The organism is Saccharopolyspora mangrovi, from assembly GCF_035320975.1.
GTDB classification, from domain to species: domain Bacteria; phylum Actinomycetota; class Actinomycetes; order Mycobacteriales; family Pseudonocardiaceae; genus Saccharopolyspora; species Saccharopolyspora mangrovi.
The window spans coordinates 55,884-111,934 of record NZ_JAWLNX010000001.1 but is presented as its reverse complement, the minus strand read 5'-3'; the positions used below and the strand labels follow the sequence as shown (position 1 = coordinate 111,934).

57 protein-coding genes (2 of these 57 cut by a window edge) are annotated in these 56,051 nt (G+C 70.8%); 27 read left to right on the top strand and 30 right to left on the bottom strand.

The features are described from left to right. A protein-coding gene (locus R4I43_RS00580; RefSeq protein ID WP_324263479.1) for an acyl-CoA dehydrogenase family protein crosses the window boundary here: on the bottom strand, positions 1–653 show its 5' portion. It extends 556 nt beyond the left edge of the window; only the first 653 of its 1,209 coding nucleotides appear in the window; the start codon lies at positions 651–653; its stop codon lies beyond the left edge, outside the window. A 30-nt stretch (positions 654–683) separates the two neighbouring features. Continuing rightward, positions 684–1,976 (bottom strand): acyl-CoA dehydrogenase family protein, encoded by a 1,293-nt coding sequence (locus R4I43_RS00575; RefSeq protein ID WP_324263850.1) that lies wholly within the window; start codon positions 1,974–1,976, stop codon positions 684–686. Positions 1,977–2,290: 314 nt separating this feature from the next. Between R4I43_RS00575 and R4I43_RS00570 the strand changes: the two genes are divergently transcribed. After that, on the top strand, positions 2,291–3,781 hold the full coding sequence (locus R4I43_RS00570; RefSeq protein WP_324263849.1) for a potassium/proton antiporter: 1,491 nt from the start codon (positions 2,291–2,293) through the stop codon (positions 3,779–3,781). A gap of 2 nt (positions 3,782–3,783) precedes the next feature. Here R4I43_RS00570 and R4I43_RS00565 read toward each other — a convergent pair whose 3' ends face one another. The 3 genes from R4I43_RS00565 to R4I43_RS00555 form a co-directional block, all read right to left on the bottom strand. Beyond that, positions 3,784–4,131, bottom strand: a complete 348-nt coding sequence (locus tag R4I43_RS00565) for a hypothetical protein (protein ID WP_324263478.1) — start codon at positions 4,129–4,131, stop codon at positions 3,784–3,786. A 101-nt stretch (positions 4,132–4,232) separates the two neighbouring features. Then, on the bottom strand, positions 4,233–5,111 hold the full coding sequence (locus R4I43_RS00560; RefSeq protein ID WP_324263477.1) for a LysR family transcriptional regulator: 879 nt from the start codon (positions 5,109–5,111) through the stop codon (positions 4,233–4,235). Between the two features lie 125 nt (positions 5,112–5,236). Then, positions 5,237–5,992 (bottom strand): SDR family oxidoreductase, encoded by a 756-nt coding sequence (locus tag R4I43_RS00555; protein ID WP_324263476.1) that lies wholly within the window; start codon positions 5,990–5,992, stop codon positions 5,237–5,239. A 227-nt stretch (positions 5,993–6,219) separates the two neighbouring features. On the opposite strand from R4I43_RS00555, the gene R4I43_RS00550 reads away from it, so the two are divergent. Further along, positions 6,220–6,666, top strand: coding sequence for a hypothetical protein (locus R4I43_RS00550; RefSeq protein WP_324263475.1), 447 nt, complete (start codon positions 6,220–6,222; stop codon positions 6,664–6,666). Positions 6,667–6,741: 75 nt separating this feature from the next. Here the strand turns inward: R4I43_RS00550 and R4I43_RS00545 are convergent, their stop codons facing one another. Further along, positions 6,742–7,368 carry a LysE family translocator gene (locus R4I43_RS00545; RefSeq protein WP_324263474.1) on the bottom strand — a complete coding sequence of 209 codons (627 nt, stop codon included), beginning with the start codon at positions 7,366–7,368 and terminating at the stop codon, positions 6,742–6,744. 78 nt (positions 7,369–7,446) lie between these two features. Between R4I43_RS00545 and R4I43_RS00540 the strand changes: the two genes are divergently transcribed. Then, positions 7,447–8,178, top strand: coding sequence for a protein phosphatase 2C domain-containing protein (locus tag R4I43_RS00540; protein WP_324263473.1), 732 nt, complete (start codon positions 7,447–7,449; stop codon positions 8,176–8,178). Between the two features lie 42 nt (positions 8,179–8,220). On the opposite strand, the gene R4I43_RS00535 is transcribed toward R4I43_RS00540, so the two are convergent. The 4 genes from R4I43_RS00535 to R4I43_RS00520 form a co-directional block, all read right to left on the bottom strand. Continuing rightward, the gene (locus R4I43_RS00535) at positions 8,221–9,084 is read right to left on the bottom strand and encodes a DUF72 domain-containing protein (RefSeq protein ID WP_324263472.1); all 864 of its coding nucleotides are present in this window, start codon (positions 9,082–9,084) and stop codon (positions 8,221–8,223) included. Between the two features lie 215 nt (positions 9,085–9,299). Then, the gene (locus tag R4I43_RS00530) at positions 9,300–10,121 is read right to left on the bottom strand and encodes an FAD binding domain-containing protein (protein ID WP_324263471.1); all 822 of its coding nucleotides are present in this window, start codon (positions 10,119–10,121) and stop codon (positions 9,300–9,302) included. Beyond that, complete coding sequence (locus R4I43_RS00525; RefSeq protein WP_324263470.1) at positions 10,118–10,591, bottom strand: (2Fe-2S)-binding protein; 474 nt, start codon at positions 10,589–10,591, stop codon at positions 10,118–10,120. The genes R4I43_RS00530 and R4I43_RS00525 overlap by 4 nt, the downstream gene beginning before the upstream one ends. Before the next feature lie 55 nt (positions 10,592–10,646). Beyond that, entirely contained in the window at positions 10,647–12,905 is a 2,259-nt protein-coding gene (locus R4I43_RS00520; protein WP_324263469.1) for a xanthine dehydrogenase family protein molybdopterin-binding subunit, read from the bottom strand. 228 nt (positions 12,906–13,133) lie between these two features. Between R4I43_RS00520 and R4I43_RS00515 the strand changes: the two genes are divergently transcribed. The 6 genes from R4I43_RS00515 (at position 13,134) to R4I43_RS00490 (ending at position 20,544) form a co-directional block, all read left to right on the top strand. Further along, entirely contained in the window at positions 13,134–14,936 is a 1,803-nt protein-coding gene (locus R4I43_RS00515) for a hypothetical protein (protein WP_324263468.1), read from the top strand. 115 nt (positions 14,937–15,051) lie between these two features. Beyond that, entirely contained in the window at positions 15,052–15,342 is a 291-nt protein-coding gene (locus R4I43_RS00510) for a hypothetical protein (protein ID WP_324263467.1), read from the top strand. A gap of 192 nt (positions 15,343–15,534) precedes the next feature. Next, a complete protein-coding gene (locus tag R4I43_RS00505; protein ID WP_324263466.1) occupies positions 15,535–16,335 on the top strand; it encodes a hypothetical protein in 801 nt (266 codons plus the stop codon). An 11-nt stretch (positions 16,336–16,346) separates the two neighbouring features. Further along, a complete protein-coding gene (locus tag R4I43_RS00500) occupies positions 16,347–18,239 on the top strand; it encodes a fumarate reductase/succinate dehydrogenase flavoprotein subunit (RefSeq protein WP_324263465.1) in 1,893 nt (630 codons plus the stop codon). After that, the gene (locus R4I43_RS00495) at positions 18,239–18,982 is read left to right on the top strand and encodes a succinate dehydrogenase/fumarate reductase iron-sulfur subunit (protein WP_324263464.1); all 744 of its coding nucleotides are present in this window, start codon (positions 18,239–18,241) and stop codon (positions 18,980–18,982) included. The genes R4I43_RS00500 and R4I43_RS00495 overlap by 1 nt, the downstream gene beginning before the upstream one ends. A gap of 800 nt (positions 18,983–19,782) precedes the next feature. Further along, the gene (locus tag R4I43_RS00490; RefSeq protein ID WP_324263463.1) at positions 19,783–20,544 is read left to right on the top strand and encodes a VanZ family protein; all 762 of its coding nucleotides are present in this window, start codon (positions 19,783–19,785) and stop codon (positions 20,542–20,544) included. 180 nt (positions 20,545–20,724) lie between these two features. Here the strand turns inward: R4I43_RS00490 and R4I43_RS00485 are convergent, their stop codons facing one another. Both R4I43_RS00485 and R4I43_RS00480 read right to left on the bottom strand, forming a co-directional pair. Beyond that, positions 20,725–21,597 carry an SDR family oxidoreductase gene (locus tag R4I43_RS00485; protein WP_324263462.1) on the bottom strand — a complete coding sequence of 291 codons (873 nt, stop codon included), beginning with the start codon at positions 21,595–21,597 and terminating at the stop codon, positions 20,725–20,727. Between the two features lie 329 nt (positions 21,598–21,926). Continuing rightward, on the bottom strand, positions 21,927–22,460 hold the full coding sequence (locus tag R4I43_RS00480; RefSeq protein WP_324263461.1) for a DUF305 domain-containing protein: 534 nt from the start codon (positions 22,458–22,460) through the stop codon (positions 21,927–21,929). A gap of 366 nt (positions 22,461–22,826) precedes the next feature. Here R4I43_RS00480 and ctaD point away from each other — a divergent pair, with 366 nt between their 5' ends. From ctaD to R4I43_RS00465, 3 genes are all read left to right on the top strand, one after another. Then, positions 22,827–24,617: an aa3-type cytochrome oxidase subunit I gene (gene ctaD / locus R4I43_RS00475; protein ID WP_324263460.1), complete on the top strand. Its 1,791-nt coding sequence runs from the start codon at positions 22,827–22,829 to the stop codon at positions 24,615–24,617. A gap of 232 nt (positions 24,618–24,849) precedes the next feature. Further along, complete coding sequence (serB, locus tag R4I43_RS00470; RefSeq protein WP_324263459.1) at positions 24,850–26,076, top strand: phosphoserine phosphatase SerB; 1,227 nt, start codon at positions 24,850–24,852, stop codon at positions 26,074–26,076. An 18-nt stretch (positions 26,077–26,094) separates the two neighbouring features. Beyond that, entirely contained in the window at positions 26,095–26,901 is an 807-nt protein-coding gene (locus R4I43_RS00465) for an aminoacyl-tRNA hydrolase (protein WP_324263458.1), read from the top strand. A gap of 253 nt (positions 26,902–27,154) precedes the next feature. Here R4I43_RS00465 and R4I43_RS00460 read toward each other — a convergent pair whose 3' ends face one another. The 8 genes from R4I43_RS00460 to R4I43_RS00425 form a co-directional block, all read right to left on the bottom strand. Beyond that, a complete protein-coding gene (locus tag R4I43_RS00460) occupies positions 27,155–27,760 on the bottom strand; it encodes an energy-coupling factor transporter transmembrane component T family protein (RefSeq protein ID WP_324263457.1) in 606 nt (201 codons plus the stop codon). Beyond that, entirely contained in the window at positions 27,757–28,431 is a 675-nt protein-coding gene (locus tag R4I43_RS00455; RefSeq protein WP_324263456.1) for an energy-coupling factor ABC transporter ATP-binding protein, read from the bottom strand. Before R4I43_RS00455 ends, R4I43_RS00460 begins: the two co-directional genes overlap by 4 nt. Next, positions 28,428–29,528, bottom strand: coding sequence for a thiolase family protein (locus R4I43_RS00450; RefSeq protein WP_324263848.1), 1,101 nt, complete (start codon positions 29,526–29,528; stop codon positions 28,428–28,430). Before R4I43_RS00450 ends, R4I43_RS00455 begins: the two co-directional genes overlap by 4 nt. A gap of 5 nt (positions 29,529–29,533) precedes the next feature. Next, positions 29,534–30,808 carry an AMP-binding protein gene (locus tag R4I43_RS00445; protein WP_324263455.1) on the bottom strand — a complete coding sequence of 425 codons (1,275 nt, stop codon included), beginning with the start codon at positions 30,806–30,808 and terminating at the stop codon, positions 29,534–29,536. Between the two features lies 1 nt (position 30,809). After that, entirely contained in the window at positions 30,810–31,388 is a 579-nt protein-coding gene (locus tag R4I43_RS00440) for a biotin transporter BioY (protein ID WP_324263454.1), read from the bottom strand. A gap of 87 nt (positions 31,389–31,475) precedes the next feature. Further along, the gene (locus R4I43_RS00435; protein WP_407691178.1) at positions 31,476–33,554 is read right to left on the bottom strand and encodes an ATP-dependent DNA helicase; all 2,079 of its coding nucleotides are present in this window, start codon (positions 33,552–33,554) and stop codon (positions 31,476–31,478) included. Between the two features lie 110 nt (positions 33,555–33,664). Next, positions 33,665–34,237, bottom strand: a complete 573-nt coding sequence (locus tag R4I43_RS00430) for an isochorismatase family protein (protein WP_324263453.1) — start codon at positions 34,235–34,237, stop codon at positions 33,665–33,667. Positions 34,238–34,282: 45 nt separating this feature from the next. Next, the gene (locus tag R4I43_RS00425; protein WP_324263452.1) at positions 34,283–35,569 is read right to left on the bottom strand and encodes a nicotinate phosphoribosyltransferase; all 1,287 of its coding nucleotides are present in this window, start codon (positions 35,567–35,569) and stop codon (positions 34,283–34,285) included. A gap of 134 nt (positions 35,570–35,703) precedes the next feature. Between R4I43_RS00425 and clpS the strand changes: the two genes are divergently transcribed. Continuing rightward, on the top strand, positions 35,704–35,997 hold the full coding sequence (gene clpS / locus R4I43_RS00420; RefSeq protein ID WP_324263451.1) for an ATP-dependent Clp protease adapter ClpS: 294 nt from the start codon (positions 35,704–35,706) through the stop codon (positions 35,995–35,997). After that, complete coding sequence (locus R4I43_RS00415; RefSeq protein ID WP_324263450.1) at positions 35,998–36,561, top strand: DUF2017 domain-containing protein; 564 nt, start codon at positions 35,998–36,000, stop codon at positions 36,559–36,561. It abuts the gene before it with no gap. 18 nt (positions 36,562–36,579) lie between these two features. Here R4I43_RS00415 and R4I43_RS00410 read toward each other — a convergent pair whose 3' ends face one another. The 4 genes from R4I43_RS00410 to R4I43_RS00395 are packed head-to-tail and all read right to left on the bottom strand — an operon-like array spanning position 36,580 to position 40,833. After that, a complete protein-coding gene (locus tag R4I43_RS00410; protein WP_324263449.1) occupies positions 36,580–37,473 on the bottom strand; it encodes a TAXI family TRAP transporter solute-binding subunit in 894 nt (297 codons plus the stop codon). Further along, entirely contained in the window at positions 37,473–38,822 is a 1,350-nt protein-coding gene (locus R4I43_RS00405) for a sensor histidine kinase (protein WP_324263448.1), read from the bottom strand. The genes R4I43_RS00410 and R4I43_RS00405 overlap by 1 nt, the downstream gene beginning before the upstream one ends. Continuing rightward, complete coding sequence (locus R4I43_RS00400; protein ID WP_324263447.1) at positions 38,815–39,477, bottom strand: response regulator transcription factor; 663 nt, start codon at positions 39,475–39,477, stop codon at positions 38,815–38,817. Before R4I43_RS00400 ends, R4I43_RS00405 begins: the two co-directional genes overlap by 8 nt. Before the next feature lie 57 nt (positions 39,478–39,534). Beyond that, on the bottom strand, positions 39,535–40,833 hold the full coding sequence (locus tag R4I43_RS00395) for an MFS transporter (protein ID WP_324263446.1): 1,299 nt from the start codon (positions 40,831–40,833) through the stop codon (positions 39,535–39,537). Between the two features lie 114 nt (positions 40,834–40,947). Here R4I43_RS00395 and R4I43_RS00390 point away from each other — a divergent pair, with 114 nt between their 5' ends. The 4 genes from R4I43_RS00390 (at position 40,948) to R4I43_RS00375 (ending at position 43,849) form a co-directional block, all read left to right on the top strand. Next, positions 40,948–41,979, top strand: a complete 1,032-nt coding sequence (locus R4I43_RS00390) for a P1 family peptidase (RefSeq protein WP_324263445.1) — start codon at positions 40,948–40,950, stop codon at positions 41,977–41,979. A gap of 102 nt (positions 41,980–42,081) precedes the next feature. Then, entirely contained in the window at positions 42,082–42,537 is a 456-nt protein-coding gene (locus R4I43_RS00385) for a M67 family metallopeptidase (RefSeq protein WP_324263444.1), read from the top strand. 68 nt (positions 42,538–42,605) lie between these two features. Next, the gene (locus R4I43_RS00380; RefSeq protein WP_324263443.1) at positions 42,606–42,884 is read left to right on the top strand and encodes a MoaD family protein; all 279 of its coding nucleotides are present in this window, start codon (positions 42,606–42,608) and stop codon (positions 42,882–42,884) included. A 14-nt stretch (positions 42,885–42,898) separates the two neighbouring features. Then, entirely contained in the window at positions 42,899–43,849 is a 951-nt protein-coding gene (locus R4I43_RS00375; protein ID WP_324263442.1) for a PLP-dependent cysteine synthase family protein, read from the top strand. 263 nt (positions 43,850–44,112) lie between these two features. Here R4I43_RS00375 and R4I43_RS00370 read toward each other — a convergent pair whose 3' ends face one another. Next, on the bottom strand, positions 44,113–44,955 hold the full coding sequence (locus R4I43_RS00370; protein WP_324263441.1) for an SMP-30/gluconolactonase/LRE family protein: 843 nt from the start codon (positions 44,953–44,955) through the stop codon (positions 44,113–44,115). Between the two features lie 211 nt (positions 44,956–45,166). Here R4I43_RS00370 and R4I43_RS00365 point away from each other — a divergent pair, with 211 nt between their 5' ends. The 6 genes from R4I43_RS00365 (at position 45,167) to R4I43_RS00340 (ending at position 49,710) form a co-directional block, all read left to right on the top strand. After that, positions 45,167–45,775, top strand: a complete 609-nt coding sequence (locus R4I43_RS00365) for a rhomboid family intramembrane serine protease (RefSeq protein ID WP_324263846.1) — start codon at positions 45,167–45,169, stop codon at positions 45,773–45,775. Next, complete coding sequence (gene murI / locus R4I43_RS00360; RefSeq protein WP_324263440.1) at positions 45,772–46,587, top strand: glutamate racemase; 816 nt, start codon at positions 45,772–45,774, stop codon at positions 46,585–46,587. The genes R4I43_RS00365 and murI overlap by 4 nt, the downstream gene beginning before the upstream one ends. Continuing rightward, positions 46,584–47,354, top strand: coding sequence for an MBL fold metallo-hydrolase (locus R4I43_RS00355; protein ID WP_324263439.1), 771 nt, complete (start codon positions 46,584–46,586; stop codon positions 47,352–47,354). The genes murI and R4I43_RS00355 overlap by 4 nt, the downstream gene beginning before the upstream one ends. A gap of 182 nt (positions 47,355–47,536) precedes the next feature. Beyond that, positions 47,537–48,292, top strand: a complete 756-nt coding sequence (gene rph, locus R4I43_RS00350) for a ribonuclease PH (RefSeq protein WP_324263438.1) — start codon at positions 47,537–47,539, stop codon at positions 48,290–48,292. Continuing rightward, positions 48,289–48,894: an RdgB/HAM1 family non-canonical purine NTP pyrophosphatase gene (gene rdgB / locus R4I43_RS00345; RefSeq protein WP_324263437.1), complete on the top strand. Its 606-nt coding sequence runs from the start codon at positions 48,289–48,291 to the stop codon at positions 48,892–48,894. The genes rph and rdgB overlap by 4 nt, the downstream gene beginning before the upstream one ends. A gap of 57 nt (positions 48,895–48,951) precedes the next feature. After that, positions 48,952–49,710 carry a sulfite exporter TauE/SafE family protein gene (locus tag R4I43_RS00340; protein WP_324263436.1) on the top strand — a complete coding sequence of 253 codons (759 nt, stop codon included), beginning with the start codon at positions 48,952–48,954 and terminating at the stop codon, positions 49,708–49,710. A gap of 60 nt (positions 49,711–49,770) precedes the next feature. On the opposite strand, the gene bcp is transcribed toward R4I43_RS00340, so the two are convergent. Together bcp and R4I43_RS00330 are read right to left on the bottom strand one after the other, a co-directional pair. After that, the gene (bcp, locus tag R4I43_RS00335) at positions 49,771–50,244 is read right to left on the bottom strand and encodes a thioredoxin-dependent thiol peroxidase (RefSeq protein ID WP_324263435.1); all 474 of its coding nucleotides are present in this window, start codon (positions 50,242–50,244) and stop codon (positions 49,771–49,773) included. Between the two features lie 31 nt (positions 50,245–50,275). Continuing rightward, on the bottom strand, positions 50,276–50,407 hold the full coding sequence (locus R4I43_RS00330) for a hypothetical protein (RefSeq protein WP_324263434.1): 132 nt from the start codon (positions 50,405–50,407) through the stop codon (positions 50,276–50,278). A gap of 215 nt (positions 50,408–50,622) precedes the next feature. Here R4I43_RS00330 and R4I43_RS00325 point away from each other — a divergent pair, with 215 nt between their 5' ends. The 3 genes from R4I43_RS00325 to R4I43_RS00315 all read left to right on the top strand — a co-directional run bounded on the left by R4I43_RS00325 (position 50,623) and on the right by R4I43_RS00315 (position 53,651). After that, the gene (locus R4I43_RS00325; protein ID WP_324263433.1) at positions 50,623–52,356 is read left to right on the top strand and encodes a pyruvate dehydrogenase; all 1,734 of its coding nucleotides are present in this window, start codon (positions 50,623–50,625) and stop codon (positions 52,354–52,356) included. 251 nt (positions 52,357–52,607) lie between these two features. Beyond that, positions 52,608–53,456, top strand: coding sequence for a helix-turn-helix domain-containing protein (locus tag R4I43_RS00320; RefSeq protein ID WP_324263432.1), 849 nt, complete (start codon positions 52,608–52,610; stop codon positions 53,454–53,456). Next, positions 53,457–53,651, top strand: a complete 195-nt coding sequence (locus R4I43_RS00315) for a DUF397 domain-containing protein (RefSeq protein ID WP_324263431.1) — start codon at positions 53,457–53,459, stop codon at positions 53,649–53,651. Positions 53,652–53,669: 18 nt separating this feature from the next. Here the strand turns inward: R4I43_RS00315 and R4I43_RS00310 are convergent, their stop codons facing one another. The 3 genes from R4I43_RS00310 to R4I43_RS00300 form a co-directional block, all read right to left on the bottom strand. Further along, entirely contained in the window at positions 53,670–55,190 is a 1,521-nt protein-coding gene (locus tag R4I43_RS00310) for a PH domain-containing protein (RefSeq protein WP_324263430.1), read from the bottom strand. Continuing rightward, positions 55,187–55,681, bottom strand: coding sequence for a PH domain-containing protein (locus R4I43_RS00305; protein ID WP_324263429.1), 495 nt, complete (start codon positions 55,679–55,681; stop codon positions 55,187–55,189). The genes R4I43_RS00310 and R4I43_RS00305 overlap by 4 nt, the downstream gene beginning before the upstream one ends. 62 nt (positions 55,682–55,743) lie before the next feature. Next, positions 55,744–56,051 carry the 3' portion of a glycosyltransferase family 39 protein gene (locus R4I43_RS00300; protein WP_324263428.1) on the bottom strand. Its footprint extends 1,198 nt past the window's final position, so 308 of the gene's 1,506 nt are visible here — the last part of the coding sequence; the start codon falls outside the window, past its right edge; it ends in the stop codon at positions 55,744–55,746.

Here is a 56,051-nt window from a genome sequence, read left to right as displayed (position 1 = left end):
GTGTCGGAGGCCTTGATGCCGAGCTTGTGCTCCAGCCGCTCCACGGTGATGCCCGGACGGGTCTTCTCCACCACGAACGACTTGATCGCCGCGCGGCCGAGGGACTTGTCCAGCGTCGCCCACACGACCACGGTGTTGGCGCGCCCACCAGCGGTGACGAAGATCTTCTCGCCGTTGAGGACGTACTCGTCGCCGTCGAGCTCCGCGGTGGTGTTGATGTTGGCCGAGTCCGAGCCGGTGTGCGGCTCGGTGATGGCCATCGCCGCCCACACCTGCGCGAAGCGCTTGGCCTGCTCCTCGTTGGCGACCGAGGCGATCGCCGCGTTGCCCAGGCCCTGGCGCGGCATGGCCAGCAGCATCGCCACGTCGCCCCAGCACATCTCCATCGTGCCCAGCACGAGGTTCAGGTTGGCGCCGTTGCGGTTGCCCTTGTTGCCGTCGTCGTCGCTCTTGCGCACGCCGGCCGCGCCCGCGCCGCCCTCACCGGAGGAGTTGAGCCCGTCCAGCAGCGCGGCGAGGGTGTCGAGCTCCTTGGGGTATTCGTGCTCGGCGCGGTCGTACTTGCGCGAGATCGGGCGGAAGACCTCGGAAGCGGCCTGGTAGGCCTGGTTGACCAGCGCGGTCGCCTTCTTCGGGACCTCAAGATTGATCATGGGTTTAAGTCCTTCGCGTCTCGGAAGCCCTCAGACGAGGACCGCGCCTTCCATCACGCCGATGGCGCGCAGGTCTCGGTACCAGCGCTCGACGGGGTGTTCCTTGGTGTAGCCGTGACCGCCGAGCAGCTGCACGCCGGCGTTGCCGATGAGCATTCCCTTGTCGGTGGCCAGCTTCCGGGCCAGCGCGACCTCGCGGGCGAACGGCTTGCCCTGCTCGGCGCGGGCGGCGGCGCGCAGCGTGGTCAGCCGGATGCTCTCCAGCTCGATGCCGATGTCGGCGACGCTGAAGGCCACGGCCTGCCGGTGGCTGATCGGCTCGCCGAACGCGGTGCGCTCGTTGACGTAGGGGATGACGTAGTCGAGGACGGCCTTGCCGGTGCCGGCGGCGAGCGCGGCCCAGGCCAGCCGGGACAGCCGCACCAGGTCGGTGAACACGTCGAGCTTGCCCTCGCCGAGCAGCGCGGTCACCGGAACGCTGACCTGCTCCAGGTGCAGCTTGCCGGTGGCCGCCGAGCGCAGGCCCATCGCGGGCTCGTTCTCGATGGACAGCCCGGTGCTGGAGGACTCGACCAGGAACAGCGCGGGAGCGCCGTCGAGGTTCGCCGAGACGATGAACAGCTCGGCCTGCGCCGCGCGCGGGACCAGCGACTTCACACCGGTGAGCTGGTAGCCCTGCGGGGTGCGCTTGGCGGTGGTGGTCGGCTTGAGCGGGTCGCCGAGCGCGACGCGCTCCTGCAGGGCGAGCGCCGCGGCCGGCACGTTCTCGCCGGTGAAGGCGGGCAGGTAGGTGGCCTGCTGGTCCTCGTCACCCCACAGGGTCAGCGCTGTCGACACCGCCGAGGGCGCGAGCACGGCCACGGCCAGGCCCATGTCGCCGTGCGCGAGGGCCTCGGTGACCAGCACGTTCGTCACTGCGGAGCGCTCGGTGCCGATGCCGCCGAGAGACTCCGGGATGCCCACGACGCTCAGTCCCAGCTCGGCGGAGCGCTCCAGCAGGCCCTCCGGCGGGGCGAGCCTGGCGTCGGCGTCGGCGGCGGCCGGTCGCAGCTGCTCGGCGGCGAACTCGCGGACCGTCTCGGCGATGAGCGACTGCTCCTCGTCGGGTTCGAGGTCGAAGAGGTCCTTGGCCGGGGCGGGGGTCAGGCGCGCGGGCTTGTTGTGGCCCTGGATCTTCTTGAATGACCTGGTCGCGGCGCCGGCGGCCTTGAAACCGGTTCTGGTGCCGGACTGCACCAGGGTCTCGAACTGCTTGCGCAGGCCGAACTTGTCGATGATCGGCGCGCTGGCGATCTTGGTCAGGGCTGCGAGGCCGAGGCCCATGACGTCGCGCTTCTTCGCGCCGCCAGCCTGTCCGGGTTGGGCGTTTGACACGGTGCGTCTCCAATCGGCCGGCTTCGGCCGGGCATTACCTACTGGCGAGTAAAATAACGTGTCCCGTCCCCACCGCGCCAGAGACCCCGATCACGGCTCGCTTGCTTTTTCACCCCACGAATGCTTGAGGCGGCCCGCCAGGGCCGAGGGGGAACCGCGACATCCGCGCCGCCGAAAACCGTCTCCGGGCACGTCGCGGGGGTGCGTGGGTGAAGCTATTGGCTAGTATCACTGGCCGGTTCTGTAGCGGGGGACACATGTCGTTGGAGCAGCTGTACCTGGCGCTGCTCGCCGGTGGTCTGGTGTTGCTGGCGGGGGTGGTGGGCACCCGCGTCGCGCACGGGGCCGGGCTGCCCAGCCTGCTGCTGTTCCTCGCGCTCGGCGTGGTGCTTGGCGAGGACGGGATCGGCGTCGAGTTCGACGACGCCGAGCTGGCCCGCAACGTCGGCACCGCCGCGCTCGCGATGATCCTGGTCGAAGGCGGTCTGACCACGAAGTGGTCCGACGTGCGGAAATGCGTGGCGCCGGCCGGAATCCTGGCCACGGTCGGCATCGGGGTGAGCCTCGCGGTCACCGCGACCGGGGCGCACTTCCTGCTCGGCTTCGACTGGCAGCTGGCGCTGCTGCTGGGCGCGATCGTGTCGTCGACGGACTCGGCGGCGGTGTTCTCGGTGCTGCGGGTGCTGCCGCTGCCCCGGCGGGTGGCCGGGCTGCTGGAGGCCGAGTCGGGTTTCAACGACGCGCCGACGGTGATCATGGTGCTGCTGTTCAGCGCCACACCGCTGGTGTTCTCGCCCGGGCACCTGGTGGTGAGTCTGGTGTACGAGCTCGGGCTCGGCGCCCTGATCGGGCTCGGCATCGGGTGGCTGGGCGCGCTCGCACTGCCGCGCGTGGCGCTGCCTGCCTCCGGTCTCTACCCGCTGGCCGCGTTCGGGCTCGGCTTCGTCGCCTTCGCCGCCTCCGGTGCCGCGCACGCCAGCGGGTTCCTCGCCGCCTACCTGTCCGGCGTGGTGCTGGCCAACAGCGGACTCCCGCACCGCTCGGCGACCCGGTCGTTCGCCGAGGGGCTCGGTTGGCTCGCCCAGATCGGGCTGTTCGTGCTGCTCGGCCTGCTGGTCACGCCCAGCCGGTTGCCGGAGGAGATCATCCCGGCGCTGGTCATCGGCCTGGTGCTGCTGCTGGTCGCGCGCCCGCTGTCGGTGGTGGTGTCGCTGGTGTGGTTCCGGGTTCCGCTGCGGGAGCAGGGGTTCCTGTCCTGGGCGGGTCTGCGCGGAGCGGTGCCGATCGTGCTCGCCACCTTCCCGGTGGTGCAGGGCGTGCCGGACAGCCAGCGACTGCTGGACGTCGTGTTCGTGCTGGTCATGGTGTTCACGATCGTGCAGGGGCCGAGCCTGCGGCCGCTGGCGAGGTGGCTGGGGCTCATCCCGCGCGAGGCGACCAGGGAGATCCAGGTCGAGGCCGCTCCGCTGGACGTCCTCGACGCGGAGCTGCTGTCGATGGAGGTGCCGTCGGGCTCGGCGATGCACGCCGTGTCGGTCCGCGAGCTCCGGCTGCCCGAACCCGGCGTGGTCACGCTGATCATCCGCGATCGGCACACCTTCGTGCCCAGCCCGGAGACCAGCATCGAGGCCGGAGACGAGCTGTTCATCGTCACCACCCTCGCCCAGCGGCAGGCCACCGAGAACCGGCTGCGCGCCGTCAGCCGCCGGGGCCGCCTCGCCCACTGGTTCGGCGAGCGCGGCGACCCGGCCTGAGCTCAGCTCCGCCGCGCGACCTCCGCGGTGAGCACCTCGGAGGCGTGGCGCGCCCGGATGCGGCCGAAGGACCAGATCGTGATCGCGTGCGCCGTGGCCAGCACCAGCAGCAGCACGCCGATCCGGCCGACCACGGTCTTGGGCTCGCCGCCCAGGTCCATCGGCAGGATCGCGATGAGCGCGACCAGGCCGAGCGTCGCCAGGTGGAACACGACGGTGACCAGCTGGTTCAGCGGTGCGGCGTTGTCCCCGAGCTCGCGCAGGTAGGCGGTTCCGCTGCGCTGCAACAGGTGTCCGTCGACCGCGACCAGGAGGACTCCGGCTAACAGGAACGTCAACAACGATGCCATCGGTCGGCTCCTTCCCTCGCCCGGAGCCGTACCCGGAGATCCACTCGCGCCAAACACGAGATCAACCGAAAGCACCAGTCCAGCTGGTATCCACAGTGGACTCATGATTCGGCGGTGGCGCTCAGGAAGTCGTCGCGGGCTTGGGAATTCGTGTGCTGCGGCCACAACGCGCGCAGCGGTACGAACGTCGGTGGCAGCAGGTCGAGCACCCGGACCGCGCCGCCTGCCGCCGGTCCCGCCGCCGCGGTCACGAACGCGATGTGGTCGCTGCCCTGCACCGCGGTGACCGGCGGGGTGCCCTGGATGGGGTTGCGCCGCACGGCCGGTTCGAAACCGGCCCGGCGGCAGTGCTCGATGAGCAGGTCGGTGTAGCCGGAGCTCCCGGCCTTGCCCCACACCACGATGGTTTCGCCGGCGAGCTCGCCGAGCTCCACCGAATCGCGGGCCGCCCACCGGTGGTCGGCGGTCACCGCCACCCGCAACCGGTGCTGCGCCAGCGTGGTTCGGGTCAACCCGCGCTCGGCGACCATGCCGCGGCACAGGCCGAGGTCGAGCTCACCGGCGATCAGCTGATCGGTCAGCTCGCTCGGGTAGCGCTGGTTGACCTGCGTGGACAGCTCCGGTTGCACCTGGTGCACCCGGTGCAGCAGAGCGGTCACCTCGTCCCCGGCGACGGCCGGGGTGTGCCCGACGCGCAGGAGTTCGCCTTCCCCGCGCCCGATCCGCCGGGCGCGGACCAGCGCCGCTCGGGCGGCGCCGTGCAGCAGCCGCGCGTCGGCGATCAGCGCTTCACCCGCGGGCAGCACCGCCAGCCGCGAGCCCCGGCGGTCCAGCAGGTCGACGCCCACCTCGCGTTCCAGCGCGCGGATCGAGGTCGACAGCGCCTGCTGCGACAGGTGCAGCCGCCGGGCGGCCCGGGTGAAGCTGCTTTCCTCGACGACCGCGATCAGGTGGCCGAGCTTGTGCAGGTCGAGCGTCATCTGATTCCCGAGCCGAACGCGTTGAAACCCATGCGGTGACCGTATCCCCACGTCAGCGGCCTGCGCAGCCGGCGTGGGCGTGCTCCCCTGACGCCCACGCCGGTTCCTCCCGCGCACGTCGCCGATCAGCGGGTGGTGTATCCCCCGTTGGCGAACAACGTCTGGCCGGTGAACCACCAGCCGTCGGTGGCCAGGTGCCGGATGATCGGCACGATGTCCTCGATGTTGGTCAGCTGGCCGTGCATGGCCTGGGACTTGTGGAACTCGACCCGCTCCGGCGTCTCCTGCGGGTAGAAGAACGGCGTGTCCATCGGGCCCGGAGCGACCACGTTCACCGAGATCCCCCGGTCGGCGAACTCCTTGGCGGCGGCCCGGGTGAAGTGCTCCAGCGGGGCCTTGCCGCCGGCGTAGGTGGAGTAGCCGTCGGTGAACGCCGCCAGCAGCGACGTGCCCAAGCTGATGATCTTGCCGCCGTCGTTGAGGCGGCGCCCGGACTCCTGGATGAAGAAGTAACCGGCCTTGGCGTTGATCGCGAACATCCGGTCGAACTCGTCCTCGGAGGTGTCCAGGATCGGCTTGCGCAGCACCATCCCCGTGGTGTTGACCGCGACGTCGACGCCGCCGAAGGTGTCGACCGCCGTGTCGAAGAGCCGTTGCACGTCGGCGACCTTCGTCAGGTCGCCCTGCACCGCGATGGCTTCCGAGCCCGCGTCCCGCACCGCCTGCACGGTCTTCTCCGCGTCCGGTGCGGTGGTCTCCCCGTGGTAGTGCACGACGATCTTCGCCCAGTCCGCGGCGAACGTCCGCGACAGCAGGCCGCCGAGGTTCTTCGCCCCGCCGCCGATGACCACGACCTCGCCCTGCAGTCCGTTCTCGCTCATGGTTCTCCTTCCGCGTTCGCTTCCGGTTCCGACGCTAGGAGCGGGTGATCGGGTGGTGGAAACGCGAACAACTGGTGAGGCCACAAGGGACTCGTGTAGTCGCAGGTCAGGGTGATTCCTTCGGCGAAGGTGAACGCTTTCGGGGACCGCGCGGAAACCTCCCGGAGGCCGGTGCTGATCACCTACACTTCGCCGCGACATGCGCGCGTCGAGGCTGGGAGGGCCACGTGGCGACCTGGGAAGACCTGAGCACGTTCATCCGATCCGAGTACCGGCCGGCGCCGGAGGACGATGACGACGACGAGCTGGAGGAAGAACCGGAATACCGGATCATCGAGTCCAGCGACGAGGAGATCCGGATCCTCGTCGAGTACGAGGACGACCGCAGCCAGATCGTCATCGTGGCCCGCGAGCAGCTCGACGAGAGCGAGGACTGGGTCCAGGTGGTCTCGGTGATCGGCCGCGCCGACCAGGTCGACCTGCACAAGCTCCTCGACGAGCTGGGGCAGACCTCGGTGGTCTGCGGCGCGGTGATCATCGGCCAGCACGTGGTGCTCCGGCACGCCGTCCCGCTGCTGAACCTCGACATCAACGAGTTCGTCGACCCGCTGAACTTCGTCGCCGAAACCGCTGACCACCTCGAAGAGATGTTCTTCCCCGAGGACGACTACTGAGCCACCCCGCCCAGGGGGCGAGGACCGCAGGTTTCGTCAACGCGAACACCGCGGTTTTCGCCCCTGGGAGCGGGTTCAGTCGGGGCGGCCGGTGATGGCGACGGTGACTCCGAGGCCGATCATCGTGGCGCCGCCGGTGCGGGTCAGGTGGGTGATCCGTCGGGGTGAGCGGCCGAACCAGGTGCGGGCACCCGAGGCGGTGAGACCCCAGGTGCCGTCGGAGGCCAGCTGCAGCAGCGCGCCGGCGAGTCCCAGCACCAGCATCTGCGCGATGACGCCGCCGGCTTCGCGGTCGACGAACTGCGGCAGGACCGCCATCAGGAACACGATGCTCTTCGGGTTGCTGACGCCGACCAGCACGCCCTGCCGGATCCGGTGGCGTTCCGGAACCGGCTGCGCGCCAACGACCTCGATTGCGGGTGCGCGCAGCGCCTGAACGCCGAGGTGAACCAGGTAGGCCGCGCCCACCAGCTTGACCGCGGTGAACACCAGCGCGGACTGCGCCACCACGCTGCCCATCCCGAACGCCACCGCGACGACCAGCACGTACCCGCCCAGCGCGTTGCCCAGCGCGGAGGACAACGCGGCGCGCCGACCGTGCGCGAGCGCACGACCGACGACGAACAGCACGCTGGGCCCGGGAATCGCGGACAACAGCAACGACATCGCGCAGAACGCGATCAGTCTCTGCAGGTCAACCACGCACCGAGGATCGCACGCGGATCGGCCGAGCGGGGCCGGAATGAGTATCGTGCCGGACGAGACGGAGGAGGCGTGCGGATGTCCGCGACGGCGGCGACCACCGCGACCCCGGGGCGTCGCAACGAGGACCACTTCGCGATCGGCCCGGACTGGGCGTTCGTGCTCGACGGCGCCACCGCTCCCGCGGGTGTCGACAGCGGGTGCGTGCACGACGTCGTCTGGCTCGTCCGGCGGCTCGGCGGGGCGCTGGCGGAACTGCTCACGACCAGCGAAGACCCGCTCCCCGACGTGCTGGCCGAGGCGATCGACCGGGTTCGGGCGGCCCACGCGGGCACCTGCGACCTGAACAACCCGAACAGCCCGTCCTCGACGGTGACGGTGCTGCGGCTCCGCGAGCGGGCCGAGCACCTGGTCCTGGCCGACAGCCCGCTGGTGCTCGACGTCGACGGTGACGTCCGCCCGATCGTCGACGACCGCATCGACCGCCTCCCCAGCTACACCCGGGAAGCGGTCGCCGAACTCCGCAACTCACCGCACGGGTTCTGGGTCGCCTCAACGGATCCCGAAGCAGCCCACCACGCGGTCACCGGTACCACGGCGCCGTTCCGCCGCGCGGCCCTGCTCACCGACGGAGCGTCCCGCCACGTCGACCACTTCGCCCTCGCCGACTGGCCGGGCCTGCTCGACCTCCTCGACGCGCGAGGCCCTTCGGCCCTGCTTTCCGAGGTGCGCCAAGCCGAAACCACCGGCACGCCACCACGACGCGCCAAACCCCACGACGACGCCACAGTCGTCCACTGGACCCCCTGACCCGCTCCCCGCGGCAACGAGGGGTGTCGGTGCGGGCTGGGGTCACAGGAGGCCAGCGAGGGTGATGGCGTCGTGCGGGGCGTGCGCCTTGATGTCGTTGTCGAAGTAGGCGTAGACGTCGCGGGTTTCGGCAACCGGGGCCGGGATGGCGACGGTGTGGTCGGTGGTGGGGGAGTCGCCTCGGCGCCAGGCGTCGATCAGCCGTGCCCAGCGGGTGAGGTCGTCGTCGCTGTAGCCGCTGGCGTAGAGCTCCTCGGCACCGTGGAAGCGCAGGTAGACGAAGTCGCTGGTGACGTCCTGCAAATGCGGCCAGCTGCCGGCGGCGTCGGCCACGACCAGGGCGATGTCGTGGTCTCGCAGCAGTTCGACGGCTTCGGCGGTGGCGAAGCTGGAGTGCCGGACCTCCAGGGCGTGGCGCATCGGCCGGTCCGCGTCGGTCTCGGTCAGCGCCCGGCCGTCCAACCGTTCGTCGTGCCGCGCGGCGAGTTCGGCCGCCTGCGCGGTGCTGCGCGGCAGCAGCGCGAAGAACTCCGCCAACCGCTCCGGCTCGAACTTCAGCGACGGCGGGAGCTGCCACAGCAGCGGACCGAGCTTGCCGCCCAAAGCCAGCACCCCGGAGGCCAGGAAGTTCGCCAACGCGGTCTCGACGTCGCGCAGCCGCTTCATGTGCGTGATGTACCGGCTGCCCTTCACCGAGAACACGAAGTCGTCGGGCGTCTGCTCGGCCCACCGCCGATAGCTCTCCGGCCGCAGCAGCGAGTAGAACGACCCGTTGAGCTCCACGCTGCTCATCCGCTCGGCCAGGAACCCCAACTCGTCGGCACGCCGCAACCCCTCCGGGTAGAACGGTCCCCGCCAAGGCCCGTACACCCACCCCGAAGTCCCCACGAGCACCCGACCCACCACGCGCCCACGCTAATGCCGTTGCCTCCGGCATGCCTGCGCGATCCTGTGAGCAGGCCCGCGGCCAGGGCTGTGATCAGAGTGCTGGCCGCGCCTTGGTGTGGTGGGTAACCCGCGATGAGAGGTGGGCGGTGCGGTCGAGAACGGTCACGCTCCAGCCGGAACCGCATGAAGGAGGGGCACCTCCGGCGGGTGCCGGGGTGCCCCTTCTCGGCTGGTCAGCTCCTGCGGGTGGCGGAGGCTTCGAGGGCTCTGCGGACGAGGACCTTGGCCAGGTGGCGGCGGTAGTCCGCGCTGGCCGTGGGCTGGTCCGGGGGAGAGGTGTCCTCGGCGGCGCGTTCGGCCGCTTCGGCCGGGTTGGCGCCGCCGGCGAGGGCTTCCTCGACGCCTGCGGCTCGCATCGGAGTGGGACCCATGTTGACCAGGGCTACGCGGTTGCCCGCGACCGCGACGCCGACGACAGCCCAGTCGATGGCGCGCTTGGTGAACTTCTGGAAGTCCCAGCCCTGGTTCGGGTTCTTCTCGACGCGGATCTCCACCAGCAGCTCGTCCTCGCCGAGCGAGGTCTCGAAGAAGTCGGTGAAGAAGTCCGTGATCGCGATCTCCCTGGTGCCCGAAGGGCCCTGGGCGACCAGGACCGCGTCCAGCGCCAGCGCCACGGCCGGCAGGTCCGAGGCCGGGTCGCCGTGGACCAGCGAGCCGCCGATGGTGCCGCGGTGGCGCACCTGCGGGTCACCGATGGTGCCCGCGGCGTGCGCCAGCAGCGGCACCTCGCGCCGCAGCAGCTCCGAGTGCTCGATGTCGTGGTGCCTGGTCAGGGCACCGATGCGGATCTGCGAACCCTCGTCGCGGATGTAGGACAGGTCGCGCAGGCCGCCGACGTCGATGACGACCTCCGGCACCGCCAGCCGCAGCTTCATCAGCGGCAGCAGCGAATGCCCGCCCGCCAGCAGCTTCGCGTCGTCGCCGTGCTCGGCGAGCAGGTTCAGCGCCTCGTCGACCGTGCTGGCGCGCTTGTAGGTGAAGGCGGCAGGAATCATTCCGCGGCCCCCTGCTTCTCCTTGGCCGCGTCGAGCACGGCTTGAACGATGTTGTGGTAGCCGGTGCAGCGGCAGAGGTTGCCCTCCAACCCGGACCGGACGTCGGCCTCGGTCGGGTTCGGGTTCTCCTCCACCAGCGACACCGAGGCCATCACCATGCCCGGCGTGCAGTAACCGCACTGCAGGCCGTGGTTGGACTGGAACGCGCGCTGCATCGGGTGCAGCTGCTCGCCGTCCGACAGGCCCTCGATGGTGGTGACCTCGTGGCCCTCGGCCTGCGCGGCCAGCACCGTGCAGGACTTCACCGACTCGCCGTCGAGCAGCACCGTGCACGCGCCGCACGACGTCGTGTCGCAACCGACGTTGGTACCGGTCAGCTCGCAGTCGTCGCGCAGGTACTGGACGAGCAGGGTGCGGTCCTCGACCTCGTGGGTCCGCTGCTCGCCGTTGACGTTGATCGAAACTTGCACGAAGGAACTCCTCAGGCTTCTCAGGTGCACTACCTGAACAAGATCAGCGGGTTTTCTATGCCTGGTTGATCGCGTTCCACACCCGCTCGGGCGTGGTCGGCATGTCGATGTGCCGGACACCGAGGTGGGCGACGGCGTCCACCACCGCGTTCTGCACCGCGGGGGTCGAGCCGATGGTCCCGGCCTCACCGATCCCCTTGACGCCCAACGGGTTCAGCGTGGTGGGCGTTTCCATCGTCAGCAGCTCGAAGCTGGGCAGCTCGGCGGCGGTGATGATCGCGTAGTCGGCGAAGCTGGCGTTCTGCGGGTTCCCGTCGGAGTCGTAGGAGACCTCCTCCAGCAGCGCCTGCGCCGCGCCCTGCGCGATGCCGCCGTGCCGCTGCCCCTCGGTGAGGATCGGGTTGATGATCACGCCGGCGTCGTCGACCGTGATGTGCCGCAGGTAGTCGACCTTGCCGGTCTCCACGTCGACCTCGACCACCGCGAGGTGGCTGCCGAACGGGAACGTGGGCCGGTCCTCCACGAAGTGCACGTCGGCGGCCAGGGCCTCCTCGGCCTTCTGCGCCAGCTCGGCCCACGACACCGTGACGTTGGGGGCGCCGCGCACCTGCCACTTGCCGTCGGTGAGCTCGATGTCGGCCTCGTCGCTCTCGATCATCTCGGCGGCCAGCTTGCGGGCCTTGTCCTTGACGTCGACCGCCGCCCGGTGCACCGCGGTGCCGCCGAGCTGCAGGGACCGCGAGCCCATCGTGCCGACGCCCTTGGGGATCAGGTCGGTGTCGCCGTGCACGACCTCGATCTTGTCCAGGTCGATGCCCAGCTGCTCGGACACCAGCATCGCGAACGTCGTCCAGTGGCCCTGGCCGTGCGCGGAGCTGCCGGTGAGCACCAGAACGCTGCCGTCGGGCCGGATTTCGACGTGCCCGGTCTCGCCCTCGGTGTTGTTCGGCGCGGTGATCTCCACGTAGCTGGCCAGGCCGATGCCCAGCTGCTTGGTGGCGCCCTCGGCGCGCCGCTTGGCCTGCTCCTCGCGCAGCGAGGCGTAGTCGGCGGCCTCCAGCACCGAGTCGAGCCCCTTGATGTACTCGCCGGTGTCGTAGAGCATCCCGCCCGGCGTCTGGTAGGGGAACTGCTCCGGCTTGACCAGGTTCGCGCGTCGCACGTCGGCCGGGTCGGCGCCGATCTCGGCGGCGAACAGGTCGATCGCGCGCTCGATCGCGGCGGTGGCCTCCGGGCGTCCGGCGCCCCGGTAGGCGCCGATCGGCGTGGTGTTGGTGACCACCGTCTGCGCCCGCGACTCGACCTTCGGGATGTCGTAGACGCCGCTGGCCATCATCTGCGTGAACACCGGCAGGAACGCGCCCATCCGCGGGTAGGCGCCGACGTCCTGGACGATCTCCAGGCGGTAGGCCTGCACGGTTCCGTCGCGGCGGCCGCCGATGGTGACCACGTGCCGCTGCGCGCGGCCGTGCGTCATCGCCACCAGGTTCTCGCTGCGGGTCTCCACCCACTTGACCGGCTTGCCGATCTTCTTCGACACCAGCGACAGCAGCGCGGCCTCCTGCTCGGAGCCGATCTTCGCGCCGAAACCGCCGCCCACGTCGGGGGTGATCACCCGCAGCTTGTCCTGCGGCAGGCCGAGGTTGGCCATCAGCTCGTCGCGGCAGGACTGCGCGTTCTGGTTGGACAGCCAGAGGGTGACCTTCTCGCCCTCCCACGCGCAGGCCGCCGAGCGGCCCTCCAGCGAGGCCGCGGCCACGCGCTGGTTGAGGATCTGCTTGCTGACCACGACCTCGCAGTCGTCGAACAGCGAGTCGTCGAGTTCGCCCGCGGTGCCGATGACGTTGGTGCCCGCGTCCGGGAACACCAGCTTCTCGCCGGACAGCGCCTCGTCGAGGTCGATGACCGGGTCCAGCGGGTCGTAGTCGATGGAGACCATCTCCGCCGCGTCCTGGGCCTGGCCCAGGGTTTCGGCGACGACCGCGACGACCGGCTCGCCGACGTAGCGCACCACGCCCTTGGCCAGGTGCGGGCGGTCCAGTCCGGGTGGTGTGGGTCCGGAGAGGCTGCCGCCCGAGGCGTACGGCGGGAGGTCGACGTCGTCGGCGGTGAACACGCCGTGCACGCCGGGGGCCGCCTTGGCCTCGTCGACGTCCACTTCGGTGATGGTGGCGTGGGCCAGCGGGCTGCGGACGAACAGGACGTGCAGTGCCCCGCGCAGGGCGGGTTCACGCAGGTCGTCCACGTAGGTGCCGCCGACTGTGAGAAGGCGTGGGTCTTCGACACGTTGGACCCGGGTGCCGAGAATGCTCAAAGCTGCCTCGCAGTCAACAGGATCTAGAAGTTCGGGAACCAACCGAGAGTCTTGTGCTCCGGACTGTGAGCCACAAGACTTGACGCGCAACGAAGTCCGCGTGTCGCGGATTCCGCGGGGCGGAAGGATCGGTGCGAGATTGGGCCGATCGAGTGAACCGTCATCATGACAACGTTGAATGTCACAGTATGACCTGACACTGTCTAAGGTTTAGTGTTCGATCACCGCATGGCCTCGTTCCTCCAGCAGTCACCGCCCGGTGACGCGGATCTGGACCAGATCCTCATCGCCTCCGGAAGCGCGGGACTGCTGGCCGTTGTGCTGCTCGCGCTCGGCTACGGCCACCGCACCAGCAAGATCACCGCGCTGGCCCGCCTGGCCGAACGCTCCGAGCACTCCTGGCTGCTGCGAGGCCTTCCCGGCTGGTCGGCGCTGCCGCTGCGACTGGCCCTCGTCTCGCAGCTGGTGACCCTGGTCGGCCTCTACTGGGACATCGCGCTGCGCATCACGCAGGGGCGCGGCCACGGACCGCTCGCCAACGCCGCGCACTACCCGATCCTGTTCGGGCTCTTCGGGCTCTGCGTCGCGGGCACGCTGGCGATGGTGCTGCCGGTGGGCGAGCACCCGGGGCGGGCGGCCCTGCACCTCTCCCGGTGCTGGGAGGCGCCCACCAGCGGACTGCTGCTGGGGCTGGCCGGGTTCTTCTCGCTGCTGGGCTTCCCGCTCGACGCCGTGTGGCAGCGGCTGTTCGGCCAGGACGTCACGCTGTGGGGTCCCGCCCGGCTGATCATCATCGGCGGCGTCTCGCTGTCGCTGGTGGCGATGGCGCTGCTGGAGCGCGAGGGCCGGTTCGTGCGCACCGGCCGCGCCGAGACGATGCGCGCGCTCTACGTGCGGCGCGGACTGCTGTGCGGGGCGCTGCTGGTCGGGTTGTCGCTGTTCCAGGCCGAGTGGGACTTCGGCGTCCCGCAGTTCCGGATGGTCTTCCAGCCGCTGCTGATCGCCGTGGCCGCGGGCTGCGCGCTGGTCGCCGCGAGGCTGTGGGTCGGGCGCGGGGGAGCGCTGATCGCCGTCGCGCTGTTCCTGGCGACCCGCGGCTGCCTCGCGATCCTCGTCGGACCGGCGGTGCTCGGCGGACCGACCTCGGCGATGCCGCTGTACGTGGTCGAGGCGCTGTGCGTGGAGATCGCCGCGGTGGCGCTGGTGCGGCGACCGCTGGTGCTCGGTGTGTTCTCCGGCCTGCTGATCGGGACCATCGGCTACAGCAGCGAGTACCTGTGGACCGCCTCCGCCTACCGGCTGCCGTGGTCGCCGGACATGCTGCCGGAGGGCGTGCTGATGTCGCTGGTCGGCGGCGTCTGCGGCGGCTTGCTCGGCGCGCTGCTGGTGCGGGCGCTGCGCGGGGAGCTGCCGCCCGCGCGGGTGCGCGGCGGGGTGTTCGCGGTGGCGCTCGCCGGCATCGCGGTCGCGGTCGTCAACGGGCTGGTCGGCACCTCGCCGGGCGGTGTCCGGGCCGCGGTGGCCGTCGACGAGCTGACCTCGCAGGCCGAGGTGCGCATCGAGCCCGCACCGATCGCCGAGCGCCCGACCTGGCTGACCATCACCGGCTGGCAGGGCGGTGCGCTGCACGTCGACCGGCTGACCGAGGTCGCGCCCGGCGTCTACCGCACCAACCAGCCGATGCCGATCCACGGGCCGTGGAAGACGATGATCAGGCTGCACTCCGGCCGCGCGATCCTGGCGACCCCGGTGCACTTCCCGGCCGACGCGACCCGCAGCAGGCCGGGAGTTCCCGCGCCGGCGCAGTTCACCCGCGACGCGCTGCCGGAGTACCAGCTGCTGCGCCGCGAAGCGGCTCCCGGCGTCCCGCCCTGGCTCTGGCCGGCCTCGTCGGCGGTGGTCGTGGCCTGCGCGCTGGCCTACGTCCTGGCGCTCGGCTGGGGCGGGCAGCGCATCGGGCGGGCCATCTCCGGGCCGCCGTGCGCCGAGCGCGGCCCGGCGTCCTCGCGGATGGCGGCCGACGCCACGTAGCGCCCGTTCGGGGGACGCGGCCGATGATCGTTTGATGTGGTACTTGTCACATTCGCTCGGGGCGGGCAGAGTCAGGGCGGAGGTTCCACCACCTAGGCGCGAGAGGTGTTCGCCGATGGCCTCGACGACGACCGAACTGGCCGAGTTCCAGCGGGTCCTGGCGCAGCTGAGGGCCAGCGCCGGGGCGTTGCGGCAGCGCTACGGCGATGCCGCCGTGGTCCGCCGGATCGACAACGACATCGAGCGGCTCGACATCGACGCCGCCGAGCTCTCCGCCGTTCTCCCCGCTCCGCGGCGCAGCGATGACGCCCGCGACGAGGTGGTGATCGTGCCGGACACCCCCTACGACCCGTCGCTGTGGGAGGACGCCGACGACGAGGGCCTGGGAGGCCAGGCGCGGCACTGACCCGAGCGGTCTGATTTCGCCCGGCGCGAGCACGCCGGGACCCCGGCGCCGACCCTCGCGGGCCGCCGCCTCCGGCCGGGCGGCCTCGAAGGTTGCGCCGGTTGGGGGACTACCTGGCGTGCTGTGAGCTGATCCACAATGAGCGGCCTCAAGGGGAGCACGTCGGACGACTCACGACAACGAGGTCAACGAATGTCCGCACCCGCTAGCGCCACCGGCCGAGCTCGCATCGGCGCGCGCACCCTGCGCACCGACCACTGGTGGCTCCCGCCGCTGGTGACCTTCCTCGGCCTGATGGCCTTCGTGATCTACGGCCTGATCCGCACGTTCATGAACCAGTGGTACTGGGTACCGGAGCACAACTACCTGGCGCCGTTCTTCTCGCCGTGCCTGTCGGCGGCCTGCGTGCCTGGCTCCAGCCACTTCGGGCAGCCCTTCCCGGATCTGGGGTGGCTGATCCCGCCGCCGATCTTCGTGCTGCCGTTCGTGCTCGGCTTCCGGCTGACCTGCTACTACTACCGCAAGGCCTACTACCGGGCGTTCTGGGCGTCGCCGCCGGCCTGCGCGGTGGGGGAGCCGCACAGCCGCTACACCGGTGAGTCGCGGTTCCCGCTGGTCATGCAGAACGTGCACCGCTACTTCTTCTACGCGGCGATGCTGGTCGCGGCGGTGCTGACCTACGACACCGTGATCGCCTTCAAGGGAACCGGCGGCGGTGTCGGCGTCGGGCTCGGCACGGTGCTGATGGTGGTCAACGTGGTGCTGCTGTGGTCGTACACGCTGTCCTGCCACTCCTGCCGACACCTCATCGGCGGCCGGCTCAACCACTTCTCCCGGCACCCGGTGCGCTACTGGCTGTGGACCAAGATCACCTGGCTCAACGGCAAGCACATGCTGCTGGCCTGGAGTTCGCTGGTCTCGGTTGCGCTGGTCGACCTGTACGTGATGCTGGTGGCCGCCGGCGCCATCACCGACCTCAGACTGTTCAACTAGAAGGACTGAATGTGGAGATCGAACGGCACGAGTACGACGTAGTCGTGATCGGCGCCGGTGGCGCGGGTCTGCGCGCGGCGATCGAGACCAGGCAGGCGGGGTTGCGCACCGCGGTGGTGTGCAAGTCGCTGTTCGGCAAGGCGCACACCGTGATGGCCGAGGGCGGCATCGCCGCCTCGATGGGCAACGTCAACTCCCGCGACGACTGGCAGGTGCACTTCCGCGACACCATGCGCGGCGGGAAGTTCCTGAACAACTGGCGGATGGCCGAGCTGCACGCCCGCGAGGCACCGCAGCGGGTGTGGGAGCTGGAGACCTACGGGGCGCTGTTCGACCGCACCCCGGACGGCCGGATCAGCCAGCGCAACTTCGGCGGTCACGAGTACCCGAGGCTCGCGCACGTCGGTGACCGGACCGGCCTGGAGCTCATCCGCACGCTGCAGCAGAAGATCGTGTCGCTGCAGCAGGAGGACCACGCCGAGTTCGGCGACTACGAGGCGCGCATCAAGGTCTTCCAGGAGTGCACCGTCACCGAGCTGCTCAAGGACGGCTCGGCGGTGTCCGGGGCGTTCGGGTACTGGCGGGAGTCCGGGCGGTTCGTGCTCTTCGACGCGCCCGCCGTCATCCTCGCCACCGGCGGCATCGGCAAGTCCTTCAAGGTCACCTCGAACTCCTGGGAGTACACCGGCGACGGGCACGCGCTGGCCCTGCGCGCCGGAGCGTCGCTGATCAACATGGAGTTCGTGCAGTTCCACCCGACCGGCATGGTGTGGCCGCCGAGCGTGAAGGGGATCCTGGTCACCGAGTCGGTGCGCGGCGACGGCGGTGTGCTGCGCAACTCCGAGGGCCGCCGGTTCATGTTCGACTACATCCCCGAGGTGTTCAAGGACAACTACGCCGACAGCGAGGCCGAGGCCGACCGCTGGTACGACGATCCCGACAACAACCGCAGGCCGCCCGAACTGCTGCCGCGCGACGAGGTCGCCCGCGCCATCAACAACGAGGTCAAGGAGGGCCGGGGCTCGCAGCACGGCGGCGTTTTCCTCGACGTGGCGACGCGGTTGCCCGCCGAGACCATCACCAAGCGGCTGCCGTCGATGCACCACCAGTTCAAGGAACTGGCCGACGTGGACATCACCGCCGAGTCGATGGAGGTCGGTCCGACCTGCCACTACGTCATGGGCGGGGTCGAGGTCGAGCCGGACACCGCGGCCTCGCGGGTGCCCGGGCTGTTCGCCGCAGGTGAGGTCGCGGGCGGCATGCACGGCTCGAACCGGCTCGGCGGGAACTCGCTGTCGGACCTGCTGGTCTTCGGCCGCCGCGCGGGAGCCGGTGCCGCGGGCTACGTGCAGGGCCTGACCGGCAGGCCGTCGATCGGGGAGTCCGATGTGGACGCCGCCGCCCGGCGCGCGGCGGACCCGTTCAACCCGGCGGACGGCAAGAGCGAGAACCCCTACGCGCTGCACTCCGAGCTCCAGCAGGCGATGAACGACCTGGTCGGCATCATCCGGCGCGGCGAGGAGATGCGCCAAGCCCTGGACCGGCTGCGCGACCTGGTCGCGCGCGCCGAGCACCTCGAAGTCGAGGGGAACCGGCAGTTCAACCCCGGCTGGCACCTGGCCATCGACCTGCGCAACATGCTGCTGGTCAGCGAGTGCGTCGCCCGCGCGGCCCTGCTGCGCACCGAGAGCCGGGGCGGCCACACCCGCGACGACCACCCGGCGATGGAGGCCGGTTGGCGCCGAAAACTGCTGGTGTGCCGGCAGGCCGGGGACGGCGTGGAGGTCACCGAGCAGCCGCAGGTCCCGATGCGCCAGGACCTGCTGGAGCTGTTCAAGCTGGAGGAGCTGCGCAAGTACTACACCGAGGAAGAGCTCGCGGACGTCCAGGCGAAGGAGCTGTGATGGGGTACCAGGCGCACTTCCGGGTGTGGCGCGGCGCGGACGACGGCGAGCTGCGGGACTACACCGTCGAGGTCAACGAGGGCGAGGTCGTCCTCGACATCATCCACCGGTTGCAGGCCACCCAGGTCCCGGACATGGCGGTCCGCTGGAACTGCAAGGCGGGCAAGTGCGGCTCGTGCTCGGCGGAGATCAACGGGCGGCCCCAGCTGCTGTGCATGACCCGGATGTCCACCTTCACCGAGGGCGAGACCATCACGGTCACCCCGATGCGGACGTTCCCGCTGATCAAAGATCTCGTGACGGACGTGTCCTACAACTACACCAAGGCCCGCGAGGTCCCGGCGTTCACGCCACCCGCCGATCTCGAACCCGGCGAATACCGGATGCAGCAGGTCGACGTGGAGCGCTCGCAGGAGTTCCGCAAGTGCATCGAGTGCTTCCTCTGCCAGGACACCTGCCACGTCATCCGCGACCACGACGACAACAAGGAGGCCTTCTCCGGCCCCCGCTTCCTGATGCGCGTCGCCGAACTGGAGATGCACCCGCTCGACGAGGCCCAGGACCGCCCGGAACAGGCCAGGGGAGACCACGGCCTCGGCATGTGCAACATCACCAAGTGCTGCACCGAGGTCTGCCCGGAGAACATCCACATCACCGACAACGCGCTCATCCCGCTGAAGGAGCGGGTCGCCGACCACCGCTACGACCCGATCCTGCGGTTGTTCCGCAAGAAGAAGGACTGAGCCGAACTTCCGCCACGGCCCACCGGACGCGCACCGGTGGGCCGTTCTCGTGGGGAGGGCCTGCACGGCTGCGCGGGGGACGTGTAGGTTGGCTCGGGGGACCGCGGTCCGGATCTGAACACGGAGCCCGGTTGCGCAGCGGTTCACCGTGCGATTCCCCGTTATTCACGGTACTGACCGCCGTGTTCACCTGTGGTTACGCAGAATTCACGAATTGTCGCGCGCTGGTAATTGTGTGAATATTCGGGCGCGCCCGGCCGATAACTGATCCGGTTGTCGAAGATTCGCAGTGCACGGCGTTTTCGCCGCCAATTCTGGTCCAGTGTGGATGGTCATTGACCGCATGGCGTCTTCTTGCCATGCCTGCCGTTCGCGAGCGGTCGCCGGTTACCTTTCATTGCGAACGGAGTCGATTCAGATGGACACCACCCGACCAGTCGCGGGGGCCGCGCCGTGGTCGGCCGGACAGCGGACGGGACCCGTACCCCGACGAGGGCCCGATGCTCCGCCGAATGGCCGACCACCTCGCGAAACCCCGCCCCGTCGCCAGTGCGGCGACGGGGGTCCGGCGGCCGGACGTCGCGAAACCCCGAGGTGGCGTCCGGCCGCCACCGGCCGATGCAGACCCCAGAAGATCTCGGTCAACGCCGACCGCTGGAAATGACAATTCCCAACGGTTTCCAGGTATTCGGGAGATCCGTGAGGATTAACCGCGTGCCTTGAGTCCTGGCGCTGGCTGCCAGAGGAAGTGCGGCGACGTGCAGCAGATTCTCGTGGCATTCGACGGATTCGTTCCGGTAGTGACGACACTGCTCCTGATCGCGGTCGCCGTCGGATTCGGATCAGGAGTGCTCCGCGGCTATTCGACCGAGTCGTTCGTGATGCGGGAACCGCTGATCGACGGGGCGCTGGCCTACTCGGTCCTCGTCGTGGGCTACCTGGTCTTCACGCCCCAGGTGCCGACGCTGGAGCCGTTCCGGCCCGACATCGGCAACGACGTCTCGCAGGCGCTGGCCGCCGCCCCCGGTGACTCGCAGCCCTGGCTGCAGCTGGCGGGCAACCTCGTGCTGCTGCTGCCGCTGAGCGTGCTGGTGCCGCAACGACTTCCGTGGTTCGACAACCTCGCCAAGATCGCGCTCGGCGGTCTGCTGTGCTCGGCGGCGATCGAGGCGATCCAGTTCGTCGCGATCAGCGGTCGCGTCTGCTCCACCGACGACATCGTCTGCAACACCGTCGGCGCCACCCTCGGCGGCATGCTCGTGCGGTTGCCGTACTGGATCAGCCCCGCCAACCGGCCGCAGCACCGGACCACCGGCGAGGGCGACCCGACGGTCTGGCTGCTCATCGCCCGCATCGAGCACGAGCGCCAGTGCTACCAGGCCGCGGCGCAGAGCCGCCGCAGCCTCCCGCGCCGCCGCCCGGTCGTGCCGCAGCAGCCGGTGTTCAGCAAGCGCCCGGCGCTCGCCGGACCGGAGGTGTTCCACCACGCCCCGCTCGCGCGGCCGCCGATGAACCGCCAGCCGCAACGCCCGCCACTGGTCGGCCAGCAGCGCACCCGCTGAGACCCGGTGGTCACTTCTGGTGGTGCGAGCAGCTGGCACCGCCGCGGGTTCTGACACGTCTTCTGGCGAGTGCGCCGCGACGCGTTGCATGGGACATGCATCAGGAGTGGCGCACGGAGTCCAGAAGGCGTGTCAGGTTCCGCTACCCGCACCGCTGAGCAAAGCGACCACGGAGACCGCCTAGGAGTTGAGCTTCTGGTTCCGCTCGCTCATGTAGCGGCCCAGCTCTCGGACCTCTTGCTCGAGCTGCGGGATGAGCTTGATCAGCTGCTTGCGCATGAACAGCTCCACCAGGGCCGAACCCGGCAGGTTGCGCAGCCAGTGCATCAGCATGACCCCGCGCGGGACGTAGACGCGGCGCTTGCGGCGCTCGATCGCCTGGGCGAAGGCGCGCGCGCACGCGTCCGGGGTGGTGATGGCGCGCATCGGCCACGGGAGGCGCTTGCGCATCTCGGTGAAGGTCTTGAGATCGCCGGCGACCTCGCGCACCAGGTCGGTGTCGATCCACGACGGGTGCGCCGAACCGACCGACACGCCCAGGTGCAGCACCTCCATGCGCAGCGCGGAGGCGAAGGCCTCGGAGGCGGCCTTGCTCGCGGTGTAGGCGGCCATGCCGCCGATCGGCGCGAACGCCGACAGCGAGGAGACCACCAGCAGGTAGCCCTTGCTCGAGGCCAGCTCGGGCATCACCGCGCGGGCGGTGTGGAACACGCCGTTGACGTTGACGTCGATGGTCTTGGTGAAGCCGCGCGGGTCGCTCTCGCGGACGCTGCCCAGCGGTGCGATGCCCGCGTTGGCGATGGCGGCGTCGATCCGGCCGAACTTGGCGGTCGCCGCGTCCACGGCGGCCTGCAGGGACTCGGGGTCTGTGACATCGGCCTCGGCCCAGAAGTGGCCTTCGCCGAGCTCGGCGGCGACCTCGGCCAGCTCGTCGGGCTCCAGCCCCACCAGGGCGAGCTTGGCGCCGCGCCGGGCCAGCTCACGTGCGGTCTCGGCGCCGATCCCCCTGGCGGCGCCCGTGATCAGGACGACCTTGCCGGACACGTTCGGCATCTGCTCTCCCTTGAGTCAACCCGCTATCTACTCCGCAGTAGCCTACTCGCAGTAGGTTGTGACGTGAAGAGCGAAAAAGAGGCACCCACGACCAGGTCGCGGGTGCCTCTCATGTGGAAGCCAACTCGGGCGGGTGCTGCAAGCGGCGGAGCTGCGAGCAGTGAAAACCACTCCCGCAACCTGCACCGACGCGGGTTCTGAGGCGTCGTCTGGCGAGTGCGCCGCGACGCCGTGTTTGGCATGCATCAAGAGTGGCGCACGGAGTCCAGGCGGCGTCTCAGGTTCCGCCACTGGCACCGCTGAGCAAGTGGGGTACCTGTACCGAAGGATCAGGCGAGGGCGTTGAGCTTCGCGGTGATCTCCTGGTTCTCGGTGGCCAGCTCGGTGGCGAGCTCCTTGAGCTGGGCGTCGCTCTGGGCCGACTGGGCCAGCGTGGCGGCCTCGTTGACCAGGGTCAGCACCTTCTGCTTCCACTGGGCGTCGAACGCCGGGCCGCTCAGCGCGGACAGCGAGGCGTCGGCGGGCTCGGCGTGCGCGGCGCCACCGGCGTGCTGCTGCAGCTCGGAGACCTGCTCGGTCGCGGACTGCTTGAGCTCCGCGGCGACCTCCTTGGCCTGCGGGCTGGTCGCCTTGGTGGTGGCGAGTTCCGCCAGCGCCAGCACCTGCTGGCGGTTGCTCAGCAGCTCAGCGGCCGGACCGCTCGCGCCGTGCTCACCGGTCGAGGCCTGGCCGGCCATCTTCGGCGCGTCCGCGGGCGGGGTGCCCGGGGCCGGCGGCTGGTCGCTGTCGTACTCGGCCGGTGTGCAGCCCGCGAGTGCGATACCGCCGACCAGCACAGCGCCGATGATCGTGCTCTTCCGCACGTGCTTCCCCTCCAGGATCTGGTGGACGTCGTCCCAGGGCTGCCCGGTGCGAACGCAGGTGGGCTGCCGGACCTGTTGCCACGTAGGTTATCTGTCCGCCTCGTGCCCGGTGCGGCCGACGTCTTCCCGGTCGCGCTGTGTCTGATGGATCTCACCGCGGGTGACGATCGGGGGCCCGATGAATAGGGTGGCTACGGCCCGGCCGAACTCCGGCCGGACCCCGGGACTAGTATCCGCAGTCGGCGGCAATGCGACCGGCTCCTCGGGCAGGACTCCTGCCGGTCATCGCATGCTGTCACCGGCCCACCCGGGCCGGGGCGGATCCGTCCGGGTCCGAGAAGGCTTCAAGGGAGTGCAGGAGGCACCGTGACGGCCGTCGCGCCACAGCCGATCGCCACGCGCCCCTATCCGGTGCGCAAAACGGTTAAAGGGTCGTTCATGGCGCGGATGTTCCGCACCACGGACCACAAGCAAATCGGCATCCTCTACCTGGTCACCTCGATCGCGTTCTTCTTGGTCGGCGGCCTGATGGCGATGCTGATCCGCGGCGAGCTGGCCGTTCCGGGGCTGCAGTTCCTGTCGCAGGAGCAGTACAACCAGCTGTTCACCATGCACGGCACGATCATGCTGCTGCTGTACGCGACCCCGATCCTGTTCGGCTTCGCGAACTACATCCTTCCGCTGCAGATCGGCTCGCCGGACGTCGCGTTCCCGCGGTTGAACGCGTTCGGCTACTGGCTCTACCTGTTCGGCGGCCTCATGGTCGTCAGCGGCTTCCTGCTGCCGGGTGGCGCCGCCGACTTCGGCTGGTTCGCCTACACCCCGCTGTCGGACGCCCTGCACTCGCCGGGCCACGGCGCGGACATGTGGATCGCCGGTCTGGCCGTCTCCGGTCTGGGCACGATCCTCGGTGCGGTCAACATGCTGACCACCGTGATCTGCCTGCGCGCGCCGGGCATGACGATGTTCCGGATGCCGATCTTCACCTGGAACATCATGGTCACCAGCGTGCTGATCCTGATGGCGTTCCCGATCCTGACCGCCGCGCTGATGGGCCTGATGGCCGACCGGCACCTCGGTGCCCACGTCTTCGACCCGGCCAACGGCGGCGTCATCCTGTGGCAGCACCTGTTCTGGTTCTTCGGCCACCCCGAGGTCTACATCGTCGCGCTGCCGTTCTTCGGCATCGTCTCGGAGATCTTCCCGGTGTTCAGCCGCAAGCCGCTGTTCGGCTACTCGGGCCTGGTCTACGCGACCCTGGGCATCGCCGCGCTGTCGGTCGTCGTGTGGGCGCACCACATGTACGCCACCGGCGCCGTGCTGCTGCCGTTCTTCGCCTTCACCACGTTCCTGATCGCGGTCCCGACCGGTGTGAAGTTCTTCAACTGGATCGGCACCATGTGGAAGGGGCAGATGACCTTCGAGACGCCGATGATCTTCAGCGTCGGCTTCCTGGTCACCTTCCTCTTCGGTGGTCTCACCGGTGTCCTGCTGGCCATGCCGCCGGTCGACTTCCACGTCTCGGACACCTACTTCGTGGTCGCGCACTTCCACTACGTGCTCTACGGCACGATCGTGTTCGCCACCTTCGCCGGCATCTACTTCTGGTTCCCGAAGATGACGGGCCGGATGATGGACGAGCGGCTGGGCAAGCTGCACTTCTGGCTGACCTTCATCGGCTTCCACGGCACGTTCCTGGTGCAGCACTGGCTGGGCAACGAGGGCATGCCGCGCCGGTACGCCGACTACCTGGAGTCCGACGGCTTCACCACGCTGAACACGATTTCCACGGTCGGCGCGTTCATCCTGGGCGCCTCGATGCTGCCGTTCCTGTACAACATCTTCAAGAGCTACCGGTACGGCGAGATCGCCGAGGTCGACGACCCGTGGGGCTACGGCAACTCGCTGGAGTGGGCGACCTCCTGCCCGCCGCCGCGGCACAACTTCAAGGAGCTGCCGCGGATCCGCTCCGAGCGCCCGGCGTTCGAGCTGCACTACCCGCACATCTCCGAGCGGATGCGGCTCGAGGCGCACCTGTCGCTGACCGGCAAGACCTTGGCGCACAAGCACGAGGGCGAGGGTGACGGCGGCGTCGCCACCCTGCAGCCGCCCAAGACCAAGGACGACTCGGACCGGGACGACACCACCGAGAAGTGACCTCGTCGATAGCCCCGACCGGTACGACTGTGCCAGGGTAGGGCTAGCTCGACGGCGAGCCCCGGCGGGCCGATGGCCTGCCGGGGCTCGTTGCGTTTCGAAGAGGGTGTGCGGATGACCGGCGCAGCAGCACGGGGCGAGAACCGCGGTTTTCGCCCCGTCGCGGGCTGGGGCGGGCGTCCGGGCGGTCTCTGAGTCCACCTTTCTCGGCTAGAGAGGAACAATCGCAGTCGTGAGCTCGCATGCGACCACTGTGCTGATCACCGTGACCGGCAAGGACAAGCCCGGCGTCACGTCCGTGCTCTTCGCCGCGCTGACCCGCCACGGCGTCGACATCGTCGACGTCGAACAGGTGGTGATCCGCGGCCGCCTCGTGCTGGGCGCGCTGGTGTCCACCGAGATCGACCCCGAGAAGCTGCAGGAAGCCGTCGAACAGGCGATGGCCACGGTCGGCATGACCGTCGACGTCGAGATCGGCGCCGAGGACGGCGGCGCGGGCAAGCTCGGATCCACGCACGTCGTGGTCGTGCTCGGCCAGCCGGTGACCGCCCGCAACTTCAGCGACGTGTCGCGGGCGCTGGCCGACATCGACGTCAACATCGACTCGATCCGCCGCGTCGCCGACTACCCGGTCACCGGTCTGGAACTGCAGGTCACGGCCCCGAACGCGGAGGACGACGAGCAGCTGACCGAGGCGATGGCGGCGTTAGCCGCCAGCACCGGCGTCGACCTGGCGGTGGAGCGCACGGGCCTGTCCCGCCGCGCCAAGCGGCTGGTGGTCTTCGACGTCGACTCCACGCTGATCCAGGGCGAGGTCATCGAGATGCTGGCCCGCCGCGCGGGCTGCGAGGACCAGGTCCGCGAGGTCACCGAGCGCGCGATGCGCGGCGAGCTGGACTTCGGCGAGTCGCTGCGCCAGCGGGTCGCCGTCCTCGAGGGCCTGCCCGCCACCGTCCTCGACGAGGTCGCGGCCGAGCTGGCGCTCACCCCGGGCGCGCGGACCACGATCCGCACCCTGCGCAGGCTGGGCTTCCACACCGGTGTCGTCTCCGGCGGGTTCACGCAGATCATCGACCAGCTGGTGGACGAGCTGGGGATGGACTTCAGCGCCGCCAACGAGCTGGAGGTCGTCGACGGCAAGCTCACCGGCCGTGTCATCGGTGAGATCGTCGACCGGCCGGGCAAGGCCAAGGCGCTGCGGCGCTTCGCGGAGGACTTCGGGGTTCCCTCCGCCCAGTGCGTGGCCGTCGGCGACGGTGCCAACGACATCGACATGCTCACCGCCGCGGGGCTGGGTGTGGCGTTCAACGCCAAGCCCGCGCTGCGCGAGGTCGCCGACACCGCGCTGTCCTACCCGTTCCTGGACACGGTGCTGTTCGTGCTGGGCGTGACGCGCGCCGAGATCGAGGCGGCCGACGCCGAGGACGGCGTGCTGCGACGGGTGCCACTCGAGCAGTGATTCCGGAACAGCTGCGGCATGGCGGGAGTTGAGCAGGACGTGTTGCCCCTTTCCGTGCTCGACCCGCTCCTCTCCCGCTACGCCCAGTGGCTCTCGCTGTCCGGCGAGGCCACCGCGGACACCTCGGACGAGGACCCGGACGACGTCGTGCTGATGCCGATGGTGCTGCGCATCGAGCGCCGCGAACCGCCGGCCCGCACGGCGCTGCTGGAGGCCGCGGCCGCTGCCGCGCTCGCGGTCTGCCTCGACGAGCGCTGCGCTACCGAGGGGGAGTGGCACGAGGCGATGCACGGCTGGATCTCCGGCCGCATCCGCAAGGTCACCCGTCGCGCCCGGGGCGCGCACTGGGAGGCCGTGCAGTCGTTGCCCGGGATCACCGTCGAGGTCGGCGGTGCCGAGGTCCGCGCGCTGCTGCCGATGCGGGTCGCCGACATGCCCAAGGAGCTCAGCCGCCTGCAGATCTCCGGCAGCGAGCTCGAACCCGACTCGCCGGGACCGGTCCCCGCCGGCGTTCCGGTCCTGTGGCTGAACCCGGACGTCCCGATGAGCGCGGGCAAGTCCGCGGCCCAGGTCGGCCACGCCACCATGATCCTCGCGGCCCAACTGCACGGCGAGGGCGCTGACGAGGACCTGGAGCGCTGGGCGGCCGAGGGCTACCGGTGCGCGGTCCGCCAGGCCTCGCCGACGACCTGGAACGACCTCCACCCCGGCGACGACCCCGAGACCGCCTGGCGCAAGAACCGCGTCGCCGCGGTCCGCGACGCGGGCTTCACCGAGGTCGACCCCGGCACGGTCACGGTCCTCGCCCAGTGGCCATCGTCCTGAACCACCGGACCGTGGGACAGAATTCGAATTTCGCGCGAAATTCGACACCCACGCGGAGCCCTCGAATTTCGCGCGAAATTTGACTCCCGGGCGCCCACGTCGGACTTCGCGCGAACCTGAAGAGCGCCGTCCGGAATGCTCGGCCGCGGGTACCGGAGGCTGGACTGGCCGAACGCGGGTCGCTCCGGGGTTCGGACGCGGGGTGTGGGCGTGGGGGCGGCGTTTCGGGCTGGGACGGGAGCGGTGCGGGTGGTCAGTCGTCGCCGAGGCCTCGGGCTGCGAGGGCTTCGCCGAGGTCGTCGGCGTGGCGGAGGGTTCTGACGAGGAACGGGATGGCGAAGGCTGGCAGGGAGCGGTCGGCGCCCCTCGCCCGCTGGGCCTCGCGGACCTGGCTGGCGATCGTGGACAGGGCCGCGATCGCTTGGACCGTCAGGCCGACCAGGAGCCCGACTCGTTCCGGGCGCACGCCGAACCGGGCGAACGGGCGCAGCGCTCGCTCCACCGACGTGACCAGGTCGTCGACCTTGGTGACCAGGGTGAACAGGTTCGCGGCGGCCAGCGTGGCCAGCAGGCGGAGGCTGATCGTCTCGGCGCGGGCGAGGTCGAGCATCCACCACTGGAGCGCGAAGACGACCGCGACCAGCGGGAGCAGGAACCGGGCGATCTGCCAGACGCGGCGCAGCGGGATCCGGCCGATCGCGTAGCCCAGCGCCGCCGCGAGCACGCACGCCGCCAGCGCCGCCGGGGCGCTGAGCAGGAACGTGGCGATCGCGAAGACCAGCAGCGCCAGCAGCTTCCAGCCCGCGCCGAGGCGGTGCAGCGGGCTGGTGCCCGGCTCGTGGAGGCCCAGCGGGTTCACCCGACCAGCTCCCGGTAGAAGCCGACCGCCGCCTCCGGGACGTCGTCGGCGACGACCCGGCCCTGGTCGAGCACGATCACGCGGTCGAAGTCGCCGAGCAGGTCGAGGTCGTGGGTGACCAGCACGACCTGCTGCTGCAGGCCGGACAGGACCTCGGCGAAGTGCCGCTTGTTGCGCAGGTCGAGCAGCGTCGTGGGCTCGTCGCAGACCAGCACGTCGGGTTCCAGCACCAGCATCGAGCACAGCGCGAGCAGCTGCTTCTGGCCGCCGGAGAGCTGGTGCGCGGGGTGCTCGGCGTAGCCGTCAAGGCCGTGGCGGGCCAGCACCTCGACCGCGCGCCGCTGCCGCTCCGACTTGGACAGGCCCTGCTTGCGCAGCGAGAACGCGACGTCCTCACCGGCGGTGGGCATGACGATCTGGCTGTCGGGGTGGGTGAAGACGAAACCGACGCGTTGCCGCACCTCGCGGCCCTCGCGGGCCACGTCGAGACCGTCCACCCGCACCCGGCCCCGGCTGGGGCGCACCAGACCGTTGATCATCCGGGCGAGGGTGGACTTGCCGGAGCCGTTGGCCCCGACGAACGCCACCCGCCGCTCGGGAAGCCGCAGGTCCACGCCCTCCAGCACGGTGCGCTCGTCGTAGCTGTGCCTGACGCCTTCGAACTCGATCAACCCACTCGCTCCCACATCGTCGCCACGCCCAGCCCGCCGCCGGAGGACAGCGCGGCCATGCCGATCCGCGGCCCGTCCTGCCGGACCATCCGGCTGAACAACCGGACGACCAGCACCGCGCCCGACGCGCCCCACGGGTGTCCGAGGGCGATCGCGCCGCCGTCCGGTCCGGCGAGCTCTTCGTCGAGGCCCGCCGCGTCCAGGCACGCGAGGGCCTGACCGGCGAAGGCCTCGTTGAACTCCACCACCTCCGGTGCGTGCCGCTCGCACAGGTCACGCATCGCCGGCACCGCGCCGAGCCCGAGCCGGTTCGGGTCCACGCCCGAGGTCCGCGCCCCGATCAGCCGCAGGCCCGGCACCCCCAGTTTCGCGCGCTGCTGTTCGCTGGTGATCAGCACCGCCGCGGCGCCGTCGCTGATGCCGCACGAGTTCGCCGCCGTCGCGGTGCCGTCGGCGGTGAAGGCCGGGCGGAACCGGGCCAGGCGCTCCGGCGTGAAACCCCTGCGCGGGCGTTCGTCGCTGGTCGCGGGGCCGATCGGCACCAGCTCGGCGTCGAAGCGGCCCGCGTCCTGGGCGGCGGTGGCGCGCGCGTGGCTGCGGGCGGCGAAGGCGTCCTGGCGCTCCCGGCCGATGCCGGCCTCGGCGGCCACCAGGTCGGCGGCCGGGCCCATGTCCGGGTCGCCGATCTCGGCCGGGGCGAACGGGGCGCGCTGGTAGAAGCGCGGCGGCTCGGTCGCGTTGCGCGGCCGCCACGCGCGCCACGGCGCGGTCGACGGGCTCTCCACGCCTCCGGCCAGGACGAACCCGTCCCCGGTGAGCATCGAGGCCGCCGTGGTGATCGCCGAGAGGCCGCTGGCGCACTGCCGGTCGATCGTCATGCCCGGCGTGGCCTCGCCCAGACCGGCGCGCAGCGCCGCCACCCGGGCCGGGTTCCCACCGGGGCCGAGGACGTTGCCCAGCAGCACGTCGTCGACCCGCTCGATCCCGGCGTCGTCCAGCACCGCGCGCAGCACGGGCGCGGCGAGCCGGTCGACTTCGACGTGGCGGAGGAGGCCGCCGGCCTCGCCGATGGGCGTGCGACGGGCGGCGATGATCACCGGGGTCACAGCGGTTCCCCGCTGCTCAGCCGCTCGGCGATCACCGCGCGGGCGGGCTTGCCGGAGGACGTGCGCGGCAGCGCGTCGACTGCCAGCCAGCGGCGCGGGCGCTCGGCCGGGTGCAACCGCGCGCGGGCGTGAGCGCGCAGGTCCGCCGAGCGCGCCTCTCCCTCGACGACGGCGGTGACCAGCGAACCGAATCGCGGGTGCGGGGTGGCGGCGACGACCACGTCCAGCACGCCGTCGACCTCGCGCAGCACCGACTCGACGGCCTCCGCCGCGATCAGCCGGGCCCCGGTGTCGATCACCGCCCCGGCGCGGCCCAGGACTTCCAGCGACCCGTCGGGGTGCTGAACCGCCTGGTCACCGGTCCAGCCCGTTGCGGCCGGGACGAGTTCGCCGCGCTCCAGGTAGCCGTCGAAGGCGAGGTCGGAGCGCACCCGCAGGAGTCCGCCGGTGGCCTCGACGTCGACCACCGGCATCAGGCGCTCGTCGTGGCGGACCGCGATCAGCGACTGCTCGGCCGACCCGTAGTACTCGATCAGCCGGCAGTCCGGAAGCGCCTTGGCCAGGCGGTGCTCCAGCACCGGGTCGACCTTCGACCCGCCGCAGATCACCAACCGCAGCGCGCAGTCGGCCCGCAGCAGCGGGTCCTGCTCCAGCACGGCCAGCAGCGCGGACAGCTGCGCCGGAACCAGGTGGACCACGGTGGCCTCGCGCGCGGCCTCGGCGGCTCGCGAGGCCGACCAGCGGTCGAGAAGACGCAGGTCAGCGCCGCAGTGCAGGGCGTGCAGGGCGCCGAAGAGGAACAGCGATGAGCTCAACGACCCGGGGATCAGCACCCGGTCGCGGGCCTCCAGCGCAACGCCGAGCGCGGTGAAGCTGCGCAGCCACGACCCGCGCGAACGCGCCAAGACCTTCGGCCGTCCGGTGCTGCCCGAGGTGGTGGGCAGGTAGAACCAGGTCGACTCGTCGCCCACCGGCACCGCGGTGCCCAGGTCCTCGCCGAGGGGCGCGTCGGCGTCGACGAGCACGTCGGGGCGGGCGTCGTCCAGCACCGCGTCGAGGTCCGGCCAGTCCGGATCGACCAGCAGCGAAGCGCATCCGGCCAGGTCAGCGCCCAGGAAGTGGATCAGCCGGGCCGTCTCGTCCGTCCCCGAGATCGCCACCCGCGCGCCCGGCGGCAACCGCCGGGCCACCCGTCGCGCGGCCGAGGCCAGCTCCGGGCCGGTCAGCTCACCGACGCCGGAGGTGGGTTCTCGCCCGAGGATCGGCAGCACGTCAACCCTCGGCGGGCCGCCGCGCCGCACCCGTCAGCGACTGCGGAACCGCCCGGTGCACGGCCACCGCGACCAGCGACACCGCCAGCAGCTTCACCGCGTCACCCGGCAGGAACACCAGCGACTGCACCGCCGCCGACGGCAGGTCGCCGATCATCAGGCCCCAGTACGGGATGCCGATCAGGTAGTCGGCGGCGACACCGGCGACGTTGGCCAGCAGCAGCACGCCGATGCCCGGCTTCGCCGAGCGCTGCACGATCAGGCCCACCACCAGCGCGGACAGGACCCAGCCCAGCAGGAAACCACCGCTCGGGCCGAGGAACGGGGCGATGCCGCCGCGCCCACCGGACAGCAGCGGCAGACCGATCGCGGTCAGCGCCACGAACAGCAGCACCGACGCCGCGCCGCGCCGGGCACCGAGGATGCTGCCCGCCAGCAGCGGGCCCGCGTTCTGCAGCACGACCGGCACGGCCGCACCACCCAGGTAGAAGCCGGGGAAGATCCCGAGCACGGCGATGAAGGCGGCGAACACCGCGGTGCGCGCCAGGTTCGCGGCCGGCGAGGACGGGCGTTCGGACACAGCGGCACTCCCGAGGTCGAGGTCGACGACCGGATGAAACTACCCGCAGACCAGCGCGGGGCGTGAGCGGGTGTGGGCAGTTCAACCTCAGCCGGCGGTGAGCCGCTTCAGCGCGCCCCGGACCACCTCGGGATCGTGCGTGGTCCAGAACGGCGGCAGCGACGCCCGCAGGAAACCGCCGTAGCGGGCGGTCGCCAGCCTCGGGTCCAGCACCGCGATCACGCCCTTGTCGTTCGGCGACCGCAGCAGGCGGCCCGCGCCCTGCGCCAGCAGCAGCGCGGCGTGCGTACCGGCGACCGTGATGAACCCGTTGCCACCGTGCTCGGAGATCCGCTGCTGCCGGGCCGAGGCCAGCGGGTCGTCGGGCCGCGGGAACGGGATCCGGTCCATGATCACCAGCTGCAGCGAGTCGCCGGGCACGTCCACGCCCTGCCACAGCGACAGGGTGCCGAACAGCGAGGTCTCCGGGTCCTCGGCGAAGCGGTTGACCAGCAGCGCCGTGGTGTCGTCGCCCTGGCACAGCACCGGCGTGGACAGGCGTTTGCGCAGCTCCTCGCCGGCTTGCTCGGCGGCGCGGCGGGACGAGAACAGCCCCAGCGTCCGGCCACCGGCGGCCTGCACCAGCTCGGTGATCTCGTCCAGGACCTGCGGCGGGAGCCCGTCGCGACCGGGCGGTGGCAGGTGGCGGGCGATGTAGAGGATGCCGCTGCGCTGGTGCTCGAACGGCGAACCGACGTCCAGGCCGGTCCACTTCAGCGTCCCGCCGTCCGACGGCGCCTCCTTGGCGGTGGCCATCCCGGGCGCCTTCTCGACCGGCTGCTCCGGCGGCAGGCCCCACTGGCGGGCCAGGGTGTCGAAGGACCCGCCCAGCGACAGCGTCGCCGAGGTCAGCACCGTCGTGCGCTGGCCGAACAGCCGGTCGCGCAGCAGGCCGCCGACACCGATCGGCGCCACCCGCACCGCCTTGGGCCGGTTCGGCTCGCCCGACACCCACACGACGTCGTGCTGCTTGCCGTCGTCGAAGCCCTCCAGCAGCCGGACCGCCGTGTCGTGCACGTCCTCGGTGAGCGCGTGCGCGAGCTTGCGGGCCGTGCTGCCCTCGACGTCCTCCTTGCGCTCCGGCCCCAGCGCCGAGATGCACGCCCACGCCGCGTCGCGGACCACGGTCAGCGCGCCGCCGAGGGCTTCGGGCAGCTCTTCCAGCCGGCCGGGGGCGGCGTCCTCCAGGACCAGCTCCAGGCCTTCGGCGGCCTCGTCGAGGCGGTCGGCGGTCTCCTCGTCGACGGCCCGGCCGCAGCGCCGCGCGGCCAGCTTCACCGACCCGGCCGTGAGCTCGCCGGTGGCGGCCGAGGTGACCCGGTCGACCAGGTCGTGGGCCTCGTCGACCAGCACCACGTCGTGCTCGGGCAGCACCGGCCGGTCGTCGAGGGCGTCGATGGCCAGCAGCGCGTGGTTGGTGACGACGATGTCCGCGCGTCCGGCCGTGGCGCGGGCGCGTTCGGCGAAGCAGTCCACGCCCACCGGGCAGCGGTGCACGCCGAGGCATTCCTTGGCGGTCACCGACAGCTGCCGCCACGCCTGGTCGGTCACGCCGGGAACCAGCTCGTCGCGGTCACCGGTCTCGGTCTCAGTGGCCCACTCCTGCACCCGCTGCACCTGGCGTTCCAGGGCGGAGGCGGCGAAGGCGTCGAACAGCGCGTCCTCGTCCGGTTCCGACGGCGCGTTGCCGTGGATCCGGTTCAGGCACAGGTAGTTGCGGCGTCCCTTGAGGATCGCGAAAGTCGGTTTGCGGCCGAGGGTTTCGGCGAGCGCGTCGGACAGGCGCGGCAGGTCGCGGTCCACCAGCTGGCGCTGCAGCGCGATCGTCGCCGTGGACACGACCACGGTCGTGCCGTCGGCGACGGCGTGCCGGATCGCCGGGACCAGGTAGGCCAGCGACTTGCCGGTGCCCGTCCCGGCCTGCACGGCGAGGTGCTCGCCGGTGGTGATGGTGTGCTCCACGGCCTCGGCCATCCGGGCCTGGCCCTCGCGCGGCACGCCGCCGACCGCCTCCACGGCCACCTTCATCAGGGTCGCGAGGTCGGGGATGTCCTTGCGCGCCTTGCCCAGCGGCAGCGATGGTTCCTCGGCGTCGGCCCGGCTCGCGCGCTCGAGATCGGCGGCGATCTCCGGCGGGAGCTCGTCGGCGTCATCGGCTTCGAACGCGACCGGGTCGGACCATCGCGGGACAGAGGTGGGCACCCGGGAAATCTACCGCCCAGCACCGACGGGATCGGTCAGGAGACCACGACGGGGTCTCCGAGCAGGGTGGTACCGGCCGCGTCGAGGTCCTTGAGGGCCTGGTCGACGGTCGATCGCGACACGCCGGCGGTGAGTTGGAGGTGGATCGTGGTGTCCAGCCCGGCCTGCACGGCGTCGAGGGCGGTGGCGCGGACGCAGTGGTCGGTGGCGATGCCAACGATGTCGACCGCGCGCACACCCCGGTCCGTCAGCCACGTCGGCAACCCCAGGTTCGCGCGGTCGACGCCCTCGAAACCCGAGTAGCCGTCGCTGTACTGGCCCTTGGAGAACACCGCCGTGATCGGCGCGACGTCGAGCTCCGGGTGGAACGCCGCGCCCGCCGTGCCCGCCACGCAGTGCCTCGGCCAGGAGCGCACGAAGTCCGGCTCGTCGCTGAAGTGGGCGCCCGGGTCGACGTGGTAGTCGCGGGTGGCCACGACGTGCTCGTAGCTCGAGTCGGCCAGGAACTCCGAGATCGCCGCTGCCACCCCGCTGCCCCCGGCGACGGCGAGCGCCCCGCCTTCGCAGAAGTCGTTCTGCACGTCGACGATGATCAGCGCTTTGCTCATCGCACCTCACCTCCAGCGGGTTCGGTGCCCGATTCTTTCCTAACGTCAGGCTCCGTGGAAGACCGTGGGGATGGCCGGTTCGCCGTTGGACAGCTTCAACCCCTCCCACGGCAAGGTCACCAGGGCGCGGCGCAGCCGCTCGCGGTCCTGCTCCAGCGTCGGCAGGTCGTCGACCAGCTTGCCGTCGCGGATCAGCGGGATCTGCAGGTGCCGGTCGTTCGGCCCGAGCTCGGGCTCGGCGCCCACGGCGTGGACGACCTCCTCGACGGCGGTGCCGGTGTCCTTGTAGCGGCGGATCGCGGCCTTGCGGCCACCGCGCGACTCCTTGTGCGAGCTGCGCTTGGCCACCGGGCGGCCCTCGACCTCCACCAGCTTGTAGACCATCTCCGCCGTCGGCGCGCCCGAGCCGGTGACCAGCGACGTTCCGACGCCGTAGCCGTCGACGGGCTCGGCGCGCAGCGAGGCGATGGCGTACTCGTCGAGGTCGCCGGAGACCACGACGCGGGTGTTGGTGGCGCCGAGCGCGTCGAGCTGCTCGCGGGCCTGGCGGGCCAGCACGCCCACGTCACCGGAGTCGATGCGCACCGCGCCCAGCCCGGTCCCGGCGACCTGCACGGCGAGGTCGATGCCCCGGCTGATGTCGTAGGTGTCGACCAGCAGCGTGGTGTCGGTGCCCAGCGCGGCGATCTGCGACTCGAACGCCGAGGCCTCCGAGTCGTGCAGCAGCGTGAAGGCGTGCGCGGCGGTGCCCGCGGTGGGGATGCCGTATCGGCGTCCGGCCTCCAGGTTGGAGGTGGCGGTGAACCCGGCCAGGTAGGCGATGCGGGCCGCCGACACCGCGGACTCCTCGTGGGTGCGGCGCGACCCCATCTCGATGATCCGGCGCCCGTTGGCGGCCGAGACCATGCGCGCGGCCGCGGCGGCGATCGCGCTGTCGTGGTTGAGGATCGACAGCACCACGGTCTCCAGCACGACGGCTTCGGCGAAGGTGCCGCGCACCGTCAGCAGCGGCGAGCCGGGGAAGAACAGCTCGCCCTCCGGGTAGCCGTCGACCTGCCCGCTGAACCGGTAGTCGCGCAGCCACTCCAGGGTTCGCTCGTCGACCACCCGGTGCTCGGCGAGCTGGGCGATCTCGGCGTCGCCGAACCGGAAGTTCTCCACGGCGTCCAGCACGCGCCCGATGCCACCGGCGACGCCGTAGCGGCGCCCGTTGGGCAGCCGACGGGTGAACACCTCGAACGTGCACTCGCGGTGCGCCGTGCCATCACGCAGTGCGCTGGCCAACATCGTCAGCTCGTAGTGGTCGGTCAACAGCGCGGTGCTAGAGCTCATGCCGCAAAGATTACGTGGTTCTTGTGGGGGACCTGCGAAGTCGACCTGGTTGCCGCCGCCGATGGTTCTGAAGGGTTGTCGGATTTGGTCGTGCGGTGGGTACGGCTGTTACGTGGGCATGCGACGATGGGGCCATGACCTCGCCCGCTGAAATCGAGCGCGCGCAACTCGAGCAGGACGCCGAAGGCACTGCGGACAAGCCGTGGGTGACCGTGGTCTGGAACGACCCGGTCAACCTCATGTCCTATGTGACCTACGTGCTCCAGAAGATCTTCGGGTACTCCCGGGATCACGCTACGAAGTTGATGCTGGACGTGCACCACAAGGGCAAGGCGGTGGTTTCCTCGGGCTCCAAGGAGAAGGTCGAGGGCGACGTGGCGAAGCTCCACTCCGCCGGCTTGTGGGCGACGATGCAGAAGGATTCGTGAGTGGACGGCTGGACCCGCAAGAACGGTCACGTGCAGGCCGAGATCTCCCAACAGGAGGCGGCCGTCATCCGCGGCCTGGTCGGGCAGATCAAGGACATGCTCACCGCCCGCGCTGACGAGGCCCCCAAGGACGAGCTCGCCGAGCTGACCGGCATCCGCACCGGTCCGTCCACGCCCCCGGAGGACCGGGTGGTCGCGCGGCTGCTGCCGGACTTCTACCGGCGCGACCCGATCACCGGGGACACCGACGAGGAGGAGACCGACGCCGCCGCCGCGATGCGTTCGCTGCACGAACCGGCGTTGCTGGAGGCCAAGACCGGTGCGGCCCAGCTGATCCTGGAGACCTGCCCGCCGATGGGCGGCAAGGTCAAGCTCACCAGCGAGCAGGCCGACAGCTGGCTGACCGCCCTCAACGACGTCCGCCTGGCGCTGGGCACGGCCCTCGACGTCGAGGACGACATGCCCGATGAGCTCCCGGAGGACGACCTCCGCCGCGAGCACCTGGGCGTCTACCAGTGGCTCACCTGGGTGCAGGACTCGCTCGTCAGCGCGCTGCTCGGCTGATTTCCCGGCGCCCCCGCGCTAACCGTGCAACTCGCGGTAAGTGGTGGTGGCTCCGGGGTGGAGCGGGACGTCGCCGGTGCCGATGAGGTTGCGGACGTCGAGGAACTGGGTGCCCACCGTCTCCCTCGGCACCAGGAACGGGGCTCGGCGGGCCAGGACCCGGACCACCGCCGCCGCGAGGTCATCGGGGAGGTTCGGGGTGCAGGCGAGGATGTTGGGGACGCCGATGGTCGGGGTGCCGGTGGTGTTCCGGTAGGCGCCCGGTGGCACCTGGAGCTGGTCGCAGACCGGGGTGCAGCGGGCGGTCGCCGCGTTCAGCGGCAGCAGGCGGATCCCGACGCGGTCGTCGAGCTCCTTGAGCCTCGGCGTCGGAAGTCCGCCGGACCACAGGAAAGCCTCGATGCGCCCCTGCTCCAGCGCGGTGACGGCGTCGGCCAGCGGCAGCAGCTCGGTGCGCAGCCCGGGCACTCCCGCGAACAGACGCGCCCCCATCAGCGCCGTCCCCGACTTCGGGGCGCCGATCGACACCGAGCGCAGGTCGCTCAGCGCCCGAACCGGCGAGTCGGCGAGCACCACGAGCTGCGTGTAGTTCTCGTACACGCGCCCCACGGCCCGCAGCCGCGCCGGTGGCCCGAGCTCACCGGACAGGGCCGCGTGGGCGGCGTCGGCCAGCACCATGCCCAGGTCGGCGCGGCCGTCGCGCAGCATCTCCAGGTTGTCCACGCTGCCCTGGCTGGGCAGCACCACCGGGCGCACTTCCGGCTCGGTGGCGGCGATCTCGGCACCGAGCAGCGCGCCGAAGGCCGTGTAGAAGCCGCCCGGCTCACCGGCGGCGATGCGCAGCTCGCGCACCGGTGAGGTCCTCCCGCACGCGGCCAGCAGTCCCAGCCCGAGGAACGCGCGGCGTCGCATCAGCGCACCTCCGGCAGGTCGAGGTGAACCGTCAGGCCGTGCGGTTCGGTGCGGGCGATGCGCAGTTCGCCGCCGTGCGCGGCGAGCAGCTGCCCGGCGATGGACAGCCCGAGCCCGCTGCCGCGGCTGCCGCGGTGGTGGTCGGCCCGCCAGAAGCGCTGCGCCGCCAGCGAGATCTCCTCCTCCGACAGCCCGGGCCCGGTGTCGGCGACGCTCAACGTGCGCCCGTCCCAGCTCACCTCGACCGAGGCGCCGGGTGCGTACTTCACCGCGTTGTCCAGCAGGACGTCCAGCACCTGCGCCAATTCCTCTGTGGACAGAGCGACGCGCGCGGCGGGCAGGTCCGGTGCGGACAGCGAGATCCCGGCGTCCTCGGCCGCCGGGAGCCAGGCCCGCACCCGGTCGGCGACCACCGCCGCCACGTCACCGGGCTCGCCCGGGACGGCGGCGGCCTGGTCGGCGGTGGCCAGCGCCAGCAGCCGGTCCAGCAGGGCTTCCAGCCGGTCGACCTCGCCGACCGCGGAGCGGTAGGTGCGCTCCCCGTCGGGGGTGATGCGCCGCTCCAGCGCGTCGACCCGCAGCCGCAGCGCGGCCATCGGGTTGCGCAGCTGGTGCGAGGCGTCGGCGACCAGCCGCCGCTGCCGCTCGTCGGCCTCGGCCACCGCCTCCGACATGTTGTTGAACGACGCGGCGAGCTCCCGCAGCTCGGGTGGACCGGCGTCGACCGGGACCCTTGATCGCCGCGACCCCGCGCTGATCGCGCGCACCCCGGCACCCAGGTCCGCCAGCGGCCGCAGCACCCAGCGGGCGAGCACCAGCGCCAGCAGACCGCACGCCACCAGCGCGGTGAGCGCTCCCGCGCAGATCAGCGCCCAGTGCGCGGCGATGTCGGCGGTGGCCTGCCGGACCGAGGCCTCCAGCACGACCGCGCCGGTCACCCGCGTGCCGTCGCCGACCGGGCGGTAGCGGATCAGCTCCTCCCGCGACCACGGCCGCAGCCACGGCACCGATCCGGCGGGTTCGTTGCGCAGCGCCTTGTCGATCGGCCCGGCGACGTCGGCGGCGCGCACCCCGCCGGTCTCCACCACGGGCGAGCGGGTCGCGTCGACCACGACCAGCGGTTCACCGTAGAGCTCGGTGTAGCGGCGGGCTTCAGCGCGCAGCACGGCCGGGTCGCCGGTGCCGAAGGCGTGATCGGCCAGTCCCGCGAAGCGGTCCAGGTCGGCGTTGCGGGCCAGCACCAGCTGCTGGGTGCGTTCGGCGGCGGTGGCGCGCAGCAGCGGAGCGGCGAACCCGGCCACGGCCAGCACCGAGAACGTCAGCAGGACCAGCAGCAGCCGCTTACGCATCGTCGCCCAGCCGGTAGCCGAAGCCTCGGATGGTCACCAGCAGGTCCGGGCGGCCGAGTTTGGCGCGCAGCTGCGCGATGTGCACGTCCAGCGACCGCGACACCGCGAGGTAGGCGTCGCCCCACACCTCGTCCATCAGCCGCTGCCGGCTGACCGCCGTGCCGGCTTCGGCGGCGAGGATCGCCAGCACGTCGAACTCCTTCGGGGTGAGCTCGACCTCGCGGTCGGCGACCTGCACCCGCCGGGTCCGCAGGTCGACCCGCACGTCGGCGACCTCGACCTGGTCGGAGCCGGGGGAGGGGTGCCTGCCGCGCCGGGCGACGGCCTCGATGCGGGCCAGCAGCTCGGCCATCCGGACGGGTTTGACCAGGTAGTCGTCGGCACCGGAGCGCAGGCCGCGCACCACCATCCGCTCCTCGCCGCGCGCGGTGAGCACCACGACCGGGATCGGGCCGATGCGCCGCAGCTTGCGCAGCACCTCCAGGCCGTCGGTGTCGGGCAGGCCGAGGTCCAGCAGCACCAGGTCGTGGTCCCGGTGCTGGAGCAGGGCGTCGGAGCCGCGGCTGACGCGCGTCGTCCGGTGTCCGTGGGAGTCGAGGACGTCGACGAGCGCGTCGGCCACGCCGTCGTCGTCCTCGACGAGCAGAACCCGCACCGGCCACACCTCCGAAGTGCCCATACGCCGAAGGCAGAGTATGGCCGGTGCCGGTCCTCAGTTCTCCATCCGGGAATCCTTCGAGGTCTCCCGCATCCGCAGGTAGACCAGCAGCGAGATCAGCACGCTGCCGGAGACGTAGTAGAAGAACACGTTCTCCATGCCCGCCTGCTTGAGCCACAGCGCCACGTACTCCGACGTGCCGCCGAAGATCGCCACGGTCAGCGCGTAGGGCAGGCCGACGCCGAGAGCGCGGATGTTGGTCGGGAACAGCTCGGCCTTCACGATCGCGTTGATCGAGGTGTAGCCGGTGACGATCACCAGGCCGCCCATCATCAGCAGGAACGCCGCGAGCGGGTTCTGCGTGCCGCCCAGCACCGTCATCAGCGGGACGGTCAGCAGGGTGCCGGTGACGCCGAAGAACATCAGCAGCTTGCGGCGCCCGATCCGGTCGGACAGCGCACCGGCCAGCGGCTGCAGGAAGCCGAAGGCCAGCAGCGCGAGGAAGTTGATCCAGGCGGCCGTGGGCTTGTCGATGCCCGCGGTGTTGACCATGTATTTCTGCAGGTAGGTGGTGTAGGTGTAGAACGCCACCGTGCCGCCGAGGGTCAGGCCGACCACCAGCAGGCATTCCTTCGGGTACTGCAGCAGCGCCTTGACGGTGCCGCGCTCGGCGCCGGATTCGGAGGAGGTCTTGTAGCTCTCGGTCTCGTCCATGCCGCGCCGCAGCCACAGCACGACCAGCGCGCCGATGGCGCCGATGACGAACGGGATCCGCCAGCCCCAGGCGTCCATCTGATCGCCGGTCAGCACCTGCTGCAGGATGATCTGCACGCCCAGCGCGACCAGCTGCCCGGACACCAGCGTCACGTACTGGAAGCTGGAGTAGAAGCCCCGCTTGCCCTCGGTGGCGACCTCCGACAGGTAGGTCGCCGACGTCGAGTACTCGCCGCCGACGGAGATGCCCTGCAGCAGCCGGGCGGCCACCAGCAGCGCCGGGGCGGCCAGGCCGATCGAGTCGTAGCCCGGGGTCAGCGCGATGACCAGCGAGCCGAACGCCATCAGCGTCACCGACAGGGTCAGCGCCGCGCGCCTGCCGAAGCGGTCGGCGTAGCGGCCCAGCATCCAGCCGCCCAGCGGGCGCATCAGGAACCCGACGGCGAACACGGCGGCCGTGTTGAGCAGCTGCGCCGTCGAGTCGCCCTTGGGGAAGAACGTCGCGGCGAAGTAGACGCTGAACGCCGTGTAGGCGTACCAGTCGTACCACTCGATGAGGTTTCCGATCGAACCTCGCACGACGTTGCCGATCACTCGGCGTTCGGAGCGAACCGCCACATCGCGGTTTGCAGTCGTCATCTCAGCCTCCAGGTCTTGCGAGCTGAGAAGTGACGATGAACAGGCGGCGACGCCCGGACAACACCCGGCGGGCTTCCTTTACATGCGGCTAACGTGATCGTCAGGAGGTGCGCGATGCCGTGGCAGCCGGGTGAACTGGACGCGCTGGTCGACGTGGAGGGCCTGCTCGTGGGCCACGACCAGCGGCTCGACGAGCACTGGGCGACCGGGGCGACCGCCGTGCTCGCCCCCGGCGGCGCCACCGGGGCCGTCGACGTGCGCGGCGGCGGGCCGGGCACCCGCGAGACCGACGTGCTCGAACCCAGCCACCTCGTGCAGCGGGTGAACGGCGTGATGCTCGCGGGCGGCAGCGCCTACGGGCTGGCCGCCGCCGACGGCGCGATGCGCTGGCTCGGCGAGCGCGGCCACGGCGTCCCGGTGGGCGGACCGGGCCAGGTCGTGCCGGTGGTGCCCGCGGCGGTGATCTTCGACGTGCCGATGAACGACTGGGGCAACCGGCCCGACGCCGACTTCGGCTACCGGGCCTGCGACAACGCCACGAGCAGCGAGACCCGGCAGGGCAACGTCGGTGCCGGGGCGGGTGCCGTGGTCGGGCCGGTCAAGGGCGGTGTCGGCACCGCCAGCGCCGTGCTGCCCGACGGCACCACCGTCGGTGCGCTGGTCGTGGTCAACGCCGCCGGATCGGCCATCGACCCCGGCACCGGGCTGCCCTGGGCGTCCGCGCCCGGGCTCCGCGCGCCCACCTCTGGCGAAGTGGACGCCGCGCGGTCGCGTTACGAAGGGCGACCTGGGCGTAACGGGCCGGTCGACCGGCCGCTCAACACCACTCTCGTCGTCGTCGCCACCGACCTGCAGCTCAGCAAGTCCGAATGCCGGCGGTTGGCGGTGGCCGGTCACGACGCGCTCGCCCGCGCCGTGCGGCCCGCCCACCTGCTCGTCGACGGCGACACCGCGTTCGCGCTGGCCACGGGCACCGGTGACGCCCTGCCGGACCCCGGCGAGCCGGGCTGGGCGATGCGGTTGGACCAGGTCAGCGCCGTGGCGGCGGAGGTCGTCGAGCGCGCGATCGTGCGCGGGGTGCTCGCGGCCGAGCCGGTCGGCGAGGTGACGTGCTACACGCGCCTCTACCCCTCCGCGCGGGAATGAATCATCGTGGAGCGTCGTTTGCCGAAACGACGAAGCCGCACCGGTGAAACGACGACTTCCACATGCTGGGAGGCCGGTGCCCCACCTACTAGGATGGTTGCTGTGCTGGTGATCCGACGCGACCTCGTTGACGCGATGGTCGCGCATGCCCGACGGGACCACCCGGATGAGGCGTGCGGCGTGATTGCCGGGCCGGAAGGGTCCGACCGTCCGGAACGCTTGATCGAGATGATCAACGCCGAGCGTTCGCCCACCTTCTACCGGTTCGACTCCGCCGAGCAGTTGCAGGTGTGGCGGGGCATGGACGCCGCCGATGAAGAACCGGTGGTCATCTACCACTCGCACACCTCGACCGAGGCATACCCGTCGCGCACCGACGTCTCCTACGCCTCGGAGCCCAACGCGCACTACGTGCTCGTGTCCACGCGGGACCCGCAGACCCATGAGCTGCGTTCTTACCGCATCCTCGATGGCGAGGTCACCGAGGAGCCGGTGGAGGTCGTGGAGTCGTACATGTTCGCCCACACCGGTAGCGACGAGGTTCCCGACCGCGACTGATCCGCGGCTCGCCCCAAGACCGATGTTCGCGTTCCCAACGTAGTCCTTTGTGGACAGGAGGATTCCTCATGGCAGTCAACGTTTCCATCCCCACCATCCTGCGGACCCACACCGATGGGCAGAAGTCCGTGGAGGCCAAGGGCGACACCCTCGCCGCGGTGATCGACGACCTCGACACCAACTTCAACGGCCTCAAGGACCGCCTGGTCAAGGAGGGCAACCTCCACCGGTTCGTCAACGTCTACGTCAACGACGAGGACGTCCGCTTCGCCGGTGGGCTGGAAGCCAAGGTCTCCGACGGCGACAACGTCACCATCCTGCCGGCCGTCGCCGGCGGCATGCGCTGACGCGGGAGGATCCCGTGGCTCGATTCGACTCGCTGCTCGACGCGCTGGGGGAGACCCCGCTCGTCGGGCTGCCGCACCTCTCGCCCGCGCCCGATGTGCGGCTGTGGGCGAAGCTGGAGGACCGCAACCCGACCGGCTCCATCAAGGACCGGGCGGCGTTGAACATGATCGAGGCCGCCGAGAAGGAAGGCCGGCTCACCACCGGTTGCACCATCCTCGAACCCACCTCGGGCAACACCGGCATCTCGCTGGCGATGGCCGCCAAGCTCAAGGGCTACGGCCTGGTCTGCGTCATGCCGGAGAACACCTCCGAGGAACGGCGCCAGCTGCTGCAGGCCTACGGGGCGCGGATCATCTCCTCGCCCGCGGCCGGCGGGTCGAACCAGGCCGTCGCGATGGCCAAGGAGCTGGCCGAGCAGAACCCCGACTGGGTCATGCTCTACCAGTACGGCAACCCGGCCAACGCCGATGCGCACTACCGGGGCACCGGGCCGGAGATCCTGCGGGACCTGCCGACGATCACCCACTTCGTGGCCGGTCTCGGCACCACCGGCACCCTCGTGGGTGTCGGCCGGTACCTGCGCGAGAACAAGCCCGGGGTGCAGGTCGTCGCGGCCGAGCCCCGCTACGGCGAACTCGTGTACGGGCTGCGCAACCTCGACGAGGGCTTCGTGCCGGAGCTCTACGACCCCGACGTGCTCACGCGGCGGTTCTCCGTCGGGTCCTACGACGCGCTGCGCCGGACCCGGCAGCTGCTGGAGAGCGAAGGGATCTTCGCCGGCATCTCGACCGGCGGGGTCCTGCACGCGGCGCTGACGATCGCGGAGAATGCCGCTGCCGCCGGGGAATCCGCGGACATCGCCTTCGTGGTGGCCGACGCCGGCTGGAAGTACCTCTCCACCGGCGCCTACAGCGGCACCATCGACGAGGCCGCGCAGCGGCTCGAAGGCCAGCTCTGGGCCTGACCACCCCCGAAAACCCCGCCTCCCCCAAGGAGGCGGGGTTGTTCGTCTCCCCAGGCGGTGACCCGGATTACCGCCGTATTCAGGACCCGGATTACCGCCGTATTCAGGACCCCGATTACCGCCGTATTCAGGACTAGGACCCCGATTACCGCCGTATTCGGGTGTCCGATTACGGCGGTAATCCGGGTGGGAGCCTGAATACCGGCGTAATCCGGGGTCTGAATACCGCCGTAATCGGGGTGTGCCGGGCGTGCCGGGGTGGGTCAGCCGACGAAGGCGAAGGTTCTGAGGCCTTCTGCTGCTGCGCGGAGGGTGAGGACGTTGCCGTCGGTGTCGGTGGGGGACGGGAGATCTTCGCGAGCCGTGGTGACGTAGAGGTCGCGGAGGTCTTGGCCGCCGAAGCAGAGGTTGGTGGGGCGCTGGGCGGGGAGCGGGACCGTGCCCACCAGTTCACCGCTGGGGGAGTAGCGGTGGAGTTCGCCCTTGTCCCGGACCGCCGTCCACAGGACGCCTTCCGCGTCCACCGCCAGTCCCGAGGGCTGCCCGCCGACCTCGCAGAGGGTCCGCCGGTTGCCCATCAGGCCGTCGTTGACGTCGAAGTCGAGGACCTCGATGCGGCCGGTGCCCGCGTCGGCGATGTAGAAGCGCGCGTCGTCCGGACTGGTAGCCAGGCCGAAACCGGCCTTGAGGTCCTTGATGACCACGCCCGCCGCGCCGTCCGGGTTGACCCTGGCCAGCCAGCCGTCACCGGACTCGTCGTCGCGCATCGTCGTGGCCCACATCCGGCCCTTGCGGTCGATCATCGTGGCGCCGGCCGTCATGCCCTCGCGGGCCCAGTAGACCAGCCAGGTGCGCCGCTCACCGTGGGCGTCGAACAGCGCGACGCCCTCCTGCAGGTGCAGCACCAGGCCGCCCCGGCTGCGGGGTTTCGCGCCGCCGGTCCGCTGCTGCAGGGTCATCGTGGCGTTGGTGTGGCCCGGCCGGTAGCGGTGCACATCGCCCGCGAGCGGATCCGTCCACAGCAGGGTCTCGGTGCCGATGTCCCAGGTGGGCGCCTGTCCGGAACGCGCCGCCGCCTGTACCGCGATGTCGACCTGGGCGTGCACACTTCACCTTTCAACCGCACGACGGAACGGGGCCGAACCTTACCGCGAGGATCACCGGATGGGGCCAGACGGCGGAAACCTCGCTGATCCGCAACTCACTCGACACCCGGACGATGCGAGCCCGGAATCAGGGTCGTTCCCGATCCCGGACGCGGTTCCGGGCGCTAGGCTCGATGATGTGACACGCCCGATGGAACGCCCGCGCCCGCGAGTGCTGCCCGCCAACCCGCTGAAGGCGGCGGTCGGCATGTTCATCTTCGTCGTGGCGCTGTTCGCCATCGAGTTCTACGACGTGGCGACCCCGGCACCCAACCCCGCGATGGACCTCGACGCCAACGGCATCCAGCCGCGCACCGTCGAGGGGCTCGACGGCATCATCTGGGCGCCGCTGCTGCACTTCGGCTGGCAGCACCTGATCAGCAACTCGCTGCCGCTGTTCGTGCTCGGCTGGCTGCTGCTCGCCGGCGGGATCCGGCAGTTCGTCGGCGTCACGGCCGTGGTGTGGGTCGTCGCCGGAGCCGGGACCTGGCTGATCGGCGCCCCCGGCTTCCACGTCGGCGCTTCCGGCGTCATCTTCGGCTGGATGGTGTTCCTGCTGCTGCGCGGGTTCGCCCAGCGCAGCGTCGCCCAGATCCTGGTGGCCGTGGTGCTGTTCTTCTACTGGGGCGGGATGCTCTGGGGCGTGCTGCCCGGCCAGCCCGGCATCTCCTGGGAGGGCCACCTCTTCGGCGCGCTCGGCGGGGTGCTGGCCACCTGGCTGGTGGCGCGCAGCACTCGGCGCGGGGTTTCGCGCGCCGAGCCTGGCACACTTGCCGGGTGACCAACGCTCCGATCGGGATCTTCGACTCCGGCGTCGGCGGGCTGACCGTGAGCCGCGCGATCATGGACCAGCTGCCCGGCGAGACCGTTCACTACGTCGGTGACACCGCCAACGCCCCCTACGGGCCGATGCCGCTGGCCGAGATCCGCTCCCGCACCCTGGCGATCACCGACTCGATGGTCGACGAGGACGTGAAGATGCTGGTCATCGCCTGCAACACGGCTTCGTCGGCCTGCTTGCGCGATGCCCGCGAGCGCTACTCCATCCCGGTCGTGGAGGTCGTGCTGCCCGCGGTCCGCCGGGCCGTGGCCACCACCCGCAACCGGCGCGTGGGCGTCATCGGCACCGACGCCACCATCCGCTCCCGCGCCTACGACGACGCCTTCACCGCCGCTCCGGACATCGAGCTGACCACCGCGTCCTGCCCGCGGTTCGCCGATTTCGTCGAGCGCGGCATCACCAGCGGCCGCCAGGTGCTGGGGCTGGCGCAGAACTACCTCGACCCGCTGCAGCAGGCCGACGTCGACACGCTCGTCCTCGGCTGCACCCACTACCCGCTGCTGACCGGCGTGCTGCAGCTCGCGATGGGCGAGCACGTGACGCTGGTGTCCAGCGCGGAGGAGACCGCCAAGGACGTCGTCCGGCTGCTCACCGAGCACGACCGGCTCGCCGAGCCCGGTCACGTGCCCGAGCACGAGTTCCGCGTCACCGGCGACCCCGAGCGGTTCTCCCGGCTGGCGCGCCGCTTTCTCGGTCCGGCCCCGTCGGCCGATGCCGTTCTGCCGCTCCCCGTGTCAGGCTCTGTCGCATGAAGCTGACGGTCCTCGGCTGCTCCGGGAGCATTCCCGGGCCTGACTCGCCCGCCTCCGGATACCTGCTGGAGTCCGGCGGCACCCGCATCGCGCTCGATCTGGGCAACGGCACGCTCGGTGCGATGCAGCGCTTCATCGACCCGTTCGACCTCGACGCGCTGTTCTTCAGCCACCTGCACCCGGACCACTGCGCCGACTTCGGCGCGCTCACCGTCTACCGGCGCTACCGGCCCCACCCGCCGTACGACCCGCGCACCCGGCGGTTGCCGGTGTTCGGGCCGGGCAACGCTGCCGAGCGGCTCGCCGCGCTGTACGCGCCGAACGCCGCCGAGCTGGCCGAGACCGACCTGTCCGACGTGTTCGACTTCCACCCGGTCGACGGCGAGCCGGTGCGCGTCGGGCCGTTCACCATCCAGGCCGTCGAGGTCGCGCACCTGTGCCCGACCTGGGGTTTCCGCGTCGAGGCCGAGGGGAGGGTGCTCGCCTACACCGGCGACACCGGGCCGTGCGGTCAGCTCACCGAGCTCGCGGCGGGTGCTCACGCCCTGCTCGCCGAGGCCTCCTGGGAGCACCACGAGGACGCCCCGATGAACGTCCACCTCTCCGGCCGGCAGGCCGCCGAGGTCGCCAAGACGGCGGCGGCCGAACGTCTCCTGGTCACCCACCTCGTCCCGTGGACCGACCACGCCGCCATCGAGGCCGAAGCCAAGGCCACCTTCGACGGCCCCACCCAACTCGTGCGCGCCGGAGCCACCTACGAGATCTGACCCCGTAACCGCCCTCCGACCTGCGGAGACATGCCCGGGCGCGGGGGAGGGTTCGAATTTCGCGCGAAGTTCGAGGGCTGAAGTTCGGGCTCGAACTTCGCGCGAAATTCGAACTGGGCCACTCGGGCGGGTGAAGCCGGGGGCTTCGTCGGGGTTGGTGGGCCTGGGCTTAGGGTTGGGTCGTGGCTAGAGCGGATGGGCGTAGTGACGATCAGCTGCGCGATGTGAAGATCACGCGCGGGTACCAGGACTGGCCTGCGGGTTCGGTGCTGGTCGAGTTCGGCCGTACCCGGGTGTTGTGCGCGGCCAGCGTGCAGGACGGCGTTCCGCGCTGGCGGACCGGCTCCGGGCTGGGCTGGGTGACCGCCGAGTACGCGATGCTCCCCTCGGCGACCAACACGCGCGGTTCCCGCGAGTCGGTGAAGGGGCGCATCGGCGGCCGCACCCACGAGATCTCCCGGCTGATCGGCCGGTCCCTGCGCGCCTGCATCGACATGGCCGCGCTGGGCGAGAACACCATCACCCTGGACTGCGACGTCATCCAGGCCGACGGCGGCACCCGCACCGCCGCGATCACCGGCGCCTACGTGGCGCTGGCCGACGCGGTGACGTGGCTGGGAGCTGCCGGTCGGCTGTCCGACCCGAAGCCGCTGTCGTGCGCGATCCAGGCGGTCAGCGTCGGCGTCGTCGACGGCCGGGTGCGGCTGGACCTGCCCTACGAGGAGGACTCCCGCGCCGAGGTCGACATGAACGTGGTCGCCACCGACCACGGCACCCTCGTCGAGGTGCAGGGCACCGGCGAGGGCGCCACCTACACGCGGTCCACGATGGACAAGATGCTCGACTTCGCGCTGGCCGGTTGCGGTGAGCTCGCGCGCCTGCAGGAAGCCGCGCTCGCCGAGCCCTACCCGGGTGAGCTGCCGGGAGACGCCGCATGAGCCGGTTGCTGCTGGCCACCCGCAACCAGAAGAAGCTGGTGGAGCTGCGCCGCATCCTCGAAGCCGAGGGCGTCACCGGCCTGGAGGTCGTGGGCCTGGCCGACGTGCCGGAGTTCCCGGAGGCCCCCGAGACCGGGGCGACCTTCGAGGACAACGCCGTCGCCAAGGCCGCCGACGCGGCCCGGGAGACCGGTCTGCCCGCCGTCGCCGACGACTCCGGCCTGGAGATCGACGCGCTCAACGGCATGCCGGGCGTGCTCTCGGCCCGCTGGTCCGGCAAGCACGGCGACGACCAGGCGAACCTGGAGCTGGTGCTGGGGCAGCTGGGAGACGTGCCCGACGAGCGGCGAGGCGGGGCCTTCGTGTCCGCCGCCGCGCTCGTGCTGCCCGGCGGCGCCGAGACGGTGGTGCGCGGCGAGTGGCGCGGCACGATCATCCGCGAGCCCCGGGGCGCCAACGGTTTCGGCTACGACCCGATCTTCGTGCCGGAGGGGGAGACGCGCACCAGCGCGGAGCTCTCGCCGGAGGAGAAGGACGCCGACTCGCACCGCGGTCGGGCGCTGCGCCTGCTGCTGCCGTCGTTGCGGGAGCTCGCCGGTTGATGTGACTCCGCTCGCCCCGGTGGGGGTTCGGCGGCGATCGGCGGCTAACTTCGGTTCGTGTTCACCGATTGGTTGGAACTGGCCCTGCTCGTCGTCGTCGGATTCCTCTCCGGCGCGGTGAACGCGGTGGCCGGTGGCGGTTCCCTGCTGGTGTTCCCGGCGCTGCTGGCGACCGGGATGTCACCGCTGGTCGCCAACGTGACCAACTCGGTGGCGCAGGGGCCCGGTTTCGTGGGCGCGGCGGTCAGCCAGCGCAACGACCTGACCGGCAACCCGCGCAGGTTGTGGACGACCTCGATCGCGGCCTGCGCCGGTTCGGCGGTGGGCTGCGGGCTGCTGATGGTGCTGCCCGGCGAGGTCTTCGACGCCGTGGTCCCCGCCCTGGTCGGGTTGTCGGCGGTGCTGATGGCCTTCCAGAACACCATCCGCAAGTGGCTCGGTTCGCCGGCCGAGGGCGCGCCGGACCGCGCGGTGCTGCTGACGGTCGGGATCTTCGTCGCCTCGATCTACGGCGGGTACTTCGGCGGGGCCCGCAGCGTGATCCTGATCGCGATCCTGGTGCTCGCGGCGACCGACAGCATGCGCAGGCTCAACGCGCTGAAGAGCTGGCTGGGCATGATCGGCAGCGCCGCCACGCTCGTCGTCTACGCCCTGATCGCCCCGGTGGACTGGATCGCGGTCGCGATGCTGGTGCCCACCACGGTCATCGGCGGTTTTGCGGGCGGCAAGCTCGCCCAGCGCCTCCCGTCGACCCTGCTGCGCTACCTGGTCGTGGTCATCGCCGCAGGCGTGGCCATCTACATGGCCCTGGACTGAGCGGGGGCAGGGCGCGTTTCGCGCGAAACCGCGTCGCGCGAAACGCACGTCCCCCGTCTCCTAAACGCCGATGTCCTTGCGGAGGCGTTCCACGTGGCCGGTGGCCTTGATGTTGTAGAGGGCCTTGGCGATCTTGCCGTCGGGGTCGACCACGAACGTCGAGCGGATGACGCCGTGGACGACCTTGCCGTAGTTCTTCTTCTCGCCGAAGGCGCCCCAGGCGGTCATCACCGAGCGGTCCTCGTCGGAGAGCAGCGGGAACGTCAGGCCCTCGGCGTCGCGGAACTTCGCGAGCTTGGCCGGCTTGTCCGGGGAGATGCCCAGCACGTCGAAACCGGCGTCGTTGAGCTCGGCGAGGCTGTCGCGGAAGTCGCAGGCCTCCTTGGTGCAGCCCGGGGTGCTCGCGGCGGGGTAGAAGTAGACGACGACCGAGCGGCCTCGGAAGTCGCTCAGCGAGACGGTGTTGCCGTCGGCGTCCGGCAGCGAGAACTCGGGCGCCGCGTCGCCGTCCGAAAGTCGGTTCTGTTCGCTCATGCCCGCGACGCTAGCCGATGGGTCGGACGGCTCACTCGGGCAGCGCCGCGCCGCCCGCTGCGGGTGTGAGCTGCGACACCTGCTCGATGGCCGGTGGGGTCGGCTGCTGATGCGTGACGATGAATCCGCCGACGATCAACCCGGCCAACGCCGAAGTGGTCACGGCGATTGCGCACCTGATGTAGACGCGGACGGACACCGTCGAAATTCCTTTCGCAGAAGGAGAAGAACCGCTGCCGCGGTGGACGTGGTGGAGATCGCCGGAATCGTTCGGTTCGTTACCGGTGTCCCTCGAACGGGCTACCAGGTTGCGGGTGCCGGGTGCCGCGCGTAGACGAGGAGGTGGCCTCATCGATCACGGTTCACGGAGGAACGAGCATGCCGACCGTCGCCGAGCAGTTCATCGAAGTACTGGTGCAGGCCGGGGTGAAGCGGATCTACGGGATCGTCGGCGACAGCCTCAACCCGGTGGTCGACGCCGTGCGCCGGACCGAGGGGATCGAGTGGGTGCACACCCGCCACGAGGAGGCCGCCGCCTTCGCCGCGGGAGCGGAAGCGCAGGTCACCGGCAGGCTCGCGGTGTGCGCGGGCAGCTGCGGGCCCGGCAACCTGCACCTGATCAACGGACTCTACGACGCGCACCGAAGCGGTGCTCCGGTGCTGGCGCTGGCCTCGCACATCCCGTCGGCGCAGATCGGCACCGGCTTCTTCCAGGAGACGCACCCGGAGGAGCTGTTCAACGAGTGCAGCCACTTCTGCGAGCTGCTATCCCAGCCCGAGCAGATGCCGCGGCTGCTGCGCAGCGCGATCCAGACGGCCGTCGGGCGGCGCGGGGTGTCGGTGCTGGTGATGCCCGGTGACGTCGCCGAGGAGTCGGCGGCGAGGCCGACCGGGCACGGCGTGGTCGACTGGGAACCGCCGACGCTGCTGCCCTCGGCGGACCAGGTCGCCGCGCTCGCTGAGAAGATCAACCGCGCGGAACGCCCGATGTTGTTCTGCGGCGCGGGTTCTCGCGGCGCGCACGCCGATGTGATGGAGCTCGCGGAGAAGATCAAGTCCCCGGTCGGGCACGCGCTGCGCGGCAAGGAGTGGATCCAGTACGACAACCCCTTCGACGTCGGCATGAGCGGGTTGCTGGGTTACGGCGCCTGCTACGAGGCGATGCACAAGGCGGACCTGGTGGTGCTGCTGGGCACCGACTTCCCGTACGACAACTTCCTGCCGCAGGCCAACACGGTGCAGGTCGACATCGAGCCGACGCACCTGGGCCGCCGCACGGTGCTGGACCTGGCGGTGCACGGCGACGTCGCCGAGACGATCCGCGCCGTGCTGCCGAAGGTCAGCACCAAGACCGACCGCTCCTACCTGGACCGGATGCTGCGCGAGCACGCCGGCCAGCTGGAGAAGGTGGTCGACGCCTACACCCGCAACGTCGAGTCGCAGGTGCCGATCCACCCCGAGTACGTCGCCGACGTGCTCGACGACCTCGCTTCCGACGACGCGGTGTTCACCGTGGACACCGGGATGTGCAACGTGTGGGCCGCCCGCTACATCACGCCCAACGGGCGCCGCCGGGTGCTCGGGTCGTTCGTGCACGGTTCGATGGCCAACGCGCTGCCGCAGGCCATCGGCGCGCAGCTGGCCGACCCCGACCGCCAGGTGATCTCGATGTCCGGCGACGGCGGTCTGGCGATGCTGCTCGGCGACCTGCTGAGCCTGCGCGCCCACCGGTTGCCGGTGAAAACGGTGGTGTTCAACAACTCCTCGCTGGGCATGGTGAAGCTGGAGATGCTGGTCGACGGCCTGCCGGACTTCGGCACCGACCACGACGGCGTCGACTTCGCCGCGATCGCCCGCGCGGCCGGCATCAACTCGGTGCGGGTGGAGAAGCCGGGCGAGGTCCGCGACGCGCTCTCCGACGCCCTGTCCCGCCCGGGCCCGGCGCTGGTGGACGTGGTGACCGACCCGAACGCGCTGTCGCTGCCGCCGCACATCACCGGCGAGCAGGTCAAGGGCTTCGCCCTCGCGGTCAGCCGCACCGTCCTGTCCGGCGGTGTCGGCAAGATGCTGCAGCTCGCCCGGAGCAACCTGCGGAACGTCCCGCGCCCCTGAGTCAGTCGCGGCCGCGGCGGGGCGCGAGGTGGCCTGCTCGCCACCACAGCAGCAGCCCCATGCCGAAGAACACGGCCCACACCAGCACGGACACCAACATCAGCAGATACATGCCACCCCCGTGACGCGGCGGCCCAGGCCTCCTGCGCGGACCGCCGCGAACAGCATCCCTCCGAAGAGGTCTCCCGTGAAGATGTCGTAAGGGTGATCAGGATGTGACTCGCAGTGGCGGGCCGGGCAGGATGGGAGCCATGACAGTCAGTCCCACGGTGCGCCGCCGCAGACTGGCCGCCGAATTGCGCAGATTGCGCGCCATCTCGGAGGTCACCCAGCAGCAGGCGGCCAGCCACCTCGGTTGCACGCAGGCGAAGATCGGCCGTTTCGAGACGGCGAAGAGATCACCCTCGGTCGGTGACGTGTCGGCGTTGCTGGACTTCTACGGGGTGGACAGCGCCGAGAGGGAGCAGCTGATCAACCTCGCGCGGGATGCCCGCAAGCGCGGCTGGTGGCACTCCTACAGCGACGTGCTGCCCGAGTGGTACGAGACCTACGTGGGTCTCGAGGCCGAGGCCTCCAGCATCCACACCTACGAGTCCGAGGCGATCCCCGGATTGCTGCAGACGCGTGAATACGCCTACGCCATCACCAAATCCACGCTCATCCGGGCGCACGACGCCGAGATCGGGCGGCGCGTGGACCTGCGGATCCAGCGCCAGGAGCGGGTCACCGGGGACAACCCGCTGGAGCTGTGGGCGGTGGTCGGCGAAGCGGCGCTGCGCCGCCGAGTGGGCGGTGACGGCGTGCTGCGCCGCCAGCTGGAGCACATGCTCAAGCTCGGAGAGCTGCCGAACGTGACGCTGCAGGTGATGCCGCTGGACGCCGGAGCGCACCCGGCGCAGGCGGGTCCGTTCGTGATCCTGCGCTACTCCAACCACATTGACCCGGACGTGGTCTACCTGGAAACCCATGTGGGTGGCCTGTACCTGGAGCGCGAGATCGAGCTGACGAACTACGCCACGATGATGGACCATCTGAGAGCGCATGCGGTAGACCCGGAGGGTTCGGTCGATTTCATCCAACAACGCATAGGAGAGCTGTAGATGGCGGAAATATCCGGCTGGCGCACCAGTTCCCGCTCGCAGGGGCAGGGCCAGTGCGTCGAGGTCGGTTTCGGGTCCGATCAGGTCGGTGTGCGGGACACCAAGAACCGGGGGGTGGGGCGCATCGAGATCGCCTCGCAGCTGTGGGAGGACTTCGTCGGCGGCGTCAAACAGGGCCGGTTCGACCAGGACTGAATCCAGCAGGGGAGCGCGCTACATCGGGGGGCGCTCCCCGCCGGTACTGGAGATCTCCTCCACCGCAACGCGTTCCAGGAACGGCGCGAGCAGGCCGGGGACGGCTTCGTCGGCCAGCGCCAGGCCATCGGCGGTGCGGACGTCGTAGATCCGGTAGACGCTCGATCCGGCCGCCGTGGTCGCGCCGACGCTCATCAGGTCCGCGCGGCGCTGGAACACCGTGCGGGAGATCCGCCAGCCGATGATGTTCTCGCGTTGCAGCGCGACGGTGCGGCGCATCGCGCTTCCGTTGCGCGCCAACAGGTACCGCTCGTCCAGCGCGTGGCCGAGGCCGCGGTAGGCGTCGACGGCGAAGCCGAGCCCGCCCAGCAGCGCCAGCACCACCAGCGCCGCGGCGAAGCCCATCGGGATCCAGCCCGGCACCGCCGGTACCGCCACCAGGACCGCCACCGCCAGCGCGCTCCACAGCGCCCAGCCGATCCGGCGGCGCAGCGCGGAGCGCGGGTGCGCGGTGAGGGCGACGTCGAAGGGCTGGTCGCGCAGCACGGCGGCGGCGACCCTCCTGGCCTCCGCGCGCGGGGCGGGTGGCAGCAGGGTCTTGCTCTCGGGCTGCTTCTTGTCCTGCTGCTGCGCCTGCAGGCCGGTCGCGACCGCGCCCAACCGAGCGCCGCCGGCCAGCCGCAGCGGCAGCGGTTCGGACAGCTCGATGCCGCGCAACCTGCGCTCCTCCAGCGACAGCGAGCGGGTGGTGAGCAGGCCGCGCTTGACGCGGAGGGTGCCGGGTTCGCGGGTGAGCTGGTAGCCCCACCACATCTCCAGTGACAGCAGGAACGCGCCCACCACCCCGACGACCAGCGCGATCCCGGCCACGACCAGCGCGAACGCGACGATCCCCAGTGTCGCGACGGCGTCGCTGAGGGCTTCGAACACGCCCCACTCGCGCAGCGGCTCGTCGAGGGAGCCGAAGGCCGAGCCGATCGCGCCCCACGCCACCAGCATCAGCGACACCGTCAGCGCCGAGTAGCCGAGCCACCGCGGTTGGAGCCGGGACAGCACGCCCTCGTCCGGCGCGTCCTCCACTGTGGACTCACCGCCGAGGGTCACCGCGTGGCGCAGCGCCTCGGCATCGTCACGGCTGATCGACTGGAGCTTGATGGTGGCCTCGGTCGCCTGCGCCCCGGTGCTGATCTTCACCGTGGAGAGGCCGAAGAGCCGCTCGTGCGGCGCGGCCGTCAGGTCCACGGTGCGGATGCGCTCGCGCGGGATCGACCGGTGGTTGCGGAACAGCCCGCCGAGGCGCTGCTCGAAGCGCTCGTCGGTGACCCGGTACCGGTAGAAGACCCACTCGTAGGTCGCGGCGCCGGCGATGAGCAGCGCGACGCCCAGACCCACCAGCAGCGTGATGAGCACGGCCGTGGTCCCGGTCCCGGCGATGGTCATGACCAGCACGGTCGCCAGCGCTGGTGCGGCCACGACCACCCCGGCCGCCGGGATCGACCGCACGTCCAGCCGGTGCCACTGCCCGTCGACGACGTTCATGTCGCGTCCCCCGGGGTCGCTTGGGTGGTGGCGGTGAGCTGCTCGACGATCTCCACCGCCTGCTGCCGGTCCATGCCGTCGATGCTCAGCGGCCCGGCGGCGGATGCGGTGGTGACGGTGACGCTGGAGAGGTCGAACAGCTGCTGCAGCGGTCCGCGCACGGTGTCGACGGTCTGGATCCGCGACATCGGCGCGATCCGCCACTCCTGCCGCAGCCAGCCCGCTGCCGTGTAGACCGCGTCGTCGGTGATCTCCCAGCGGTGCACCCGGTAGCGCCACTGCGGCATGACCGCGGTGTAGACCGCGCCCACCACGGCGATCAGCACCGCCGGCAGCAGCAGCCAGAAGCGGGCCGGTGCGATCAGGACTCCCAGCACCACCAGCACGATCACCGGTGGGAGCACCAGCGCGAGAGCTTGGGCGGTCCACCACCCGATCGCCCGCTTCTCCACGCGGTGGCGCGGCGGGCGAAGCCGCAGCTCCTCGGACACCTCATGCCCCTCTCGTCGAGCGATTCCCCGATTGTGTCGAACCACCCGGTCCCGCGCGGGTTTCACAGCGATTTCAGCTCAGGCCAGATCGCGGACCACGGCTGGGTCTTCCCGGTGGCGATCCAGCCCTTGAGGTCCTCTCCCGGGATCGCCTGACGGATGTCGGTGAAGTACGGGCGCAGCTCCTCGACGTCGCCGTCGCGTCCGTAGTAGATGATCGTGTCGATCTCGTCGGTGGGCTCGTCGAAGTAGCCGTAGCCGCGGTGCGGGCTGAACACCTCCGGAAGCGGGTGGTGCCTGCTGCCCACCTCGAGCATCGCCGCCGAGATGTAGCTGTCACCGATCACCGCCGTGCGGCTGCGCTGTTCGG

Bases quoted from the DNA above. Each gene is read 5' to 3' on its own strand.
- R4I43_RS00355 (WP_324263439.1), top strand. From the start codon at position 46,584: ATGAAGCTGACGGTCCTCGGCTGCTCCGGGAGCATTCCCGGGCCTGAC.
- R4I43_RS00320 (WP_324263432.1), top strand. From the start codon at position 52,608: ATGACAGTCAGTCCCACGGTGCGCCGCCGCAGACTGGCCGCCGAATTG.
- R4I43_RS00540 (WP_324263473.1), top strand. From the start codon at position 7,447: ATGTCCGCGACGGCGGCGACCACCGCGACCCCGGGGCGTCGCAACGAG.
- R4I43_RS00560 (WP_324263477.1), bottom strand. From the start codon at position 5,111: ATGACGCTCGACCTGCACAAGCTCGGCCACCTGATCGCGGTCGTCGAG.
- bcp (WP_324263435.1), bottom strand. From the start codon at position 50,244: ATGAGCGAACAGAACCGACTTTCGGACGGCGACGCGGCGCCCGAGTTC.
- clpS (WP_324263451.1), top strand. From the start codon at position 35,704: ATGACCTCGCCCGCTGAAATCGAGCGCGCGCAACTCGAGCAGGACGCC.
- R4I43_RS00310 (WP_324263430.1), bottom strand. From the start codon at position 55,190: ATGAACGTCGTCGACGGGCAGTGGCACCGGCTGGACGTGCGGTCGATC.
- R4I43_RS00515 (WP_324263468.1), top strand. From the start codon at position 13,134: ATGGCCTCGTTCCTCCAGCAGTCACCGCCCGGTGACGCGGATCTGGAC.
- R4I43_RS00410 (WP_324263449.1), bottom strand. From the start codon at position 37,473: ATGCGACGCCGCGCGTTCCTCGGGCTGGGACTGCTGGCCGCGTGCGGG.
- R4I43_RS00390 (WP_324263445.1), top strand. From the start codon at position 40,948: ATGCCGTGGCAGCCGGGTGAACTGGACGCGCTGGTCGACGTGGAGGGC.
- R4I43_RS00485 (WP_324263462.1), bottom strand. From the start codon at position 21,597: ATGCCGAACGTGTCCGGCAAGGTCGTCCTGATCACGGGCGCCGCCAGG.
- R4I43_RS00315 (WP_324263431.1), top strand. From the start codon at position 53,457: ATGGCGGAAATATCCGGCTGGCGCACCAGTTCCCGCTCGCAGGGGCAG.
- R4I43_RS00575 (WP_324263850.1), bottom strand. From the start codon at position 1,976: ATGGGCCTCGGCCTCGCAGCCCTGACCAAGATCGCCAGCGCGCCGATC.
- R4I43_RS00530 (WP_324263471.1), bottom strand. From the start codon at position 10,121: ATGATTCCTGCCGCCTTCACCTACAAGCGCGCCAGCACGGTCGACGAG.
- R4I43_RS00325 (WP_324263433.1), top strand. From the start codon at position 50,623: ATGCCGACCGTCGCCGAGCAGTTCATCGAAGTACTGGTGCAGGCCGGG.
- R4I43_RS00405 (WP_324263448.1), bottom strand. From the start codon at position 38,822: ATGCGTAAGCGGCTGCTGCTGGTCCTGCTGACGTTCTCGGTGCTGGCC.
- rdgB (WP_324263437.1), top strand. From the start codon at position 48,289: ATGAGCCGGTTGCTGCTGGCCACCCGCAACCAGAAGAAGCTGGTGGAG.
- R4I43_RS00465 (WP_324263458.1), top strand. From the start codon at position 26,095: ATGGCGGGAGTTGAGCAGGACGTGTTGCCCCTTTCCGTGCTCGACCCG.
- R4I43_RS00395 (WP_324263446.1), bottom strand. From the start codon at position 40,833: ATGACGACTGCAAACCGCGATGTGGCGGTTCGCTCCGAACGCCGAGTG.
- R4I43_RS00555 (WP_324263476.1), bottom strand. From the start codon at position 5,992: ATGAGCGAGAACGGACTGCAGGGCGAGGTCGTGGTCATCGGCGGCGGG.
- R4I43_RS00425 (WP_324263452.1), bottom strand. From the start codon at position 35,569: ATGAGCTCTAGCACCGCGCTGTTGACCGACCACTACGAGCTGACGATG.
- R4I43_RS00495 (WP_324263464.1), top strand. From the start codon at position 18,239: ATGGGGTACCAGGCGCACTTCCGGGTGTGGCGCGGCGCGGACGACGGC.
- R4I43_RS00505 (WP_324263466.1), top strand. From the start codon at position 15,535: ATGTCCGCACCCGCTAGCGCCACCGGCCGAGCTCGCATCGGCGCGCGC.
- R4I43_RS00430 (WP_324263453.1), bottom strand. From the start codon at position 34,237: ATGAGCAAAGCGCTGATCATCGTCGACGTGCAGAACGACTTCTGCGAA.
- R4I43_RS00380 (WP_324263443.1), top strand. From the start codon at position 42,606: ATGGCAGTCAACGTTTCCATCCCCACCATCCTGCGGACCCACACCGAT.
- R4I43_RS00565 (WP_324263478.1), bottom strand. From the start codon at position 4,131: ATGGCATCGTTGTTGACGTTCCTGTTAGCCGGAGTCCTCCTGGTCGCG.
- R4I43_RS00510 (WP_324263467.1), top strand. From the start codon at position 15,052: ATGGCCTCGACGACGACCGAACTGGCCGAGTTCCAGCGGGTCCTGGCG.